Below are 56,903 nucleotides of genomic sequence, written 5' to 3' on the forward strand. Positions count from 1 at the left end.
ACCCTCCCTCCCATCGCAGATTTCGTAAGATCCGGCTGGAGTCTGCGCAACAGCCGGGTCACCCCGAAGGCGGCGCGGGCACCGGCCATGTGATCGTTGGACGATGACTTCAGGATCGACGCCAAACTCCGGCGGGCCCGCCGCGAAGCGTGCCGCTTCGCAAGACTGCGACCCTATGAGGAAAACGCCCTCGGCCAACTCGTTCGCCGTCAAGGAGGTGGCTGGGTGTTACACTATGATTCCTCACTCCGCCGGTCCTCACGAAGTTCGATTCATTCAAGGACGAGCGTTCGCTCCCGGCGAATATATCTCGATCGGCGGTCTAATCGGGTCGCCGCCGTGCGGGGTCCGCGAGGGAGCAAGGAAGGCGGAAGTGCCGTTCCACCTCACCAATCCGAATTGTGGAATATTGTGTTGGTTTGGACTGTCCGGATCAATCCAATCTCGGATTTCGTGTTGGAGTCACCAGCCGCGTGCGCGACTATCCTTTCGAGGCCATGCTGCCGATGGTGCCCAGTCACCCCCTGGCGTTGTACTGGCTGATCGACCGCGCACCACCTCTTGGGAGAAACGACCGATCAAGCATGCCTGACGAGCACCCGATTCGTGCTCACCCAAGTGCGCGAACGTTTGGCTGCGTTGCTCGGAATCGACTGAACTACTGGCCCCCGGAGAGGGAAGGCCGCTATAGAACCCACACGAACCAATGCTCCACCAGAGATCGCCGTTCAATACGACAATCCGGATGGCCCGCATTCGTCATAGGGATACTTCGGAGGATGGGGCGCCCGATCCGAACGAGCTGCTCAACTCATTGACCTCAAGCGACTGCCGGTCATACGCGGCACTGCTGCGATCAGACTCGGTCAGCGTCCGCCGCGGCGCAATCCTGCAGCGCCCGCATCACGTCCTTCCGCGAAATAATGCCGGCAAGCCGCTGCTCGCTGTCGAGCACTGGCATGCTGCGGAGTCGGTGGTTGACCATCAGCTCCAGCACGCGGGTCAGCCTGGTTTCGGGAGCGACATAAATGAATTCCGCTGTCATCAGATCAACGGCAGTCCGCAGCATCAGGTCGCGATAGCTCGGGATGATGCGCGCCGGCGTGAAAACGAAGCAGGACAGGTAGTCAAACTTGGAGATGACGCCGACCACCTGCGATCCGTCCATGACCGGATAGGCGTTGAAATCCTGCTTCTCGAAGAGATCGCCGAGTTCGCACATCGTCATATCGCGCGCAACCATCCTAGGCTCGCGCGTCATGTAATCGGCAACCGTCTGCTCGAGAAACTTGTACAAGGCGAAATCCTCGCTGTCGACGGCGTCACTTCAAGCACGCGGGGCGGCCGCGCACATTGAGCGAGGTCAAACGGATGAAATCGGCGCGATCTACATATTTTCTCGCCCTTGAGTGGGGCCGGGCATTCGGCCCATAATCGGGAAAATCTCAACCGAATCCGCGCTCCGGAATTGGACAAGGACAATTGAGCGGCATAGCTCCCTTCCCGTGTGACGACAGCAGCCACGATCAGCGCTTTCGGCTGGGTGCCGACGGCGCTGGCGTCGGCGGCTGGGATATCGATCTGTCCACCAGGGAGTTGTTCTGGTCGAATACCGCGCGAAAACTGTTCGGCGTTTCCAATGCCGCTGCGGTCAGCTACGACCTGTTCCTTTCGCTGCTCGAGCCTGAGGACCGCGAGCGAACCGAGCAGGCGATCTCCCGTTCACTCGAGACCGTCGTTTGACCTCTCCTACCGGCTAAGACCCGAGGACGGCGGCAGCCATTGGGTCCGCGCCCGCGGCAGCGTCATCAGGGACAAGGATGGCATTCCGTCCCACCTTTCCGGCGTCGTGCTCGACCTCGACGAGGAGAAGCGGCTCGAGGAGGACCTGCGCACGCGCGAACGGCACCTGCAGTTGATACTGGAGACCATCCCGGACGCGATGATCGTCATCGACGGCCGCGGCATCATGCAGTTCTTCTCGAGCGCGGCGGAACGCCAGTTCGGCTACCTCCAGAGCGAGGCAATCGGCCAGAATGTCAGCATGCTGATGCCCGAGCCCGACCGTTCACGCCATGACGGCTATATGGCGCGATACGCCGCCACCGGCGAGCGGCACATCATCGGCAGCGGCCGCATCGTCACCGGTCAGCGCAAGGACGGCACCACCTTCCCGATGCACCTGTCGATCGGCGAGATGCAATCCGGCGGCATGCCCTATTTTACCGGCTTCGTCCGCGACCTCACTGAGCATCAGCAGACCCAGGCGCGGCTGCAGGAATTGCAGTCGGAGCTCGTCCACATGTCACGGCTGAGCGCGATGGGAGAGATGGGTTCTGCATTGGCACATGAGCTTATCCAGCCGCTGGCTGCCATCAGCAACTATGTGAAGGGCTCGCGCCGGCTGCTTGCCGCGAGCCCCGATCCGAACCGCGCTAGAATCGAGAACGCGATGGATCGCGCCGCGGAACAGGCGATCCGCGCCGGGCAGATCATGCGGCGGCTGCGCGATTTCGTCGCCCGCGGCGAATCCGAAAAGCGCGTCGAGAGTCTTTCGAAGATGATCGAAGAAGCCGGCGCGCTTGGCCTAGCCGGTGCGCGCGAACAGGACGTGCGAATCCGCTTCAGCCTGGACCCGCAGCATGACCATGTCCTGGTCGACCGCGTCCAGATCCAGCAGGTGCTGGTCAATCTGTTCCGCAACGCGCTGGAAGCCATGGCCCAGTCCGCACGGCGCGAGCTCATCGTCTCTAACCGGCCGATCGACGAGGACATGACCGAAGTCTCGGTGTTCGACACCGGTCACGGATTCCCCGAAGATGTGGAAAAGCACCTGTTCCAGACCTTCTTTACGACCAAAGAAACCGGCATGGGGGTCGGGCTGTCGATCAGCCGCTCCATCATCGAGGCCCATGGCGGCAGGATGTGGGCCGAATCCGATGACGCAGGCGGCGCGACGTTTCGCTTCACCCTGCCGGCGGCACCCAACGAGAGTTTGAAAGATGGCAACTAGAGGAAATGTCTACGTCATCGACGATGATGAGGCGATGCGTGACTCGCTGCACTTCTTGCTCGATTCCGCGGATTTTGAGGTCAGTGTGTTCGAGACGGCGCAGAAATTCCTCGATCACCTTTCCACCACCGAATTCGGCTGTGTGGTCTCGGACGTCCGCATGCCCGGCATCGATGGCGTCGAATTGCTAAAGCGCCTCAAGGTGAGCCGCGCATCCTTGGCCGTCATCATCATGACCGGCCATGGCGACGTCCCCCTCGCCGTCGAGGCGATGAAACTCGGTGCGGTCGATTTCCTGGAGAAGCCGTTCGAGGATTGCCGCCTGGTCGCGATGATCGACGCCGCGCTCCGGCAGGCTGAAGCCGGCGCCCGCGACGAGGCAATGACGCAGGACATCGCCGCGCGGGTCGCCGCGCTGAGCCAGCGCGAGCGGCAGGTGATGGAGGGATTGGTGGCTGGCCTGTCCAATAAGATGATCGCACGCGACTACAATATCAGCCCGCGCACCATCGAGGTCTACCGAGCCAACATGATGACCAAGATGCAGGCTTCGAGTCTTTCGGAACTCGTCCGCCTCGCCATGCGAGCCGGGGCGCTTAAAGATTGAGCTGAATCAAGTCGGCCCCGCTGGAAGGCCTTATGGATGCTCTGATCGACCGCATGGCTGATCAGAAAGCCGCATAAATCCTGTGATGCCCTCACCCAACAGAACGCCCCTTGTCTACGTCGTCGATGATGACACCGACGTGCTCGGATCGCTGCGCTTTCTCCTGGAAACCGACGGTTTTGTGTACGCACTTTCCGCAGCGGCGAGGCGCTCCTGAACGCCATGACTATGGGCTGCGCCGATTGCTTCGTGATCGACTACAAGATGCCGGGCATGAGCGGCATCGACCTTGCCAGTCTCTTGCGCCGGCGCGATATCGATACGCCGATCATCCTGATCACCGGTCACCCCGACGCGTCCATTCCGGCCAAAGCAGCAGTCGCCGGTATTCGCCATGTGCTGGTCAAGCCCCATGTCGAGGACAGCCTTTCCTCCCATATCTGGGACGCGATCAACACGGAGCGGCGGCCCTCTGCGTACTGAAACCGGCACAGCTCCGGGATTCTACGTAAGGCATTGCCCCTAAGGCATGGAGCGGAATTTCCCAGCCGTTTTGTTCCACCTACCAGTTCGCCATCCGCTGCACAGGAGTTGGCTCATGCTCACCCGATCGACCGCCCCGTCCCTCAACGTCAACCGAGCCGCTCCCGGCGCGTTTGGGCCTGTCGAACCGTTTTTCGGCTTCACGGGCCATGCTGGCCTGATCGCCACGGAGTTCACCTACGGCAAGGACGAGGAAATCTACGGTGAGGACGAGCCGGCGGAATATGTTTACCAGGTCGTTCGCGGCGCGGTGCGCACCTACAAGCTGCTGTCCGACGGACGTCGTCAAATCGGCGCGTTCCATTTGCCTGGCGACGTGTTCGGGCTGGAGTCCGGCACCAAGCACCGCCTGGCCGCCGAAGCCATCATCGACAGCACCGTGCGCCTGTTGAAGCGCCGCAGCGTCGAACAGGCGGCCGGCACCGACGTCCGGGTCGCCCACAAGCTCTGGACCATGACGGCTGATGACCTCAAGCGCGCCGAGGAGCACATGCTGCTGCTTGGTCGCAAAAGCGCGATGGAACGAGTCGCCAACTTCCTCCTGGAGATGGACTGCCGCCTCACGGTGGCCGGCATGATGGCGCTCCCGATGTGCCGCCGCGACATCGGCGATTATCTCGGGCTTACGCTGGAAACGGTGTCACGTGCCCTGTCTCAATTGAACGACGAAGGCGTGCTGGGCTTTTCCGGTGCCCGCCAGATCGTGCTGCGCAACCGCCAGCGCCTGCGCAACATGGATATCTGATCGGCCTCATTATGGCGAAGCCAAGTCGAGCGGATTCAGGTTGGCCGATGTGTTAAGCAGTCGCTCCAACCCGAAGCATTCCGGCGCGTTGACGAAGATCAAGTGATGCCGGTCGTGAGGCCAAAACAATGCGCAGGCCATAGATGTCGCCAAACGAAAGTTTTGCGAGATGCATGGTGTTCGCGATTGGACGTTGCATCCGACCGGCTCAAGGTAACGGGAGCGCAGCCGACGGCAGATCGCAATTGAACGCGATCGCCGCCTCGCCTCCGCCCGCCTGGTCCGCGAGCAGGGGGCTTGATGTTGCACCGCCTGCCGAGACCTGGCCACTTACCTTGCGAGGTTTGTTCATGGAGTAGGAGAAGCTAGAGGCGCTTTGGAACGCCCGCGGTGATAAGAAAGCCTTCATATGGCGGCCGGGAATGAAACTGCCCAAGTCTCTATGATCAACCGATCACGACCTTTTCGGCCCGACTACGTCCGGTCCTGCGGTCTACACCGATTTCATAGCTTACGCGGTCTCCTTGCTTGGGCGTTACACCTGGCAACAAGCTGCTCACGTGGAAGAATAGGTCTTCACCGCCGGTGTCAGGCGCTATAAAGCCGAAACCCTTATCGTCCTTAAACAACTTCACCTTGCCTTGGGGCATGTTCTCCTCTCCGAATCACTTAAATTAACGGCGTATCAGATCATTAAACTCGACATACCTGCTCGCCTCAAGTGATTTGCGGAATTAGGATTAGCTTTAGTGCGCCAGCTCCGCCGCGTTGAGCCGTGATAACAGCAATGCAGCCGGCAATCCCTGACGACGCCTTTCGACAATGGCACCTGCCGATAGGCGCAGCGATCTTCCAGCGCGAACAGATCGCCCTGTCTTTGCCGAACGACGACGGTTCGCTCGCGAGACGAGGAAGCAAAAGTGTTCTCCGGCCTGATCTCACGCGACCAGGCAAGAGCATGCCAATGGTCCGGATGCGCATCGCCCGTTCGCAAATCCACCGATACTTCGGCGGCTCCGGTTCCCAAAATCTGCAACGCTCGACTCAATAACTCCACCGAGATGGATCGAGAGATTTCGTCCGGCGTCTCGTTCACCTGGATCGTTTGGGCGTTGCTTCCGACGAACTCCAGGATCGTTTTCTCGCCATCACGCCACATCGCCCCGACAAGCGAGAAATTCACGCAACGGGGCTCCTCCTTTCCAAAGCGGGTGCAGTTGATGCAGAAACGCATCGGCGCTCCCTGTGAAAAAAGGCGCCGGACATCGGCGATTGCCTCGGGGATCAGGACGCCGCCCGCAATTCACGGGCAGCGGCGACCATATTGATGAGCGCAGGACGCACCTCATCCCATCGGCGCGTTTTCAGGCCGCAATCGGGATTGATCCAGAGCTGCGCATCGGAAAGCCGCTGCCGCGCTAGCGCAATGAGGCTCTTCATCTCGGCCGCGTCCGGCACGCGCGGCGAATGGATGTCGTAAACGCCGGGTCCGATCTCGTTCGGATATTTGTAGCTCTTGAAGGCGTCAAGCAGTTGCATCTTTGACCGCGACGTCTCGATCGAGATGACGTCGGCATCCATTGCCGCGATCGCATCGATGATGTCGTTGAACTCGGAATAACACATATGGGTGTGGATCTGAGTCTCGTCGGCCACGCCCGACGAGCAAATGCGGAAGCTGTCTACGGCCCAGCCGAGGTAGGTCTTCCATTGTGACTTGCGCAGCGGCAATCCTTCTCGGAGCGCAGCCTCGTCAATCTGGATCATCATCGCACTGGACCTCTCGAGGTCGATCACCTCGTCACGGATCGCTAGCGCGATCTGACGGCATGCTTCGCTCCGTGGAATATCATCACGGACGAACGACCAGTTCAGGATCGTCACCGGTCCTGTCAGCATCGCCTTCAGTGGCTTCTTGGTCAGCGATTGCGCGTAGCGCCACCACTCCACCGCCATCGGCTTCGGCCGGGAGACATCACCAAACAGGATGGGCGGCCGGACACAACGCGAGCCGTAGGACTGAACCCAACCATGCTTGGTGAATGCGAAGCCGGACAGCTGCTCGCCGAAATACTGCACCATGTCATTGCGCTCGAACTCGCCATGCACGAGAACGTCGAGACCGATGTCTTCCTGCCAGCGCACCGCGCGTGCCGTCTCCTCTTTGAGAAACTGCTCGTATTGTGCGTCGCTCATCGTTCCCCGCGCATGGGCCGCGCGGGCGTTGCGAACTTCCGCCGTCTGCGGGAACGATCCGATCGTCGTCGTGGGAAATGTCGGCAATCCGAACCGCGCGCGCTGAACCTCGGCGCGCCGGGCGAAAGAACTGCGACGGCGCCGCATGCCGTCATCGATTGCAGCCATCCGCTTGGCGACGTTCGCATTGTGAACGTTGGGCGACGTTTCGCGCGCGACGGCCGCGCCTTCTGAGGCCTCAAGTACATCCGCCGCTTCCTCCCAGCCTTTAGCCAGCACGCGCCCCAGCGTTGCGAGTTCTCCGATCTTCTGGACGGAGAAAGCGAGCCAGCTTTTCACATCGGGATCGAGATCGGCCTCGAGTTCGAGGTCGATCGGGACATGAAGCAGCGAGCATGAGGGTGCAATCTGCACGCGGTCCTTGCCGAGCTTTGCGATGGCAGGTTCGAGCTGGTCGAGCACCGCTGGAAGGTTCGAACGCCAGACATTGCGGCCATCGACGACGCCGAGAGAGAGGACAATATCCCTTCGAGCGTCGGCGACAATCGCGCTCAATTGCTCCGGGGCGCGGACCAGGTCGATGTGAAGGCCCGCGACCGGCAACGTCAAAGCGGTTTCCAGGTTGTCGCCGATCGTTCCAAAATAGGTAGCGAGCATGATCTTGAGGTCGGGAACCTTCTTGGCCAGGTGGGCGTAGGTCCGGCGCAGCGCGTCGCGTGTGGCATCATCGAGGTCCAGGACCAGACATGGCTCGTCCAGCTGCACCCACTCGGCGCCCCTTAGGGTGAGTTCGCGGAGAACATCTATATAGACCGGCAGCAGCCTATCGAGGAGCAACAGCGGATCGAATGCAGGATCGGCGCTCTTGCCGAGCTTCAGAAAGGTGACCGGACCAACCAGCACCGGGCGCGTCTGACAACCCAGGCTTTTCGCTTCTTCATACTCCTCGATCGGCTTGCGAGAGGAAAGCGTGAAGGTCTGGTCCTTGTGATATTCCGGCACCATGTAGTGATAATTGGTGTCGAACCATTTGGTCATCTCCTGCGCTGCCGCGCCGTGCTCGGCGTGACCGCCATTCGCATCATGGTCATCGCGCTGTGCGCCCCGTGCCATCGCGAAGTAGGTCTTGAGCGAAACAGGGCCTGCGCTCCAACCGTAAATTTCCGGAATGGCACCGACCATCACGCTGGTATCGAGCACATGGTCATAAAGCGAGAAGTCATTTGAAGGAATAAGGGTTACGCCGAGCGATTTCTGCCGCGCCCAGTTGGCGGCGCGAAGCGCAGCCGCAGCCTCAAGAAGCTGCGTTTCGTCAGACTTTCCGGCCCAATAGCTCTCGAGCGCGAGTTTGAGTTCGCGGCGCGGACCGATGCGCGGCGTGCCGAGGGTAGCGACAGGAATCGAGAGAAGAGACATAGCTTCAACCCCATGTTGGGAGCAAAGGCCATGGCGGACGCGTGCAGAAAAAGCCGCCGAAGCGGCAACTGCTTGGCGCACCACCGGGACACCCCGCCCGTGGACGAATATGTTGTCGGGCCAGGTCTCCTGGCTCGCGGGTCGTCGCTGCTGTCCGGCCTTCCCAAAGCCGCGCGGCTTCAGTGACTTCTATTGGACAGCGGCTCGCCGCTTACAGTTGCGGGGGCAGCGCCGGCATCGCACCGGCTTCCCTCTTAGCTCCGGATCAATCCGGAGAACCTCGACATCTCCGATTACCTGCAAGAGGACCGTTCCGTCAACCTCTCGATAATTACCTGTGAGGTTCTCGGGAGCGATCGTCTGGACAACGGAGGCATCTAGCGCCTCGTCGTCGTGCGGCCCGATCCTCGCATAGAGTTCGGTGCGCGTCTGGATTCGATCGACAATCTTGTGGGTGCCGCGGTCGCGCGATCGCAGCTTACAGATCTTCCTGCGCCTTGTTCGCCACCCGCAGCGCAGGACACCGGCCAGATCACCATTGAATAATTACCTCGAATTCTGCCGCCGCAAAGCAACGGCGTCTTGCCGAAGGCCGTCATGTTGGCGAGCAGCGGCACGCCCGGCATCCGCTCGGCAAAGGCACGAACATTTCCGCGGTGTTGAGCGCGCCGGGAAAATCGGTAGGCGCCCGCCTCCAACTCTGCACGCGCTTATGTGCTGTATCGCGAGGCACACCCATATCTTGCCGAAACTACTGTCGCATCGCCGTACCCATGCGGTGACGTAGCCATTGCCCGATGGTGGCCAACTGCGCGCATATCTTCCCCTGCATCCGCTCCGCGACCACCTAGGCCAAAAACGCCCGTTCAGGCATGACTGCCGCATCACCTTCCAGGCCCTTGCTTGAAAGTTACCGGCAACCCCGATCTCGCGGCCTTCGAGCGGCATGTCATCCATTCCGTCGTCTGGGACTTGAACCGTCCACCGTCGCACTCCGAAACGACCATTCTGCCCGCGCCATATTCCGCGTAACGCTTCGTCAGTTGCAGGCCTTGGAGCAGACATCGGCAGTGCTTGCGGCTTGGCTGTCGGCCTGGGACCAGCTCGGTCCGGCGGACGCCGACGACCCATCGATGCGCTACATTGACATTCCTATCGGCCTGTAGCTGCTCAAGATTCTGAACTCGCAGTGTACGTTACGTACAGACCATAATAGATCACCGAAACCCGTGATGAGGGTCGCCGAGATGACCATCCCGCCTGAACAACGAAGGGAAACGGTGACCTCCCTAGGCATCCGGGCTTATCGCGGTAGACCGACCGATACGTTGAGCTGCACGCTGCGTCCAGTTGATCATCTTTGCACAAAAGATGCGACACATGCACAAAAATCACCGCCAAACGGCGCAAGAACTCGAGTATTCGATCATTTGTTCGCGCGACTAGAGACGACTAAAACGGCATCTCGTAACACTGATGTTCTCACAAGCTTGGAGTTCTCGGTGAGTGATCGATCTACTCATCTCGATGCTCCTTCAGCGGCCCCTTGGGGCGTTTCCTCCCTGACTTGGCCGCGCGTAATGTTCGCGCGGCCTTTTTTCTGCATCCAGCAAGAGATTGACTTGCAGGATTCAATGGGCTTTGAACGCAAAAACGCATGGTGCGAGTAGGTTCTCGCGCGGGGTCATTAGCTCCAATTTTCGATTTGATTTCGAGAAGAGGACGCTTCCGCAAGGCCGGTGATTGACGTCTTCGTAATGTAATAAGCCGCCTCCGCGTCTTCGGGCGAGCGGCTCTGCAAGAAAGGTTGCGGTCGGTATCTTCAAGCGGACTCCAGAGCGTCGCTCATGTATATCGAGTTCACGACTCGGCCACATCCAATCAACGGTGAGCCGCCAGATCCGTCGGAATACTTCCAGACGACCAATTAGTTTGGTCGTGCTTTGTCATCTGAGACCGTCGGTCTCATCCGTCTGTCATACCGTTCCGCTAGATCCAGCAGCCTTTTTCTGGTGAAAGGGTCTGCCTTGTCCGCTAGATCGCGAATGATCTGGGCCCGGTCCTTTAAAAATTGCTCATCCACGAAAACACCTATCCAGTGCAAGTTTCCATATCTCTTAGCACACTCAGTCGTTCGGTTCTCATCGGCTTTCCTTCCCTGCACCTTGGATCCACCCATGACATTAACGCTCTTGGGGGGTGGGACCGAGATGGTCCATTATAGGAATTTCGCAATTGACCAAGGCACGCACCATTCGACACGCTTGGCATCACCCTCGAGCTTCACGGCGTAGGCGCTAGAAGGAAGCCTCCGGCGTTCCGCCAGAAGCAAGGCGTGGGTCTGCCTGTGTGCGCGCAACCGCATCTAAGTTATAATTCCCATGGCCATGCTGACCGGCACTGTGTTGCCGAGCCCAGGCAGACGTTGCCAACGCTATCTCCGACCAGGATGACTTCGACGGTGGGGTCCGCGAAACGTGCCGTACCAGCGTCGTACGCGGTGGCCCAGGCGACACGACGTCCCTTCACCGTCCACCGCTGCAGCATTGGAGTCGCGACACGTTCAAGAGGCTGCTCTGAACTGTGACTCATTTTAGATCTCGATCGATCGCTTGCCCCGTATCCCTGCAGTCAGTGCTTCCTATGGAAGTCGAGAGAAAACTGTCAATGGTAGGAAGAACGATCTCGTCTCCAAAATTGGTGACCTACGCCCAAACGTTAACAGTCGCGCATCCATCTCTGTCGCTAGTTCCCTGCGCCGCGTCCGGGGACTGCTCACGAAGGCTCCTGTTCCGACGCTGACGGATCCAGCAAACCAAACGGGATCCAGGCCAGAAACGGCCAGAAGAAATAGAAGAATGCGACCGCTGGATACGGCGCGGTCAACCTAATTTCGTCGCGCGACAGGTCAGCCGCAGCACGCTTGTTCATCCTGTAAGCAGTAAAGTCGATGATTGTTGCCGTCTCTGTCACTTGATACTTTCATGCTACTCTTTAACGCGTGACACCGAATTCTAGTGACAAGTTTTTCAACTCGGCTAATGCGCTTCTGCCCCGAGCCTGTCTCCCGCGGCGACTCAGTGCCACGTATTAAGCCGCTCGCAACCAGCGAAGCCATTTGTGGTCGGCCTCCCGCCGCGCCTTGAAGCGGTCGACGCATTTCTGGGAACAAAGGGCCGTTCGCCAGCAGTAGTAGCGGATCAGTCCGAACTTTCCGCCGCACACCGCACAGCACCTCACTGAACCGTGGGAGGGAATATGTGAGCTGTTGCGCATTTTCGCCTCCTGTCGGCGTTAGGTGGATAGCCCCTGCACTTTCCTCGCCTCAGCACCACGCCCGGACGTGAAATGCCGCGTCGGCGATGCCAAGTCTCCCGGCAGGTACGGGCACTGGGCGCAAGAGTTTGACGCTCATATGCGCCTCCTTCGTGAAGCGACGGTTCAATCGGAGTACTTCGCTGAGATTTCCAATTTGTAACGAATATATTTGTCTTGATTAATGCAATGAGCGGGGCGTTGGCGGTGAAATCCTGCGATCGAACGACTTCCTTCGACGGATTTCAACTACCCGAGCTGAGGGGGTGCAGCACTCGCCCGATCTCGTCGCTGCGACGTCATCCTTTCGCGCTGTCAAAGGTCGGCAATCCGATTTTTACCTCCAGCTGCTCGAAATGCATGTCACTGTGGGCTGGGTAAGATGTAGATTTTGCGGCTGCCTTGGGGAGCCGAGGTGTTCGCGTTCCTCATAAGAACGTGCGGAGACGTTTTGACCGCGGACCATCGAATAAGAACTTCTCAGCCGCGCTTTCCTCATGGGGAGCGTCTTTGGGTCGCGCTGCCGTGCACCCTGTGGGAGCGCTGCCAGGAACACTAGCAGAATTCACGCCATCTACGTTTGGTATCTGGTGTATCAGCAACACTCTCTCAGATCGGTTCTAAGCTTGCTGTAGATTGATATTCAGCTAGATAAGGATCGCCCAAGCGCCAAAACGGTTAAAAGCTGCTAGTGGCTACACGCACCAAGCGCATCCTCAAGCCAGCGCATCAGCAGAATCCTTGATGGCGGCATAGATTTGGTCAAGATCTGTCGCCGTGACGCAATAAGGCGGCATCACATAGATCGTGTTGCCGAGTGGCCGCAGCAGCAGATTCCGGGCTTTAAAGAATGCCTGAAGCTTCGGACCGATGCCCGCGAGATAGCCCGCATCATTCCTTTTCAGATCGAGTGCTGTGATGGTTCCGGTCCGACGAACGTTTGCAAAGCGCGGATCAGCGCGGAATGGCTCAATTGCCTGCTCTTGCATTGTGGCGACCGATGCCACGCGTTGGCGCGTTTCCCGATCTTGCCAGATATCCAGGTTGGCCTTTGCGGCGGCGCAGGCCACTGGATTGGCGGTATATGAACTCGAATGAAAGAACGTACGCGTACGTTCTTTCGAATAATGAGCGTCAAAAATATCCGCGCGGCAGATTGTTACCGCGAGCGGAAGCGCCCCTCCCGTGAGGCCCTTCGAATAGCAGGCAATATCGGGCGTCACATTGGCCTGCTCGCAGGCGAATAAGGTTCCGGTACGGCCCCAGCCCGTCATGACCTCGTCGGCAATGAACAGGACGTCAAAGGCCTCGCAGATCCGCTTCATCTCTCTTAGCACCCAGGCGGGGTACATCAGCATTCCGCCCGCGCCCAGTATCAGAGGCTCCACAATAAAGGCGGCTGGCATTTCGTTTCGACATGCAGACTCCAGCGCATCTAGCGTCGCTTGTTCATGACCTCTCGCGGGGAACGGGATTGAAGTAACGTCGAACAGCAGGGGCCCGTACACCGCATTGAACACGCCTCGGACACCGACCGACATCGCCCCAATCGTGTCGCCGTGATAGGAATGTTGCATCACGACAATGCGTACTCGTTGCTTGCCGACGTTATGCCAATAGCCGAGTGCCATTTTTAAGGCTACTTCCACACTCGTCGAACCACTGTCAGAAAAGAAGACATGGTCGAGGCCACGGGGCGCGAGCTTCAAAAGTAGCGCCGCAACCTCCTCGGCCGGATCGTGGGTGTAACCGGCGAAGATCATCTGGTTGAGCTTGCCTGCCTGTTTCTGAATCGCGCGTACGATATGTGGATGGCAATGACCATGGGTCACGACCCACCAGGATGAGATTGCATCTATGATACGGCGACCATCCGCGGTGTGGAGATAAGCGCCGTCACCACGCACGATCTTGATCATCTCATCCTGAAGCGCGTGTTGCGTGAACGGATGCCAGATCGGCGACTTCGTCTTTATCATGGCTTGAAGTCCCAAGGGATAAACGAGTCTTTGAAGACTGCCTGCAGCGTGTTTGCCGTGAGAGGAGAAAGCCAAGGCAATCGCCCCAACCAACGCACGCGCCCGATTTCGCAAATTGCCCTCTCAGGCTCAAAATTTCGTTCGCCAATGAATGCAATTCCGAGAATGCGGATCTGGCGCTTTCGCAGAGCCTCTATCGACAGCAGCGCGTGATTGATTGTGCCAAGTCGTGTGCTTGCGCAAAGCACGACGGGAAGCCGCCAGCGCTCGAAGACGTCGACAAAAAGTGTGCCGCCACTCAGCGGGACCATTAGCCCGCCGGCGCCCTCGATCACGAGCGGGCGCTCCCCGCTGTCCGGCACATCGATCGCGTCTGTGTCGATGCGAACTCCGTCGATTTCGGCTGAGTAATGGGGCGAAGCGGGCGTTCGAAGGCGGTAAAGCTCCGGCACGATGCGATCGGGTGAGAGACTGCCCAGCCGCGCGACGAGCTCGCTATCGGTCTCTCCTTCGAGGCCGGCCTGAATCGGTTTCCAATAGTTCGCACCGAGGAGATTGGCGAGCCCTGCGGAAAAGACCGATTTCCCAATCCCGGTATCTGTGCCTGTCACCACGATCCGCTGAGTCATCGCGAATCGCTCCACGTCTCTTCGACCAACGCATCAAGCATGTCGGATACATCATCTTCCCTGACGTTAAGCGTGAGTGAAATTCGCAATCGTGCCGTTCCCGCCGGCACGGTTGGCGGCCGGATTCCACGAATGTCGAAGCCGCGAGCCTGCATCGCCGATGCGAGCCGCATCGCGCGCGAGTTGTCGCCAACGACATAGGGCACGACCTGTGAATTCGAAGGACTCGAGCGACCGCGCACGACGATCTCCCGATGTGTGAATGCGACCAGCTTGGCCAGACGCTGCTGACGCTCAGGTTCCTCCCGCAGAATTGAGAGTGCCTCCCGCACGGCGACGGCCGTCAACGGTGGGGGCGCGGTGGCGAAGATAAACGGGCGACAGCGATTGACCAAGAAGTCGCGCAGCACGCGTGTGCCGGTGACGAGCGCACCGGCAGCGCCCAGCGCCTTGCCGCAGGTATGAACGACCACGAGATTTTCGCGCCCCTCGTAGGGCGCGGTGAGGCCCCGTCCCTGCTCGCCGTAAACGCCTGTGGCATGAGCCTCATCCACGATGAGGAACGCGTCGTAACGATCCGCAAGCGCGACCAGATGTTTAAGCGGTGCGAAATCACCATCCATGCTGTAGAGGCTCTCGGCCACGATCCAGACGCGACCCGTTCCGCCCTTGGCCCGCCAGTCACGAATTGTGTCTTCGACTGACTGGGGATCGTTGTGGGCGCTGATCCGAAACTCGGCCCGGCCAGCTCGCGCGCCTTCATGAATACTCGCGTGCACGAGAGAATCGAGAACAAGAAAATCGCCGCGCTGAGGCAGCGTTGTCAGGACAGCAAAATTTGCGAAATAACCGCCACTAAAGAAAAGCGCCGTCTCTGCCCCAAAGAACTGAGCTGCTTTTGCTTCGAGACTTTCGTGTTCCTCGCAATTGCCGCGCAGGAGCCGCGACCCGCCGGCTCCAACTGGTGTGCCGGCTTCGAGCGCGGACACGACGGCCATTTTCATACGAGGCGCGCTCGCCAGCGCAAGGTAATCGTTCGAAGAAAAGTCGACGCCAGCGCGCGGCTTGAGGCAGCGCAGCCGGCCGTCTTCTTTTAAGGCATGCAGGGCCGTAACATAATTGGTCATTTTGGCCGCATGGGTCGAGTTCATCGTTCACTCCCAGGTCGCATTTATCGCGCAGAAATTCCATTGGCAGCCAAGAAAAAGGCTTCATCCATCGGCCTTCACGTTTTCAACCTGGTAAGATGCGATTTTCTTGATCCACCAGCACAACGCGTGGTCTGAAGATTTTCGCTTCCGCCTCATCAAAGGAAGCATATGCAACGATGATGATTTTCTCTCCGGGCATCGCGATTCGAGCGGCCGCACCGTTGAGGCTTATCGTGCCAGAGCCCTTGGGCGCCTCGATCACATAGGTAGCAAAGCGCGCTCCGGTTTCGATATTATAGATTTCAACGCGCTCGTTAATCAGGAATTCGGCAGCATCCAGCAGCGTACGATCGATCGATATCGAGCCGTCATAGTGCAGATCGGCTTCGGTCACCGACGCGCGATGGATTTTACCTTTCATCAATGTAATCTGCATTGTTCACCTAGACTGAAATTTCCGCGGGGGGCTCGCCGCTGGTTTGCTTTACTCAGGCAAGCCCGGACGTGATACCAAGCCGGTTCAGCAAATTGGCGTCCCGGTCGGCTTTCGGGTTTTCGGTGGTCAACAGCACATCGCCGATGAAGATTGAATTGGCGCCCGCCAAAAAACACAGCGCCTGTAGTTCATCGGTCATGTATCGCCGTCCGGCGGACAACCGCACCACGCTCTTGGGCATCATGATCCGGGCCGTCGCGACCAGGCGCACCTGCGCGATCGGATCGGGACGCTCGGCGCTGTCATAGACCGGTACGCCCTTGACCTCGTTCCACAGGTTGATCGGCACACTTTCCGGATGCTTACGGAGATTGGCGAGCAGCACGAGCATGCCGAGTCGGTCCTCGACACGCTCGCCCATTCCGATAATGCCGCCGCTGCACACCTTGATGCCGGCGTCACGGACATGCGCAAGTGTGTCGATGCGGTCCTGCAAGGTGCGACTGGTGATGATCGTGCCGTAGAACTCCGGCGAGGTGTCGACATTGTGATTGTAGAAGTCGAGCCCGGCCTCTGCGAGCCGTGCGGCCTGTCTCAAGGTCAGCATGCCGAGCGTGACGCAGGTTTCCATGCCCAGAGCCTTAACCGCGCTGACCATGTCGCAGACAGAATCGAGATCGCGGTCTTTTGGACTGCGCCAAGCCGCGGCCATGCAGAAGCGGGTCGCGCCGGCATTCTTGGCGAGCTGCGCGGTGGCGACCACATCCGCGTGATCCATCAGGCGGGTGGCTTTCAGGCCGGTGTCGTAATGCGCACTCTGTGAGCAGTAGCCGCAATCTTCCGGACAGCCGCCGGTCTTGATGCTGAGCAGGCTTGCGGTTTCGACGTGATTTGGATCGAAGTTCTCGCGATGAACGCTCTGCGCCCGAAACATCAGGTCGGCAAACGGCAGGCCATAAAGTGCTTCGGCCTCGGCGCGCTCCCAGTCACTGCGAACCGGCGCGCTGTTGCCGTTTTCGTTCCGTTGCACTCCCACACCACCAACCATTAAGCCTTGCTTTCCCATCAGCAGCTACCGTAGATAATGGAAGATATAATCCATAACAATTGCTCACGGCAACGGAACTTGAACGGTTCAAGGAGATGACCTTCGGGACGCCGCAGGCGTCCCAGCCGAGCGCTCAAGGCAAAGGTGTAAAGTGCGTTGGCGCCTAAAGACCGCGAAATCAGCCAGGGTTTGGAGAAATTCCGCAAAATGAGGGCACCTCTTACTATTTTGACGCCTGGCCATGGCGTATGGCCGGCCGCTCGCCCGAGCCCCAGTGCCAGACGCTTATGATAGATAATCTATGATGACCGACGAGAATACGACGACCGCGGGGCGCATTGCAGAGGCAATCGGTGAGCGCATCATCAGCGGCGAGCTGCAGCCAGACGCCCCACTCCGGCAGGACCATATCGCGCGAGAATTCAATTCCAGCCACGTCCCGGTGCGCGAGGCCTTTCGGCAACTTCAGGCCCAACATCTTGTCGTCGCCGTGCCCCGTCGCGGTGTGCGAGTTGCCCCGCTTAATATCAATTCCGTGAAGGAGATCGCCGAGATGCGCGCCGCGCTCGAAGTGGTCGCGTTGCGCAATGCGGCGCCAAAGCTCACCTCTAGCCATTTGGCACGGATCGAGCTCGCCCTGATTGAAGGAGACACCGCCCAGACCATTCAGGAGTTTGAAATGGCCAACCGCGCCTTTCACCACGCGCTGGTGGCGCCCTGCGCGATGCCGCGCCTGCTCGCGAGCCTCGACGGACTACAGCTTGCAAATTCACGACTCGTGTTCGCGATGGCGCGCAGTAGCGGCTGGCGACCGCGGTCTAATCAGGATCACCGCCTGATTTTGCAAGCCCTGCGGGCGCGCAACATCGATCAAGCCTGTAGTCTGCTCGCGCGCCACATTCAAACGATTGAGCGCCTTGCCCTTCCGTCGTCATGACCGCGAACGAGATCTGGCGAGGTCCGTTGCAAACCCCGGGGCGAAGCGCAAGAGCGCCAAACCTCCGACCGTTTTGCCGCGCGACGCGGCTTGCGGCTGCGCCCCCGTTGCAGCGGGCTCGATCCCAAGATAGTTATGCGACCTCCTTGCGACATCACTCCTTAAGGCCATCCATGATTCGTCACATCGTCTTGTTCAGCGCCAAGGATCAGGCCCACATCGAGCAAATCATCGAAGGCCTATCGGTTCTCACCACAATCCCGCATGCACGCCGGCTCGAGATTGCGCGCAATTGCAAGACCGACCAGCTCGGCAACGAGATCGACGTGGTGGTGTATGGTGAGTTCGACAACGAGACAGAGCTGGCAGCGTACAAAGCGCATGATCTGTACCAGGAATCGATCAGGCGGGTACGTCCCCTTCGGGAGCTGCGGTTCGCGGCCGACTACAATGTATCAGCCGATGCGCGGTTCGCCTCGACGGCAGCGATAAGCCAAGTTAGTGGGCGCTTCGGGTCAACTGACGGGGGTTAATCTGGCAATCGGTCTCAAAAGCTTGCGGGTGCCAGACGAGCGTCGCTCGCGTCGCCGTGGGATTCGCAATCGGAGCGCGTCTCACCAGCACGGCAGTTGTCGGTGACTGACAAGGCGATGCACGTCCGCGAACTGCAGTGGATTGAGCCTGTCACCGCGATGCGCTGTCTCGCGCATCGACCGCACCTGACGTTTCTCGATAGCGCGGCAACGCAGCTGCTTGGGCGCTATTCCTATCTGAGCTGCGAGCCGTTCAGCACCTATATGGTCACGGACGGACAGGCGAGTTGCAACGGAGAGGCTCTCGCGGGCGATCCGTGGCGAGCTCTTCGCACCCTGCTCGCCAGGTACCGAGAAGTGCATCGTCCCGATCTGCCGCCGTTCCAGGGCGGTGCAGCCGGCTTCTTTGCTTATGATCTGAACAGGACACTGGAGCAACTGCCCGCGCCGGCAATTTCCGGTCAAGGGTTGCCGCAATCCATCCTGCATTTCTATGACGTGGTCGTCAGCTTCGACCACCGTGACGACAGATGCTGGATCGTCTCGACCGGATGGCCGGAGCAGGATCCCGCACGACGCCGCGAGCGTGCGCGCCGTCGAGCCGATAAGTTTGCGGCGCGGCTCGCCGCCCCAAGGACGCCGCGGAATGACTTTCCCGGCACAGCGGGAGCATGGCGTTCGAACTTCAGCCGTGAGGGCTACATTGCGGCGGTGCAGCGCGTCATCGACTTGATTCTGGCTGGCGACCTCTTCCAAGCGAACATTGCGCAGCGCTTCAGCGCGCACCTGTCGAGCTCATTTGATCCGCTGGCCTTCTACTGCCAGTTGCGGTCATTGAACCCGGCCCCCTTTGCCGCCCTCCTGCGCTACGGCAAGCTGACCATTGCCTCGAGCTCGCCGGAACGATTCCTCAAGCTTGATGGACGGCAGGTCGAAACGCGCCCGATCAAGGGCACGATTGCGCGCTCCGCTGATTCGAAGGACGACCGGCGCTGCGCTGAACTCCTCCTCGCGTCCGAAAAAGAACGTGCCGAGAACACGATGATCGTCGACCTCCTGCGCAACGATCTGTCACGCGTTTGCACGCCGCAGTCGGTCGAGGTTCCAGCGCTGTGTGCCCTCGAATCCTACGCCTCAGTGCACCACCTCGTGTCGACCGTGACGGGTGAACTTGCCGGAGATGAAGACGCCGTCACCTTACTGCGAGCTTGCTTTCCCGGCGGCTCCATCACCGGAGCGCCCAAGGTGCGATCGATGGAAATCATTGCGGAGATCGAGCGGGTGGCGCGAGAGGTCTATTGCGGGGCGATCGGCTTTATCGGCTTCAACGGGCACATGGATACGAATATTGCGATCCGCACTGTCACGATCGACGATGACTTGGCTGTGTTTCATGCAGGTGGCGGAATCACGGCATTGTCGGATCCAGAGGCCGAATACGAGGAGACGTTCGCCAAGGCGCAGCGCATCTTTGACGCGTTTCGTGCTGAGACATCTGGTGCATTTTGATTGTCATTATCGATAACTACGACTCCTTTGTCTTCAACATTGCCCGCTATTTTCGCAAGCTGGGTGCAGCAACGGCAGTGATTCGGAATGACGCCGTCAGCGTCGGCGATCTTGCCTGCCTCAAGCCGCGCGCCGTGGTCCTCTCCCCTGGTCCCTGCACACCACTTCAGGCCGGAATCTCGACCGCCGTCATCCGCGAACTGTCAGGTTGCGTCCCAATTCTCGGCATCTGCCTCGGACACCAGTGTATTGGGAGCGTATTCGGCGGACGCGTCGCGCGCGCCCGTCGTCCGATGCACGGCCGGTCCTCATACGTCACCCATGACGGCCGCGGGCTGTTTAAGGGCCTCGCGTCCCCACTTTGCGTTGGCCGCTACCATTCTCTTGTTGTTGAGCTCGACGAATCATGCGCGCTCCAACTAACGGTGACTGCGCGTTCGGATGAAGGCGAGATCATGGCCCTCGCACATCGCTCTCACCCGACCTATGGCGTACAGTTCCACCCGGAATCTATACTTACCCAACAAGGGCAGGTGCTGCTGATGAACTTCTTGAGACTCGCAGAGACTTGCCGATCGTGAGGATATCGGAGAGCGTGTCGCACACTTGTTAGCTTAACGCACGGAAGCGAATCGTCAGCTTCTGCGAGTCTGATAGATGCTAAGCAGATGGCTTATGGCAGGCAATGGATCGCGATCGCTTGGACGTGCTGATGGCACCAGCCCTGCAGAGCCGCGTAACGGCGGACCTCCGCCAACGGCGTTATCCAAGGCGAGTTGTCCGCCTTCTCGTCGTAATAGCTTGGCTCGTCTACCATTTGCGGCCTCGGAGAACCCGGGCCTTGGTCTTCAGCTCCGCCTTGAGCCGTCGCCTTCGGGCGCAAAGCCCACCGACCGCAGTTCTAGCCATGAGCAAATAAGGACCGCCCGGCTGGGAGCCGCACCGGCGACGCGGCGAATGTCCCGGGGTTTCGCTTGCTTCAGATTTACAGTCAACATTTCGTTAACTTCAAATTGTAGGTTGAGAATTGAGGGAGTCATTGCTAGCAGCGGCTGCTCTCCAAACACTAAAGAAAGGAGTTGAACATTGAAAGCTGCTCGAACCAAGAAGAATGCCCCGCGTCGCGAGTGGACTTCGGCGGATTTGAGAGAACTCAAGAAGCATTCGAAGGCGCGCACTCCTGTCGAGAAAGTTTCCAAAGCGATGAAGCGTACTATCGGCGCGTTGCGCGTAAAGGCATCGCAGCTCGGATTAGGCTTAGGTCATCAACGCTAGTGCCTGTGAGGGCTGTGCGGCGTTGGGTCGCGCAACCCCGCAAAGTCGTAGGGCGAACGTCTTTCAGCTTAATGTCGGACCGGCGCTGCGGCGCGCTCAGCCTGGATCACAACGTTTTTGAGCGGCTCAGCGATGTCAGACGATAAGATTTTAGTCATCGTCTGCGTCTGGACTGTTAACGTCACGGCGAAAAAAGCGTGTGCCGTTTAAGCACTCCCCACCGACCGACCTAGCCTGCCGCCGTGCTCGCAAACCTCTCTTGTCGCCGGTCGAGGCATATACAGGTCGTTGCTGCCCATTGAACGACTCGGAATTGCAGTAACCGAGCGATGTGTGGATTGTGCCGCGACCAGCATTAAGCTCCATGAGCCCATTCATGTAGTCGGCGACCAGAATGCGGCCATCCGGCGCAATATTCGGCTAACCCTCATATTCGATGATCAAGGACCGGGAGCCATCGGGTGCAATCCTGAAGATGCGGCCGAAGGGAATGTCGACCAGATAGTGATTTCCAGACGCATCGAACGACGGCCCGTCGATGAAGCAGTCCGCCGGCTTTCCTAAACGGTTGACGTCCGTTCAATCGGAGCGGACTCCGGGCCGGCGAAATTTGGCGGGCATGGCCGAAAAGACGCGCGTTCGATGAGCTGCGGCGGTCCCTTAAGGTACATCATGGCGCTTCCCTCAGGCTGCGCTTTGGCTGCCCCTGATATTTGTAGGCGAACTGCTTGGGCATCGGCCCTTTATTGCGGTCCTTGCGTCCGGTCTGCTCCCATGCATGCGCCAGGATGCCTACCGCGCGTGACAAGCAGAAGATGCCGCGGGCTAGGGGTGCAGCAAAGCCCAGCTCCCCGTAGATGACTGCAGTGGCTCCATCGATGTTCATCGGGATGAGCTTGCCTTTGCGCTCGCGCATGACGCGCTCGATCGCGCGCGCAGCGCTGGCATAGCGACCGCTGACGGCGGCGTCACTGACCGCGGCATCGACTAGTGCGAGCAGCGGGTCAGCGCGCGGGTCGACGGGATGGAACCGGTGACCGAAGCCGGGCAGATATTTGCTGCGCGTGGCGGTGAAATGGTCGATCGCCTCAGCGGCAGCCTCATCGATATCCTTGGTCTCGCTCAGGCGCAGGACCTCGTCATAGAGCTCAATCGCCTGCTCCCCCGCTCCGCCATGCAGGTCGTCGAGCGTGTTGATCGCGGAAGCCATCGCGCCGTTGAGCGGCAGCCCACAACTGACAGCGATCTGCGCGATGGCGATGGAAGGTGCATGCGGGCCATGATCCACTGATGCAACCAGCGCAGCCTGCAACAGCCGCTCCTGCGCCGGTGTGGGTAGCTCGCCGCGCAGCATCAACCAGATCATCGCGGTGAAGGAAATATGACCAATCAATTCCTCGATCGTGTATCCGCGGTAGGCGATCCGCCCAGGCGCAATGTCGCATATGGAAGTCCGCCACCAATGGGCGGCCTGCTCTCGCAGCTCCGTTTCGCTCATTCTGTTTTTCCAATCTCTCAGCCTATGTCCTGCCGAAGCTTGCTTGCGCGCAACTCCCTGCCCGTCACGCTGCTCCATCCGTCGCCGGACGGACCCGCGGAAAATGCGCTCCTCCTTGACGTGGCGTTCCGGCGGCACCGCTTGCGATAAGGTGCTCAATTTCCGGATAGGTATAACCGAGCCGAGCCAGCCATCGCTCTGTGTTCGCACCGAGCGACGGAGGGAGTGCGGGGACAGGAAACGCCTCATCCAGCCGAAAACCAGGGCGCGTAATGCGTAATGGTGGTTCGCCAGCCCTGTCGAGCGGCAGCGTCTCGACAAAGCCGCGCTCCAGCAACTGCGGCTCGCGCAAAACTTGCGGAACTGTCAGCACACAGCCGGCAGGGACGCCGGCGGCATTCAACAGCGCCTCCCACTCCTCCGCAGGCCTGCAGCTCAACGCCGCATTCAACTCATCGCTGAGCGCCCCGCGGTTCAATTTACGTGCTTCGCGCTTTGCGAAGCGCGGATCTGTCTTCAGATCCGGCCGGCCGATCAGATCGCAAAGGGTCCGGTACTGCTTCTGCTCGTTGGCGGCTATATTCAGCGGGCCGGTCGCGGTGCGGAACGTGCCGGAGGGTGCAGCCGTGAAATTCTCGTTCCCCATCGGCTGCGGCTCGACCCCGCCGTTCAGGTGATTGGAAACCACCCATCCCATGGCAGCGATTGTCGCCTCGAGTAGCGACACGTCGATGAACCGGCCCCTGCCCATTTGCTGCTGCTCGACGAGCGCCGCGGAGATGGCAAAGGCGGCCGTTAGTCCGGCGATGGTATCGGAGATCGGGAAGCCGGTCCGCAGCGGAGCCGTGGCTGCGTCACCGGTAACACTCATCGCGCCGGAAAGGCCCTGGACGATCTGGTCGTAGGCCGGGCGCGCGGACCAAGGACCGCTTTGCCCAAAGCCTGAGATCGCACAATAAATGAGACGCGGGTTGCGCTTGCACAACGCGTCAAAACCGAGACCAAGCCGCTCCATGACCTTGGGCCGGAAGTTTTCGAGAAGGACGTCGGCCTCGGACACCAGCCTAAAAAACACTTCCCTTCCCGCTTCAGACTTCAGATCGAGCGCCACCGACTGCTTACCGGCGTTCACGGCGACGAAGGAGAGGCCCTGAAGGCGCTTCGCCCTTTGCAGATCGGCGCCAAGGCGCCGCGCGAGATCGCCTCCGTTGGGGTTTTCGATCTTGATAACCTCCGCGCCGAGGCGCGCGAGATGGTAGCCGCAGAACGGGCCTGCCAATACGTTCGACAGGTCGAGGACATGGATACCGGTGAGCGGCAGGGACATCTGACGAAGCCTTCTTTGCGGTATTCGGCCGCTGCGGTTGTTATTTCAGTTGCTGGGCCGCACGCTCGGCGAAGCGATTGGTGAAGGTTTTGCTGAGGTCAATGTTGGCCGTAGCGATCCTGGGGCCGAAATCGCTCAACACAGCCAGCGGTACCTTGGCCGCTTCGGCGTCCATCGGGCCGGTCTGGGAAAACAGCGCCTTCGACGCTTTCAGGGCATCGATGTTCAGCTCGCGATTATCAGTCTTGTACCGGGCCGGGACCGCGTCAAAGAGTTGCTCCGCGACGAACTCGTCCGTGGTCTGCACCGCAGAGACGTCCCGTGGACGAGGCAGCGTGATCCTGACCTCGCCGACCATCCGGCTGGCAGGGCCTGCGGACATCACTACGACGCGGTCGGTGATCGCCTCGTCGAGATCATGGGTGATGAAGATCGAGGAACGGCGCTCGGCCTGCCAGAGATGGGGCAGGATGGGGTGCATCAGCCGGCGCGTGTGAACGTCGGGCGTCGAGAAGGGCTCGTCCATCAGAATGATTTTCGGCTCCATGATGACCGTCTGCGCCATCGCCGCGTGCTTGCGTTGCCCGCCTGATAGCTGATGCGGATAACGCTGCTCAAATCCCGTCAGGCCGACTTTGGCGAGCCACGGCCGAGCCTCGGCGCGCGCCTCCTTGAGTGACTTGCCATGAAAGACGAGCCCGAGCCCAACGTTGTCCTGTGCGGTCTTCCACGGCAGTAGGCCCTCCTGTTGGAGCATGTAGCCGGACTGATCATTCAGTCCCGTGAGCGGCTTGCCGAAGATCTGAACGTCTCCCGACGCGGGTTTTAAGAGACCTGTGACAGTGTTCAGGATGGCGGACTTGCCGCAACCGGTTGGGCCCACAACCGCAACGAACTCCGCATCGCCTACCTGGAGGTTCATGCTTTTGACTGCGATGAATGCGCCGAAGCGGATCATTACCTCGCGCAAGTCAACGGCCAGCGTTGGCTGCCCTTCGCGCTTCAGAACTCGTTATGTTACGTGCAACCCATAGACCTGTGTGTGATAAGAGTCAATCTGTTCTGGTGTTCAGAACCACCTTCTTACTTCCGTGATGGATTTTTGCGCCTGAAACTGATAGTGGTTCTACACTGCAGAACTGGAGCCGAGATGAGCAAGACAGGGGTTGACGCGGTCAGGAGAGCGCTCGCGATCCTGAAAAGCTTCAACGCGGAGCGGTCTGCGATGACGCTGACGCAGATTGCGGAGATGACGGACCTCTACAAGAGCACAGTGCTCCGATTGGCCTCTTCGTTGGAGGCTGAAGGCTTTCTCGTCCGCGGCGCGGACCGGTTGTTTCGACCGGGACCGGAGTTGTGGCGTCTTGGGGCGCTCTATCAGCGCGGTCTGGATCTTGGCGAAGTCATGCGGCCATCGCTTCGTCGACTGGTTGAGGCAACGGGGGAAACTGCATCCTTTTATGTTGCAGATGGCGACGAACGCATCTGTCTCTACCGCGTCAATTCTCCACGTTCAGTTCGACATCATCTCGAAGAAGGCCAGCGATTGCCGATTGATCGCGGCGCCGCCGGGCGAATTCTCACTGCATACCGCGAGCCAGCGAACGTCGAAGGGAAGAAGATCCGCAATAGAGGCTTTTATGTTTCGATCGGAGAGCGGGATCCGGAGGTCGCCGCGGCGGCCGTGCCGTTGATCGACGTACACGGCAAACTGAGGGGCGCCCTTTCGGTATCAGCGATCAGGACGCGCTTCGATACCGACGCCCGAAAGGCGGCAATCGATGCTCTCAAATCGGAAGCCAAAGCCTTAGCGGGGTTGCTGCCTGCGAGTGATCAGTGAGGGCGTCCGCTGTGCGGCATTTGTGAAGAAGTCGACGCGGCTTCGGCAAGGGCTGGCAGTATCCTGGCGCAGCATGAGCCAATCAGGGACTTACCGGCTGTTCAGAGGCAGAGCAGCCACGTTGAACGATCGAGTACAGAGTGATGGACGCGAACGACATTCACATTCGATTCGATGCGCCCGCCATGCTTCGCAAATGGCCCTCCATAAACAATGAGCGTCGTGCAGACAGAAGCACCTATCTGCTGGCGGAAGGCACGCTGGACGACTGCATACGAGAGTTTATGACCAAGCCTGAGGCCACACGTCATCTTTACGAAATCCACACAGCGCCGCAGCCTCCACTTATAACGGAAATCTTATCAGCCGATCCGATCACGGAACTCGCCAGATTCCGAAGTTTCCTCTGATCGGGATGTTCTTGTCGGCACTTCTGGGCCAGGCGAAGATCAGCCTCAAAGTCGGTGGAGTCTCAGATCAAGGACAACAGTTCCGCTTTGCCCTCGAATGCAGAGCTAGCGCAGGTGCCGCTTTCGTTCTTGAGACCGACTGCCCGGAACATAGGCTCTTATTCAATCAGAAGCGATCATGCAGCTGCCCGCTGCGCGCCTTGTCGCCGACCGTCTCAGCCACGAACCGTCCCGATCCGCGCGGCGGGCCCTCCGGTTGCCGTCGCCCCATCGCCATGATGGCGGTGCCCATCGCGCTGGAGCTGAGGGTGACGATGAAGCCGAACAGGAGCAGCCCCAGCGCGACGCCGGGGGTGTGATCGGCCAGGATGAGGCCTCGTATGTTGCCGGGATTGAGCAGCATGAGGCCACCGACCAGGAGCACCGCCAGCGACACGCCCGCGGAAAAGTTGATCGCGAGCAGCCGGAACAGCGGCGCTTCCAAAGCAAGGCGCCGGCGCGGCGACAGCGCCTCTTCCTGCATGTCGTCCTCCATCGCAAGAAAACCCATCGCATTTTTCGACCGATCGACCGCCGGCTCGCCTGTTGAAAGACGAAGCGGCGCCCGGTTCTGATCACAATCGATATACCCTTGTTTTAGTTCCCAATTCAGCGCGCTCGCGCCGTTCGCACCATGCGACAATCAAGCATCAGGCGGCCGAGCGCCACCTCGCCGTCCTCGAAATTGCTGCCCAGAACCGTCGGTTCGGTCACCACACGCGCGCGGCGCCAGGAGTCCTCGTGGTCGCGTCCATTGAACCCGAATAGGGCCGCAGTGATCGCTTCCAACGCTGTGCTCGGCATCAATCAAGGGCCGCTTGGTCGATGACGTCGGAGTTCTCCCAGATTCTGGGCCTTTGACCGACGTCTATACTCCGAAGATTTTCGCTTTGCCCAAGTGCGGCCCAACCCTCTGCATGATCAACCGTGCGTGTAGGAGACTCTATCCGCGCCGGCAACTTTCGCACACAAATAATCAGATGCCGGGACACGCTGATGCATGACGTACCGAGCGTGACCGCTTTACACTGGCCGAGTGCCGATCTTTCTTGATCTCCCGGTGTACACGTCCTGCACACGCCGCCTTCTACCTCGTTGAGATCACCGGACGACAAACGAAAGGTCAGCAAACTTCGTCCGGCTTGGCACGGCGCGAGGGAACACCGGGCCTGATGTAAACCAGAATGCTGTTGATGCTATTGGCGGGGATAGCTGAGTTCGAATTGTCGATGCGTACATCCCACCACGGATTCCACAGCCGTTGATTGGAATGACGTTGATCACAAAAAATGTGATCGCATTACTCTAGCTGCGATCAGAACATATGAAGTGAGACGCGTCCCAAATGAGATAGAAAAAGCAAAATGTGCTGACCGGTGTTCAATAGCGTTCCCCGACGAACCTCCTAGAGCTGCATAGGGCTCGTCGCAGTGCTCAGGTCCTTCCGCCCAATTGTCTATGACCTGTCCGCTTCAATCCGCCTGCGAGTGATGCGGGCTTTCCGACTCATCGCGCGACAATGGGCGAGCAGGCATCTGGGACCCGGGCAGAGAGTGGCGCTCCCATTGGCCAGCGAGCGTTGCGCAGCCCCTGCCTGTGGATGGTCGCGTTTGCAGAACCAGACCTTATCGTCCCCAAGTGCCGCGCGTCTTGAGGTTTGGGCTGAACGATCTATTCTCTGAATCTGACCGCGACATCGGGCTGGCCATTGCCGCGGCCCGGACTGTTCATCCCGCTCGGTTTCATCGTACGTTATGTACAAAACTGGTGCGCCATAGACACAATCGGCTGTTCGAAGCTGCTTTCGCAGAATGAACGCCGTCTTAAAGCCCCGGTGGCAAGCTAGCATCTCGTTCCTGATAGAATCCGCCGATGATCAGCGAAAACTTGGCCGCCATGCGCACGCACCGCATCCACCGCTATCGCCGCTTGCTTGAAACAGGCCTGGCAAGGCTTGATCGCCAATCTATCGAGAAGCGCCTGTGCGAGGACATCGCGCTCTCGATGCTTTAGTCTCCGCCAATTTTCCTTTCGGTACCGACCAGACCCGAGCTGGAAAGCCGGCAGGCGCCTCAAATCAGAATACCCTCATGGTGAGAGCCAGTCGCAATGAAATTCGGCGCGAAAGCGGGGAAATTCCCCTGAAGTATGCAGGCGCGGAATTGTATGTTTGGCGCTTTCCTTTCCGTGACAAAGTTGAACTTTCACTTTTGGATCGATCGCAACCAAATGGCATCGAACAAGCGTGCAAATCGAACGAGCAAACGCAGCCCGAATCCGACCGCGAAAAGTTCGGCTGCCCGCGAACGCAATCTGAAACTGACTAGAAATTAATGAGGCACATATCCCAAATGGGACTGTCGACTTGGAGTCACGCAGCTATAAGTTGCCGCCCTGATTGATGATGTTTCTAGCTTTAGTATTGGCGAGCACGATTTGATTATTCCAAATGCTCAAGAGTGAAGAGGCAACGGGGGGCCGGTCCAAAGGGAATTCTATTTTGCCCGAGAGAACTGCGCATCGCTCGTGGGGAACGGCGCAGGATGATTGGTGCGCTTGGATTACTGAAACGGCCTGCGATTGTGGTCGATCGTCACGGCATGGTGCTGGATGTCAACGACGACGCCTTGAAGCTTTTCGATGACGATCTCTCGATCAAGGGAAAACGTCTGTTCGCGGCCGACCCTCAATCGCGAATGAGATTGGACCGATTGGTCAACCAGATCCGTCTCGCATCGAGTAACCCGGGTCGTACCACCTTGCAAACCGTGATCGCCAGACGCCAGGGCCGTCCGGTCGTCGTTGATGCCTTTGTGCAAGGGTTGGAAGGCGAGGACCTATTACCGGATGTGGGCGCCCTTCTTCTCCTAACCGATCTGAACGAAAACCTTCAGGTGTCGCAGAGCTCTTTGATGGAGATCTTCGGACTGACACCTGCCCAGGCTCGTCTCGCATCGCTCCTGGTCGAGGGAAAAGCGCTGGAGGAAATTGCCCTTGATATGAAAATTTCGCCGGGGACGGCGCGCAACCATCTCAAGGCCGTCTTCCTGCGGACCGGGACGAGACGGCAAGCCGAGTTGGTATCACTGTTGTCCCGCCTACGATAAGTGTCGGTCGAGGTCCGGCTCGCCGGATCGAGATTTTCGAGTTTGACCGCCGCGCTGCCTTGGCCTGAGCATTTCGCAGTGGCTGCGGTCAATTTCCTCATCTTTGACAGATTGTGTCGCTGTTTCCCAAGCCGAAATCCGTGCTGCTGCCCAACACCTATGCCTTCGAATCCGAACCGATGGTGAAGGCGACCGGCTTTCGCGAATATGACGCGCGCTGGCTGTTCAACAAGGAAATCAACCTGATGGGCGTGCAGGCGCTGGGCATGGGGCTCGGCGCGCTGATCGCGGAGCTCGGTGTCAAACAGGAGATCGTCACCGGCCACGATTTCCGCGGGCTATTCGGCCTCGATCAAATATGCGCTAATCTCGGGCCTGATGGCGGCAGGATGCAAGGTGCATGACATCGGGCTTGCGGTCACGCCAATGTCATACTTCGCGCAGTTCGACCTTGACGTATCCTGTATCGCGATGGTCACCGCGTCGCATAACGACAGTGGCTGGACCGGCGTGAAGATCCCCGACGGTCGGTCAAAATCCCCCGGGTGTGGTCACCTCAAACTCCCCCACCTGATTCCGCCTGGCTGGGCGGCTGATCGGCCGCCAAGCGCGTAGCAGGACGTTTATTTTCGCCCCCTTTTAGGGAAGAGGGGACGGGGAGTTGAACGTCTTGAAGCCGCACCTGCAAAGCACCGTATTTACGTTACTTGAGCGCCAGACGAGCCAACGAGAGATCCAGCGGCTGACGGGGATCGACCGCAAGACGATCCGGCGCTACCAGGCGATTTTCATGTCCCGGCGAGCGGCGGAGGCAAATTCCCCCGGGGTGACCGCCGGCTCCGAGGCCGCCGATGGCCAAACTCCCCCACCTCCGCGACCGCCGGCTATCGGAGCGACGGTGGCCGCCAAGTCGTTTGATTTCGCCCGCTCCGCCTGTGAACCGCATCGGGAATGGATCGAACAGCAGGTCCGTCTGAAGCGCAATGCGCAGGCGATCTACCAGGATCTGGTAGACCAGTTCGGCTTCACGGCGAGCTATGAGAGCGTCAAGCGTTTCGTGCGCGCCTTGCGCCACAGCGATCCCCAACAGTTTGACCGTCTCGAGTTTGCCCCCGGCGAGGAAGCTCAGGTCGATTATGGCGAAGGCGCGCTGACCCGTGATCCGAAGAGCGGTCGTTACCGCCGGCCGCGCCTGTTCGTGATGACCCTGCGCTACTCGCGGCGCAGCTTCCGGCGGGTGGTCTGGAAGTCGAGCCAGCAGATCTGGGCACAGCTCCACGAAGAGGCTTTCCGGTATTTCGGCGGCGCCGCCGGCTATGTCGTGCTCGATAATCTCAAGGAAGGCGTCATCACGCCCGACCTGTACGAGCCCGAGCTCAACCGGCTCTACGGCGCGGTGCTCGCGCATTACGGCGTCGTGGCCGATCCGGCACGGGTGCGGGACCCGAACCGCAAGGGGACCGTGGAGAACGCGATCCAGCACACCCAGGGCACCGCGCTCGCCGGGCGGCGCTTCGAGTCACTCGAGGCTCAGAACGGGTTTCTGGAGCACTGGGAGACGAACTGGGCTTCCAAACGCATTCATGGCAGCACCAGGCGTCAGGTCGAGGCCATGTTCCAGGAGGAGAAGCCGCATCTGCAGCCATTGCCCGCGACCGGCTTCCGTTATTTCTCCGAGCTCGTGCGCACCGTCTATGACGACACCACCGTGCGGGTGGATCATAGCGACTACGCCGCACGCCCCGCGCCGATCGGCAGCCAGGTCGTGGTCCGCCTCTACGAGAGCACGATCGAGATCCGCGACCGCAGCACCCAGGCGCTGCTGCGCGTTCATGCCCGCGCCGCACGGCCGGGTTCGCTCAAACTGCCGGACAAGGAGCGCCCGTTCAATCCATCCCGTCAGACCGGCTTCCTGCTGGCAAGCGCCGGCGACATCGGACCGCAAGCGAAGGCGCTCTGTCAGCGCCTGTTCGACACCGAAGGCCGCGTCGGGCAACGCGCGATGTGGGGCATTGTCGGACTTGCGAAGAAGTATCCCGCCCGGCTCGTCGAACAGGCCTGCGATCACGCGGTGCGTCATCACATCCATCGCTACAAACAGGTGCGCGCCCTCGTCGAGCGATTGTTCGAGCAGGCGCTCGAGCACCTTGATCAAGCACCACAACTCACGCTGCCGCTGACGCAGGATCATGCACTGATCCGTCCCGCGGCCGAATACGGCGATCTCTTTCGCCTCGGCGCCCAGAACCGTGCCAGCAACGAGAGCCGGCCCATCAACACCGGCGATGATCAGCGTGCACCAAACCGCGCTCGCGTCGTCTCCGCAACCCCGGCCAGCTCCGCCGACGCGAGCGCTCCTGCCGAGACCTTGATTGCCGATCAACTCCGCCTTTCAACCTCCACAGGAGATCCTTCGGAATGACCATGACCTTGCCAGAAATCGATCGCTGCCTACGACAGTTGCGGCTGTCGGGCATACGCGACACGCTCGAGACCCGGGTCCTGCAGGCCCAGGGCGCCAGCCAACCGTTCCTCGAGACCTTCTGCCTGCTCCTGCAGGACGAACTCGATCGTCGTCAGTCCCGTCTCATCGCTCGCCGCTACCAGCAATCTGGGCTCGAAGAGAAGCTCACGCTCGCGGAGTTCGACTGGTCCTTCAATCCCAAACTGCCGCGTCAGGCCTGCTTCCAGCTGCATGCGCTGAAATTTGTCGCCGTCGGTGAAAACGCTCTGCTCATTGGCAAGCCCGGCACCGGAAAGTCGCACGTGGCCAAGGCCGTCGCCTACCAGGCCATCCTGCAAGGCCACAAGGTCCAGTATCTCGAGGCCGATGACTTCTTTCACCGTTACGCCCTCAGCCCCGCCGCTCAGCGCGAAGCGCGACTGCGCAGCATCTTTGACTGCGATCTGCTTGTGCTTGACGATCTGTTCCTCGCTCGCACCATCCCCGACGAAGCTGGCGCTTTGCTGCAGACTCTGATCCATCAACGCTACAAATTGCACCGCAGCGTCATCGTCACGTCCAATCGCGTCGTGCAGGATTGGGGCGCTTATCTCCGCGACAACACCATGAGCACGACGATCCTTGACCGCCTCATGCACCATTGCCATCTGCTCGAGTTCGACGGCCGCAGCTACCGCCTCAAGGAAGCCGCCGAAGCCCTTGCACGCAAAACCCAGTCAACCTAATAACCTCTTGTCCTGCTCCACAGGTGGGGGAGTTTGCGCGACCACAGGTGGGGGAATTTGAAGTGACCGTCCGGGTGAAGATGGGCGCCAACCGTCCGCTGACCTTCGGCCCCGACGAGATGACGCGGCTGAAGGAGATCGTGCTCAATGCCGAGTTCGACAACAAGGCCGGCGGCTCCTACCAGTTCCACGAGAATTATCCGGCGCGCTACATCGCCGATCCACCACCCGGCCGAAACTGAAGCGCAAGCTGAAGGTCGTAGCGGCCTGCGGCAACGGCGCCGCAGGCGCTGGAGACGATTGGCTGCGAGGTGATCCCGCTCGACACCGAGCTCCACCACACCCCGAAATTCAATCCAAATCCTGAAGACATGGAGGTGCTGCACACGATCCGCGACGCCGTGCTGCATCACAAGGCCGATGTCGGCTTCGATGGCGACGGCGACCGCTGCGACGCGCGACAACACCAGCGAGGAGATTTTTGCCGACAAGATCGGCGTGATGCTGGCGCGCGACATGTCGGCGATCCACAAGAATGCGCAGTTCGTCGTCGACGTGAAGTCGACCGGCCTGTTCGTCACCAACCCCGTGTTACGGAAGCAGGGCGCGGGGACCGCCTATTGGAAGACCGAGCATTCCTACATGAAGCGGCGCACCAACGAGATGGGCGCGCTTGCCGGCTTCGAGAAGTCGGGCCATTTCTTCTTCAAGCCGTTCGGCCGCGGTTATGACGATGGCCCGGTCTCGGCGATCGCGATCTGCGACATTCTCGACCGCGCGCCCGGCAAGTCGATGGCCGCGGATCTGAAGAACGCGCTGCCGAAAACCTGGTCGTCGCCAACCACGTCGCTGCACTGTGCGGATGAAGCCAAGTACGGCGTCGTCCACGCCGTGGTGAAGACTTTGAAGGTCTCCAGAAAAGCGGTGCGAAGATCGGCGGCCAGGCGATCCGCGACCTCGTCACAGTCAACGGCGTGCGCGTCACGGTGGAGGATGGCAGCTGGGGCCTGGTGCGTGCCTCGTCCAACAAGCCCGAGCTGGTCGTGGTAGTCCATAGCCCGGTCTCCGAGCAGCACATGCGCGACATGTTCGAGATGATGGACGGCGTGCTGCTCACGCATCCAGAAGTGGGCGAGTACAATCAGAAGATCTGAGGCGGGCTTCCTGAGGACGGCATCTGCGACAATCATTTGGATCACCACCGGCGTAGGGATTGACAGTCCAGTCGATCAAATTAGCCTTCTCCGAGTTTTTATAACCTATTGGGAGCAAAGCGTGGCGACCATTGTTGTTTCCTCGGACACGAGCACACTCAATTCAAACTCGCGGATGAAGTCGCAGCTGGCGAGCCGCTGTAACCGTTCGCGACGGCTGCCGACCAGAGCATGATAACGTTGAAACCATTATAAGCAACGCCTTTGCCGCGCAGCGGCCGCGAGATGCGACCTGCAGAATGCTCGGGAGCCGAGCTCGCATCGATTGGGCAGAAGATTTGGCTCCGAAACATGCCATGGACACGTTCAATCGCGGCAATGACCAACTTGTCCTTTCCAGAAAAGTGATGGTAGAGCCCGCCCTTGGTGATGCCGCAAGTACGCACGATCTCCCCCGACGCTTGTGGCCGAATAGCCCTTGGCTCGAAACAAGCCGACTGCTTGTTCGACCAGCTTTCGTTCGCCACGTGAGGCGCTCATCGATTGAGACCCTTTTGCGCCGGTTGCATACTATATGGTATGGACGACGTCATCGAAGTCGCTGTGGGCGCATGGCGACCCGCACCCCCCCTAGCTCGGCAAGGCTCTGCCTCTGCCGTGATGCGCGAGCCGAGCCCGGGCCGATCGACAGGGTGAGCATGGCTGCTGGAGCGACGCCATGGCGCAACGATCAGCTGCCGAGCTCACGTTGACCGCTGCAAAGCCGTGCTTACACGGGGATGGTTGGGGAATCCGGAAAGCGCTCTCGAGTGTTCAAGAAATGGCGAGGTGAGCACCTTGTCAAATGGTCAGGGCCAATTTTTCCGACGCAGGTCTGCCCGATGCAAACTACGAGCTACACAGTCTTATTTGACGGCCAGAAATCCCTCAAAACAGACATGCTTGTATATGGTCATGGTGTCCACAAAACCCGCACGATGCAACATATCGAGATTGCCCTTGGTCGAAAACGGCTCAAGTACGCCTTTCAAACTACTTGCTTTTCCCAGGACTTCTTCCGGAGAGTAGCCGTTCTCCAATTTGTAGTCGATATAGATCGCGCTCATAATGTCCTGGAATCGCGCATCTGGCGCTCTGACTTTCTCGAAAAACAGGAATGCTCCACCCCAATTAAGCGACTTATAAACCAAATCAATCAAGCTTTGCCGGTGTCGCGGCGGAACGAACTGAATCGTATAATAGGAGACGATAAAATCGCTGGCTTCGTAATCTACCTCGCATGCGTTTGCGAGCAGGTACTCAACGTTCGGCGCTTTGCCCTGAGCGCTGCGCGCGTATTCAATCATGGCACGTTCGTTATCGATCCCGATCCAGCGCGTGCCGTGTGGATGACGCTTCGCCAATTGCCGTAGGAGCGTTCCGGTTGAAGTACCGATTTCATAACCGACGGAGTCACTCTTTACGAAAAAGTCACTCACCTGTTCGATCAGCCTATGGCCGGCTTCATAGTTGGGAACGGACCTTGCGACGTGGCGATCAAAATATTGAGGTGTATCACCACCAAAGCTCCAGCCAGCCCGTTCGGCCCGTATGCCGTCTCCCGTAGGCCCGCTTTGCCTTGTAGTAGTCTGCTCCAAGCTGTCCATGACGACCTCTCCGGCCTTTCGGTTATGCGAGCTGCAGCTTGCGTTCGCTTGTCGTTTTTGTGGCCAATGCGCTTTTGACCGCGGGACTGAAGAAGAAGGACAAGGCTTCATCTTCAAAGAGCTTACCGAGCGAGGAAAGTCTCAGTCCGGCCTGGCCGCTATCGTCGAGATAAGCCTCTAATGCGCCGGCATTGTTCAGCTCATTGACAAGAGCGTCATAATACCGCGAAAGCTGGGGATGAGCGGAGCGGAGCGACCGCCGGCTTTCGTCCTCGATCCGTCCGGTACGAAGCCCTGTCGCATAAGACCCGGCCAGCAATTCCTCTTCGTCGACGCCGCGTCCCGTGGCGATCGGAACGTTGCCTGTCAAAACGGCATCCACATAAGTCCGGATATTCGGGTCGTTGCGAAACACGTGCCCCCGATAGTTTGCCTTCGCCACTTTGACGCCGACGTGGGAATAAGCTCCCGCCCCCACTCCAAGAAGATCGCTCGACGCCGACGTCCGGATCTTCTTGAATGGATCGGTAAATTCATGCGATCGCACAAAGCGGTTTCCGTCGGTTTGGTCATAGCCGAGCGCGGCCATTTCCTGCCAGATAAGCATGCGGCCAAGAAGCGTGGCGAACTCGTCCTCGAACTCCGCTCGCTTTGTTTCCGTCCTATACCAGTGTCCTTGAGGACGATCCCCAAATCGCCCGTGATACCAAGTGAGGTGTGGCGGACGGATCTCGGCAATGGCTTCAAGGTTATCCCATACTTCCGAAGTCGACGCCTTATAGAGACCCTGGATCAGGTCGAGATTCCAGTTCTCAAAGATCCGATTTGCAATTGCGCATGCACGAATTGGAGTCTCGCGTTTGTAGCCGCGGGCTGCATATTTGAGCACTTCATCATCGAACGACTGTACTCCAAAGCTCAGGCGGGTAATGCCTTGAGCCTTGAGAGACCACAGCTTGTGTTCCCCCTCAGGCGCGGCGATTGTGAGGGGACTGCCTTCGATGCAAAACTCTGCGTCGGGTCGCAAATCATATTCATTTCGAATGGTACGTATCAAACTGTGCAACGCTGGCTCATCGAGAACGAGCGGCGTGCCTCCGCCGATATAGATTGATGACACTACGGTGCCGGCGCGAGCGAGCCGCGCGCCCCAAAAAGCGAGTTCACGTTTTAGCGCCGTGAGATAACGAGCAACTTTAGCGTCGTCCTCGATAGAGTGTTTTGCCCGGCCAGCGTAGTGATCGACCGTGTAATGACAGAAGGTGCAGCGCGTTTCACAGAACGCTACATGAACGTACAGGCTCGTTTCTCCGCCCCACTCGATCGTATCGATCACACTCGTTGAATCGAGCGGTGTCAATGAGTTGATGGGCGGGTAGATTGCCACTGAATGCGATCCGCCCAGGACCGCACGACTGATGCCGATGCCGGCGGCATGAAGCGCCGGCAACGCCGCTGGAATTCCGAGCCGTTGCAGCGACGAGCGTGCTTGCTCAAGAGCGGATTCTCGCGATCTCATCGTCGCACCTCACGGTATCGCGCCACCAGTTGAATAGATCACCGCCGTTGCGCGATGACCGTAAGATAAACGTCGGCGCGCGTATCTGGACTGTCGTCGTATCTGTAGATTACGTCGTAGGGATTTATCAGGCGCGGCATATACTGCTTGCGCCAAAGGGTTGCATGCTCGCCCACGAGCGACGGGACGATTTGACCCCAGATGCGTTCGGCGATGATCGTCAGGTCCGGATGCACGCAGGCTTCGCGAATCCAAGTATAGATTTCGTTATACTGGACCCATGGCTGCCAGAGCGAGGCGAGATGAAGCTGCACGAGCCGATGGGTGATCGCGATGCGGCCTCCGGGGCGAACGACCCTCGCCATTTCTTTGACCATGCTCGGTCCGAGTCCCAACTCCCAGATGCCTCCGGTCCATTCGTTAACGGCCGCATCAACTGACGCATCGGGCAGAGCGAGACGCTGCGCAAGACCAGGACGAAAATGGAGGTTCGTGAAGTTTCGTTCGGAGGCGAACCGGCGCGCCCGATCGCTCAGGCAGCGAAACATCTCGACGGAAATCACGAGTCCGTCTTCGCCAACCGCCGGCGACAATCTCCGTGCAACACGTCCCAGGCCGCCGCACACGTCGACCACGATGCTACCTGGCTTGAGCAGCAGCAATTCCGGGTGATTGGGAAGCAGATCCTCCTGCGCGCGGACCAGTTTGTCCTCGACTTCAGGTAGCTGGCTCCAGCTGTTGTCGTTCTCACACGACTTCAACAAAGGGAGACGCCATCGCAAATACGCCGCACGAAAGCGGTTGGAAAAATCGGACAGCCGGCCGGGAGACGTAGAAGACGCCGCATTGCCCAGCAACACTTCATCACTCGGCAAATTAAGGATCAAGACGTCGCCGAGCGCGTTCTCGATCGTGCGAACTGCGTTGAAAATGGCGACAAAATCATCTTCGCCGGCATCGCCCGCTGGCCAGAGAGCTTCCGGCTCAAGCCGTAAGCATAGACCGGAGATGAAGGCCGAGGCCGCCCAGGTCAGAACGCGGCCCCGCTCAGTCTCATTCAGGATCGATAGGTCGGGCGTCATGAGTAGATGGACGGCGACGCAATCGCGGACCATCTCCTCAAGCCCGGCAATCGGATGGTTCGGCACCGGCCAAGAAATTCTGTCGAGGTAGACCGAGGCGCCGAGACGAACGAGCGATCGCCGGAGTTCACGGTCGCTCGACAGGTGTTGCGTTTGCACCACGGTCTGGTGCATTCGAACGATGCCGTTCTGACGAAGGCGGGACAGTTCGCCCAAAATCGACATGTGATCTGCCAGCCGCGCGCAACGCAGCAGCAGCTCCGGCGGATGCGTTTCGTCCTTCAAGCGTGTGGAGATCTGCGCAATCGAAATCTCGGCATCCAGGTCGATTACGATGGAGCGGCGCAAGATTGAGGTGCGCGCCCCTTCCGCGATACGTCGGAGATGCTCAAGCTCTTCGGTCGACGGCTTCGTTTGCGAGGTAACGTGCATAAAGCCGTGCTGGCGCAGCGAAGCCAGCATCTTGTCGATCATGTGCTGATCGTCGAATTGAGCGCGCAGAACCGCCAGATTAACAGGCTCGTTGATGAGCGTGGTGACAAAATCCAATAGGCCGTCGCCGGGTGGTACAACCATGCCGATTTCGAAGTAGCGGTGACTGAGCAATCGATGTTCGGCAATCTCGACGCCTAGAACCTCGACGTCCGGGTCGAGCATGACAAATGCATCGTCCGGCAGCCCGCCGGAAAGGCTATCGGGACTGGAGGTCTTAAGGTGCTCAAGCAGTTTCATGGGGCGCAGCGCCGCAGATCCGGTGGGAAGCAAGATCGAGATCGTCTGCGGCTTGCCTTCCCTGCCCGGGAGGCACTTGCACCTCTCGACTGGTAAGGCTGAGCAGATCCGATGCGCTTACGATGACACCGAGCCCCGCCAAACAGTCGATCAGCGAGAGCACATCAGCGTGGGGAACATCGTTCAGGGCCGTCGCCAGTTCCACCAAGCTCTTCGGGACGCGAAGAACATCAAAGACGCGGGTGGCCCGCTGCGAAAGCTCCGCATATTCATGGGCGGCTTCGGCGGCCGGAACATAGATCAGCCAATGTCGTGGAGAGGCTTCGAGGTCGTGGCGGGGGTCGAAGTCGAACGGACTTTCAATCCATGGGGTGAGATCACAGGATGACGAAATCATGGTCGCTGCCGGATGGGCGACGAAGCGGATTGACCGCAAATTCCTGCTCGGGCTTGTCCCTGCCGGGAAGGCCTCCGCCGCGGTATTGGGCCATATCAGGGGAGCGCACTCGCCAAGCTGCCGCGCAAGCGCAATGCCAGCCGCGTCGATCGCCAGCACGTCCTGGTGTGCGCGGGAGAAGAACTCCGGACGACCGGCCAAATATGCGACAAAGGCCGCCGCGGTCCGCCAGAAGTAAGGCCCATTATCCGCGTAACCATCTGACTGCACAAATTCTGCCGCAACCGCTTCGATATCGAGTCCACTCGCGTGCAGCAGACGGCGGGTGAGCGGGACAAGGTCCAGCGCACCCAGAGCATTCCTGACCAATCCGCGACGATACATGCCAATGTTGGATTCGGTCGGCGCGGGAGTGCCCGCATAGTCTGCCAGTATTGCAACCTCATCCGCCGTGCAGCCATGAGGATCTTCCGTCCTTGAGTTGGGATCCATGACCCAATTCGCGAGGCGATCGTCTGTCAGGACGCGCCGCCACGTATCCCAGACCAGCCGCGCGTCCATTAGGCAGCCTCGCTGCGCGTCGTGCGCCTGCTCGCCCGGCCGTAGGCGCGATCCCATGCCGCGCGTCCCCGCTCGAGATCCGAGAGGATTAGATCGGTGGTCCGGCCGGTATCGGCCATTTCCCCATTGCAGTAGAGGGATTGGGTTTCATATTCGAGGATGACGGCGCCAGGGCGCGCGCGCGACAAAACATCGTCGAGCAGGCCCCAAACGGCTTCTGCAACCTGGGTATCGTGAAGGTCGTGATACTGACCGTTGATCCAACGCCCTCCTGCCATATGAATAGTGATGATACGGTCGAGCGGTATAGTGCTCAGAAATCGATGAATGGAATAGCCTCTCGCGCGGTGGTTCTGCTCGTTCGCGTATAGATTGTGCAAGTCCAGGTGCAAGTAGGTGCCTGATAGCTCAAGCATTCGCGCGAGGAATTCCTCTTCGGGCATATCGCTGCCGGGGCACACGCGGTAGTACGCAGCGTTTTCGTGTGCGAGCGGAACGCCGTAAAGATCTTGAAGCGCGCGCGCCCTCGCTGCCACACGAACAGCTTCAGCCCGCGAGAATTGCAACGGACTGCTCCAAACGTCGGACCAGGAGGCATCGCCATAGAAACAGTGGTTGGCGACTGAGGAAACGTTGAATTTCTGAGAGAGCGGCACGTGTCGCCGCACCGCCGCTGTGCTCATCAGATCGTCGAAGCCGAAGTCACCGCCGTAGTTCGAATGTCCGAGGAGCGGATATTTATCCGTAATGTCGCGCATGAGATCGACGGCACGGGGAGAAATAAGCCCCGGCCCATCAAGAGGGCTCATGACCGAGTCGAACAGTATTTCCAGCGCATCAAGGGGTTGGTCCAGAAACGGAAACCAACCAATCAATTCCGGATTGAACTGAAGCCCAACGCCCAAGCGCGGAACGCTCATTTCCGAGGCCTCCAATAGCCTTAGCACCATCGCCTGAAGCGATGCGCCAAGGCCCCACCGGATCAGAGTCCGTCAGTTAGGGATGATCTGCCGCGCACTTCGCCGCGGTTGCGGCGCATCTCGCTGCGGTTGCAGCGCACCGCGCCGCGGTTGCCGCGCATCGCGCTGCGGCGGCTTTTGCCTGGGCATGCGCCGCAGTCGCCGCACATTTGGCAGCCGTAGCGGCGCATTGCGCAGCCGTTGCCGCACATTTAGCGGCTGCTGCCGCCGCTTCTTTCACCGAGAGCTTTTTGACGTCCATTAGATTTCTCCATGTTTGGAATCAAGTCTGCCGAAAACCGCGAGGACCGCGCTCAATCACTAGTAGAACTACCTCATCCAGACGCGGGGGCCAGTCCCATTTGAGATAGGAAAAAGATTATTTTTGCCGGGATAACCAGAAAGCAGAACATGATCTCGAAGAAGCCCGTCACAAAAGGGTTACAGATTTTTAACATCGAGCATATCGCTGGCTGCCGGAGCACGAGGCCGCTTCCACCAGCCAGACGATGCCGTTGCAGCGGCGACTGAAGGCGCCTCAACGAGCGTCCGCTCTTGATGCCGATGAGCTCGGAGCGAGCATCTTGCTGGCCGAACAGATCGAGCGGGCGGCCGCGACCGCCGTCGACCAGGTGGTCGCGCGCGTCGAGCGCAGAACGATGGCGGGCTGAAGGAGGTCAATCTCCGGTACAAGCTATATTGGCAGCGACAAATGGCGAAGGTCGAGAAGGCCATGAACTATTCGACGCACCTCGCACAGTTCACGCTCTCCATCGTCATTGCAGCGGCGCAGCAAGCGCGCCGCTGCTAATCTCACCGAAAGGAAGCTGCTATAGTGGCCCGCCACGCCTGCCGCGCAGAAGAGGGTTTCCCAGACTGGCTCGACACACTGAACCGCGTCGAGACCATGTCTGGCGAAGTGTCGCCGAAGCCCTGGCAAAATATCCTCATGATCGACGCCGACGACGAAGCGGAGCTGACAGCGGGCCCAGGCACTCGGAGAAGTGGCGTTGACCGGTGCGTCCGGGTTTCCCGACCTCATGGCGAGAACATCGAACGAGCACCAGCCATACACCTGCTCTGCTGGGCTCAGTCCCGGTTCGCCCCAACCCGGGTCGACCTCGGGTCCTCCGAGTCCCCCGTCAACGACACAATTAGCGAGCACCCGCCGTACGGATTTCAGTGCAACTCGCTTGGAATCCATTCTGGAATCAGAATGCGGCCGGTCGGAAAGACGATCGTCGTCAACGCATGCGCAATCTGGATTGCGGGATCAGACAGCAAACCACCCCAATTGCCCGAATGGTATGCGCTCGCGCGCGCCTTGATGGAAATGTCGAACGTGAGAGATCCCCGCGAACCCAGGAATATGGTGGGCCGATGCTCAGACAGCCGCGGCCCGTCGGACGCAACGAGAAGATCCTCAGACAGGAGCTCCTTGTGAGTCGTACATAGTTCGCGGAGGCCCGGCGAGTCGATCTCTTCTCCCATCTCGATGAGATACTTTACGTTGAATCCTAGCCGACCTCTCGTCTCGACGATGGCGCGAAGGCCGGCAATATTGATGGCATGCTGCCCCTTATTGTCTGCGACACCCCCGTCCATACCAGCATTCATCGGCCTCGACGAGAAGCCACGGTGACATCCCCTTGCTCCAGCAATCGTCCTGACCCCAAACCACATCACCGTGGCCATACCCAAGCACCGTCAGCAATTCTCGATCTTCTATGCGCTCGGCTTATAGAAAATGAGCGTCGGCAACGGTCAAGACCCGGCAGTCGCAGCCGAAATCTTCAAAGATGCGCCGGAGCTCGTTGAGATAATCGACTATCTGCAGTTTTCGCTCGGGGTTCTGACTCTCGGAAGGAATGGCTACGAGGCGCGACAGCACAGCCTCGAAGCCTCCAGAATCGAGATGGTCTCTCGCGCGCGCGATCGCGGCGTTCCGAGTCATTTCGAGTAGCTCCTGCACACCAAAGAGGACGATCGGAGGTTAACGCGCGGCTGGAAATACGCGGGTATGCGCAGCCTCAATCGAAACGCGGACCCGCTGACCGGATTGGAATAATGGCCGCCCCGGATTGACCGGAGTCCGCGCCGTCAGCCTAAGCTCTCCGACTTGCACCAGAACGCTCTGGTTCGTGCCAGTGTATGCGGATTCCAGCACCGTCGCTGTGGCATCGTCGTCAGTCTCTAAACGAACAAATTCGGGACGAACCGCGAGCAGACCGCGATCGTCCTGAGCGAGCACCTGATCCTTCCGCAGGTCGAGTAGCAGCCCAAGGTCAGGCGCAGTCACCCCAACAATCTGACCGGATCGACGTAACTCCGCCGGCAAGAAGTTCATCTCGCCGATGAAATCGGCGACGAAGGCCGTAGCCGGCTCCTCGTACAGATCCCGAGGCGATCCGAACTGCTGCAGGCGGCCGCGCTCCAGGACGGCTACGCGATCGGCCATGGACAGCGCCTCTTCCTGATCGTGAGTGACGAAGATTATCGTGCTCCCTACCTCTTTATGGATTAGCTTGATCTCCATCTGGAGCTGTTGTCGAAGCTTTCGATCCAGAGCCCCGAGTGGCTCGTCCATCAACAGAAGGGGTGGACGGAACACCAATGCGCGGGCTAGCGCGACACGCTGCTGCTGCCCTCCCGAAAGCTGGCTTGGAAGCCGCGCACCGTAACCGTCAAGCGCGACCAGCTTCAACGCCTTCGTGACTTCACGCTCGGCATCGCGACCGCTCATGCCCCGTCTGCGAAGAGGATACGCAATGTTCTCGGCAACTGTCATGTGCGGGAAAAGTGCATAATTCTGGAACACCATTCCGAAGCCGCGGCGATGTCCTGGCACATCGTTGATCCGGACACCGTCAAGCTTGATATCGCCGGAAGAAGGAGCCTCGAAACCGGCAATCATCATGAGCAGCGTGGACTTACCCGATCCACTGGCGCCGAGCAGCGCCACGAACTCGCCAGGTTGCACTGACAACGACACGCCGTCGACCGCTTTGACCGAGCCGAACATCTTGGTGATCGCGTCGACTGACACTGCGCCGCGTTGCTTTTTTGCCGAGAGAGGCGTCGTGGCCGAATGTTCGGCGGTCATCGCTGCAATGATCGTCATTTTGCGTCCGTTTCGAAGATCTGACGGGGCGCTTTAGTGAGCCGTTCGCCGCCGCTTTTGGTCACCACGACGGAATCACTCATCGCAAGACCTGCCGCTGAGGTATACATGTGGAAGACCATCCCCTCCTCAATCACCCAATCCGAGCGCGGTGTGAAACAGCGATGTAGATCGCTCGTATGCTGGGAGACGAGAGGCGTCACTCCGAGCGTATAGCCGGTAATATTGTCGTAGGTGCTACGCAGACCAGCCGCCACAACACCCTCCCGCACAATGCGATCGACGTCAGCGGCGAGCGCTCCAGGACGAAGCCCAGCGATCTGCTGGTCCTGTAGTGAGATCAACTTTTCCGCAGCGGCGTTCTGCTCATCTGTCGCGCGTCCCACGATGACAGAGCGCATGATGCGCACGGTATAGAAGCGCAGGCGAGGCAAGAGCTCGATGTGAACGATGTCGCCGTCGACCAGAGGTCGCTCTTCCAGAAATCCGTGTAGAGAGTCCCAGCCGGACCCGACATTCAACGGGCCGACGAAGCCATCGTCAAACCCGAGCTTGTAGTACGCGCTTGCGGCCACCGCCGCGACGTCACGCTGGCTTTTTCCACGCCCGACCTCCCTGACCGTCGTTTGGAGAGCGGCGTCCAGGAGCGTACCTGCACGCCTCATATGCGCGATCTCCTCGGACGACTTGCACCGTCGGAGATTCCATGCGGATCGTTCAAGATCGCAGAAGTCGGAGTCAGGCAGGAGCTCGCGAAGACTCTGGTAGCGCTGAACAGTAAACGAATTCGACTGGAATTCGACGCCGATGTGCTTGTGAGTAAGCTTTCTGTCCCGTAACGCATCCACCAAGGCGACCAGCGGATCGTCCCAGTCGCCAAAGCCGACGATATCTTCCATCCAGCTCCGCTGACGTGCCGGCGGCATATCGAGCTTGCGAACCAAAAGGAACGGTTCTCCCAAGGCCGGAGCGACGCATGCACGCCAGAGATTCTCAGAAACGGTATACCCCGACAACCAAGCCATCATCTCCGGTTCGTCGAGAATCACGCAATCGAGCCTGCGATCGGCCATCAGCTCCTGTACTGCGAGCAACCGCCGCCTGTACTCACCGATAGAGAAGGTGAGATCGCGATTCATGCACAGTCCTCCGACAAGCCTTTGGGTATCCAGAACCGTCCGACGCCGCCAAACCGTATGGTTCGATGTCCATCCGATGCATTCATCAAGAAGAGCATGATCGGCTCTCTCAGCTCAGTTTGCGAGTGCGCCGCGAGGTCACCCCCCGGGGCTCTTCCAATGCGACCTGGCACGTCCAAACCACACCATGGTCAAGTTCGGCCTCCGGCTTGCGTCCGGCGCCCTTCAATGGCCGCTCCGACAAAGAGACGCAGGAGACAGAGAATAACCAGCATGGCCAAGAACAATACAGCGATCACCGCGATCTGCGGACTGATCTCCAGACGGATGTTGTCCCACATCCGCATAGGCAACGGCGTAGCGGATGGCCCGCTTAGAAAAAGGCCAAATACCACGTCATCGAAGCCCACAATGAAGGCGAATATCGCCGCGCTAGCGAGCGTGGGAAACAAGAGAGGCAGAGTCACGGTGCGCAGGGTCGTTACCGGGCTCGCACCAAGGCTTGACGCCGCTCGCTCGAGGGTACGGTCGAACCGCTTCAGTCCGGCTATCATGACAACGACGGCATATGGCGCCCCGATCATTGTGTAGCTGAGGACGAATGCTATCGGGGAGCCGATCAGCGGAGAGCCCGCAAGCGCAAAGAAGAGCGACACGGCCATGACCACATGTGGAACGATAAGCGGCGAGATCAGAAGAAGGTAGATCGGAAGCCGTCCCAAAAAGCGATGACGGACCAATGCGAACGCCGCCGGAACGCCAACAGCGACGCTCAAGAGCGCCGACAGGCCAGCCCAGCTCAAGCTAAAGCTCAGCGCATCCACCCATTGGGTATTGTTGAACAGCCGGGAGAACCACCGTAGCGAATAGGCTGGAGGCGGAAACGTCAGATAAGGCGCATCACTGAACGCCAGCGGAATGACCACCGCGAACGGGAGAACGAGCAGCAGAAGCGCAAATCCGGCACAGGAGTAGAGCAATGGCTTCCGAATGCTCGAGAGGAGTTCATGTAGATGCAAAGAGGCACCGTGCGACAGCGTTGAGATGCGCTCCACGAGAGGTCGGCTCACGGCAAACCCGGAAGCAAGGGCGCTCGATGCACCGACGTCATCCGATCGCGAACGATCGTCTAGCTCTTCTGCAATCCGGCGTCGGAATACGAGAAAGATGACGATCACGGCGAGCAGAAGCAGCGAGGATTGAGCAGCCGCCTCGTTAAAATTCCCGAGGATCAGGACCCTGAGGCTGATACCCTGCGCGATGAGGTAGTCGTCCGGACCTCCCAAAAGCTCCGGCGTAATATAGAAGCCCAGGCAGGAGAGGAAAACGAGCGTACATCCACTGACCAGCCCCGGCATCGATGCCGGAAGCGTAACGCGGAGGAACGCATCGGTCGGCGGACTTCCCAGGCTCTGCGCGGCCTTGGTCAAATTCGGGTTGACTCGCGTCAGCGCCGCATACAACGGAAATACCATTAGCGGAAGCTGGACCTGGACCATCCCGATATAGACTCCGACGGAATTGAACACCATCTGAAGCGGCTCGGAAATAGCGCCCAGCCCGAGAAGCATTTTGTTTATCGGCCCACTGGGGCTGAGCAACACGATCCAGGCATATGTGCGGATGAGAACGCTAGTGAGGTACGGAAGCGTGACGATGAAGAGCAAGAGCGTCGCCACTCTCTGCGAACATCGAGAGATCGCATAGGCCAGCGGATATGCCACGACCAGGCAAATGATGGTCACGGTCAAGGCAAGCGTGAGCGTCCTCAGAACGATCCAGAAGAATGAGGACGAGCTCGCGATTTCGCCATAGCTCTTGAGGGACCAACTACCATCCGATTGGAGACTCTTGAGCATGAGCTGCGACAGCGGCATCAGATAACCGAACGCGAACAGCACCACAATCGGAAGGAGCAATAGGACGGGAGTGAGCCTATCCCGCCCAATTGGCCACCTCCGGGTTGGTGATATCGTTACGCTCGGATTCGACATCGCGATCCTACCGCGCACCCGCGAGCCATCGCTCCCACTGAGCAACGGCAATTTCGTTGTTCGCGCGCCCGCCAGCACCTGGCGCGTTCCAGAACTCATAGTCCTGAACGAACTGTTGTTTGCGCGCATCTGACGACGTGGGCAGAAGCTTGGCCCGTTGTGGCGGGATAAATTCGAAGGCCCGCGAATTCGGGGGTGCATACAGGATATGCTGAACGAACTTCGCCTGATTTTCGGCGCGAGCCGAGAAGGCGAGGAACTTGAAGGCATTGTCCGCGTTTTTCGCTCCTTTCAACACGACCCAGCAATCGTATTGCAGCATGCCTTGATTCCAGGTGTAGCCTATCTTCGCGCCCTGCTCGTTGGCGGCGGAAACTCGACCGTTCCAGGCGCTGCCGGCTGTGATCAACTTGTCGATGATAAGTTGAGGCGCTTCGGCACCCGTATTCCACCATTTCACAATGTTGGGCTTGATACGCGCGAGGCTCTTGAACGCACGATCCCAGTCCAAAGGATAGAGCTTAGATGGCTCAACACCGTCCGCCAACAGCGCTGCCTCGAACGTGCCGCCGTCGGAGGCCCACGTACCCGCCATTAAAGAACGGCGCCCTGCGAATTTCTGAACATCCCATACGTCCGCCCAAGAGTTCGGCGCGTTGGACGTAAATTTCGACGAGTCGTACGCGATGAATAGCGAATAGACGATTGCCGGTACCGTGAACTTGCCGACTTTGATGGGACTAAACGCATCGAGGTCGGCCTTGTCGAAATAGCCGTAATCGATAGGAACCAACAGATTGTCCCGTTCGAAAGTCGGCGCCTTACCACCCGGCAAGATCATCACGTCATAGCGAGGCGCTCCCGCGAGAACGCTCGCGCGCGCAGCTCCCGTATCGGTGCGAGGTTGCGCGATCACTTTGATGCCGGTCTCGCGCTCGAAAGGCTCGAAGTAGGCTATCCGCTTTGCCTCACCCCAGGATCCGCCGCCGTCGTAGACGACAACTTGACCGGTGCCTTTCGGAATTTGAGCGATCGCCGGAGCGGGAAACAGCGAGCGGGTCGCCGCAAGGCCTCCAACCAACGCGGTGCCCTGAAGAAGTCTGCGCCTTACGATGTCGACCATGGCTGTCCTCCCTTACAGTGCTGATGATACTTGCTCAGGCACTCCTCATGCATATAATGTGACACCGCCGCGACGGAATTCGCCATTTTCGCGGGTTTGCGTGCCGGATAACGGCAATTTTGAGGGGCTCTTAATTGGCCATCACACGCGCGGATCTGGATCGTCTCGATCTCAAGTTGCTGATGTTGCTGCAGGAGAATAACCAGCAGACCTCCGAAGAGCTTGCGGAGCGCGTAGGTCTGTCGCCGACTTCTTGCCTACGCCGACTACGGCGGCTGCGCGAGAGCGGCGCAATCATGTCCGACGTGTCGATCGTCTCTCCGTCGGTGGCGGGGACACGCGTGACATCGATTGTACTAGTTGCTCTCGAACAGGAGCATCTCGCCCTTCTCGACACCTTCAAGAACCGAATGAGCGCTTATCCCGAAGTCACACAGTGTTACTATGTGACCGGGTCGGCCGATTTCATATTGGTCGTTAATACGGGTTCGATGGAGGAGTACGGAGCTTTCACTGAAAGGGCGTTTTTTCCCGACAAGAATATAAAGTCGTTCACTACGTTCGTTGCGATGCAGACGGTCAAGTTCACTACTCGCATCAATCTCGACGTCTCCTGAGCAGACGCCGAGCATTCCTTGCCGCTGCCTAACGCCTTCCGCTCCAGACCGAAAGGTCGGTGGGGCCTTCGGTCGCGAACAGGAGGACTCTCGAGAACCGGTCAAGCGCAAGCCTGTCTCGATCCTCGCCCGCCGCTCTGATGAGACCGGCCAATCCCGCCGCTCCCGACTCACCAACGCGAAGCGCGTCGTCAGACTCGCCGGCGTTGAGCAGACGAACCGCATCTGCGGCTTGTTCGTCGGTGACCGTGAGGAAGCCTGTGGCCAAGGAATCGATAATGGGCCAGACGAGCAACGACGGGCTCTGGCACTCGAGCATGGCCATGTTCGTAGGCGGCCCTGGCGGAAGACGTACCGGCCTCTCCGCGCGAGCGCTCTCGTAAAGACATGCCGACCGTTCTGGCTCTACGATCCACAGATGGGTCTCGGGTGCGAATAGACCTCGCGCCAAGCCATGCCCGAACACGCTCGCTGCAAGCCCTCCGACACCAGCTTGGACCAGAACATGTGTGAAGGGCGTTGGTTCTCCCGCAGTCGCTGCAATGATTTCGTCGATCAAGATTGCATACCCCTGGACCACAAACGTGCAGGCGGTCTCATCCTCTCCTGGGCCGACTGTATCCGGGACAGCAATCCAACTATCCTGCGAGGCAGCTTTCGCCGCAGCCTCGACGGAATCGTGATAGTCTCCGGCAACACGTACGATCGCAGCACCAAGCCGGGAGATGTGGGCGGCTCGCTCGTCGCTCACGCCTTCGTGGAGATACACGATGGCCCGCGCTCCGACGAGCCTCGCTCCGGCCGACACTGAGCGGCCATGATTGCCGTCCGAAGCGCAGGAAAATGTAAGCCCCGCAAGAATGGAGCGTATCCCAGGTTCCAGCAACTCCGCCGGCAGAATCGTACGCCCCGTCTGTCTCTCGACATATTTCATGGCGAGCTTCAGCACAGCGTAGGCTCCTCCGAGCCCTTTGAAACTCCCGATATCGAGCCGCTGTGTCTCGTCCTTGATCCAGATCTCGCCTACGCCTAGCCGCTCGGCTGTGCGCGGCAGCGAAATTAGGCGGGTAGGAGCGTAACGCGGACAGGCTCGAAGCAGGCGCAGAGGCTCATCACCTGCGCTTCGGTCGCACCACCAAGGAATTCGGCTTAGGCCGCGCGACGCACGCAGCAGGATCGGTCGAAGATGGCCGGACGGGTCCGTCGATGCAGCCTTGACAGGTTTCAGGGGCGCTCCCAATTCGTCCTCCTGGCAAAGGATTACCGTTGTATCGGTTCATACTCTGCCGGGAGCCGATGGTGATTACCGCAAACCTTGAGCCATTCCACGGCAGAATTGGGCGTTGTTCACTCCAAAACGACTGGTTTGGGCCTCAAGCTCCAGTTACGATTCAAAGGATTTCCTGATGATCGAAGAGCATCGTGTGCTCAACCGGGCTCAAGCAGGCCGTTAAAGAAAGTGACCTCTGGTGCAGCAGTCGACGAGCCATACAGGATTCGCGGATCTTTCCGATTCCGACGTCCATCGCTTGCGAAGTGATACACCCGGCGTCGCAAATCGAATTCATTTCAACAATGCAGGCGCTGCATTGATGCCGAAGCCGGTTGTCGGGGGCATGATCGAGTACCTGCAGCGCGAAGCCGAAATTGGTGGATATGAGGCAAGCGCCGAAAGCATTTCTCGCCTTGAGCTCGTATACGACAGCGTCGCCCGACTCGTCGGCTCTGAACGGGAAGAGATCGCGCTGGCTGAGAACGCCACGCTGGCATGGCAGCGCGCCTTTTATTCGCTACGCTTTGGCCCGGGCGACCGCATTCTCACGACCTCCGCGGAATTTGCGGCCAACTATGTCGCCTTCTTGCAGGTAGCACGTCGCACCGGCGCCCGGGTCGAGATCATACCCGACGATGCAAATCATGTTCTCGACCCGGAGGCGCTCGAGCGCATGATCGATGCGCATGTGCGACTGATCGCTATCACGTGGGTGCCGACCAATGGCGGCCTCGTGAATCCGGCTGAAGCCGTGGGACGGATCGCGCGAGCACATGGTATTCCGTACTTACTTGACGCTTGCCAGGCGGTTGGACAGATGCCGATCGATGTCTCTGCACTTCGCTGCGATATGCTCACTGCAACAGGCCGAAAGTTCTTGCGCGGTCCACGCGGGACAGGCTTTCTATACATTCGTCATGATTTTCTGAAAGATGTCGAACCGGCCATGATCGACCTGTTCGGAGCACCGTGGGTTGGACCGCAGGGCTATGAACTCAGATCCGACGCGCGGAGATTCGAAACATGGGAAGCGAATTACGCGACGCGACTTGGCCTTGGGATAGCTGTCGATTACGCACTTTCGGTCGGCATCGATAAGATCGAACGGCGTTGTCGTCTGCTTGCGGAGGAGTTGCGCACCTTGCTCACCGCAGTTCCTGGATTGTCAATTCATGACCTCGGGGAACGTCGCGCTTCAATCGTGTCGTTCACTCTTGGCAACGCGGGCGCACGCGAGGTCATGCGTCGTCTTGCAACAGAACAAATCAATGTGTCGGTCTCCCCACCAACAAGTACACCATTGGACGCGACGTGGAGAAAGCTTCCGGATATCGTTCGCGCTTCGCCGCATTACTATAATACAATTGAGGAGGTTCACACTCTCGCGTCAGCGGTCTGCCGAATAGCAGCATGACCTTAGCACCCAAAAGCGGGATGAGATTTAGGCTGAATCGACTTGGGATTTCAGCGTATTTAGCCTGAGGCCTCACGTCACGACTCGCATCCGCGTGCTAGAAGAGGCCACTAGGCGTACCTGTATTCCAGCGCCACGCCCGGAAGATTCCGGTTCCGACGTGATACGGGAGAGACAGCGAGGTGTATCGCCACCGCGCCGGGAAGAGCCCAGCCTCGGAAATTCACGAGCCGCTAGGAAATCTTGCTCACATGGAAGCAACCGCAGACGGAACCCCGCAAGCAGAGTCCATTAGCTTTCACAATCGCTTGTGAGGCTTCTAGTCCGACTCCGGTCACATCGTTGCCTTCGATGACGCACCCTGCGGAGGAGTTCTCGTCGTCTCCCAAGATTAGAATTGGAAGGAGCGAGCCCAGTTTCTCCGTGGGCGCTGCCCTTCTGCTTTTCCTGGCGCGCTCGGATTCACGTTACTAAAAATGGGCTGACCAATGCCTTGCGAATTCACAGATCGCCGGCGGAGACCATCTCGACATCGAACGCATCCAAAGAGGAACAAATGTCGCTCCCTATCAGCTGTACGGTGGGAAACTGTCAGGCACAGCCACCGGGGTGAGCTGCCGCGCGGGTTTCTATCGCTCCTCTACGAATTGATCCCCACACCGCCTGCCGATCGGAAAACGCCTTCGTTTCTAGCGATGAACGCTTTCGGCCAAACTCCAGTCTCCAAAGCGTCCGCACCGCCTACTTGGAACGAGTGTCTGACACAAGTCCGTTCATCCCCTGACAGTGGTCACGCAGAAGCTGCGGCGGCATTTCGTTTGGGGTCATCTTCGGAGGTCACAGCTACTCCGCGCCATGTCCGTTGCTCGTAGGACCCGCACATGCACTCATCGGCATTTATAGCGGCAGCTCTGCCTGATTGCCGGACCAGTCGATAATGTTCAATGACAGTCCTCGCCTGATCATCTCAACTTCGAGATCAGCAGCATGATTTTTCCAATCCTGCGTTTCTCGAACTCGAAATTGAGGTTCTTCGCCGCGAGCTTTTTTTTCGTCATCAGCGGCGAGCGCGCCGCGAACGCCCTCATACATCATCACGATGCTGGCATCGCTGAAAGCCTGATAGTTCATCGAGTAGCGCCCCATAAACAAGCCGTCGCTGGATGAACCAGCAACGGCTTTACGTAAAGACGTGACCAGCAGAAGGTCGATACGATACTAGAACGACGATGGTTAAGTCGCAGTTAAGTACGAATCTGCCAATATGGTCAATGTGATACGCGACGCCGCTTAGTTCGATTCTGGACCGAGCTTCAGAAGCTCCGTTTCCAAACGGGCAAAAAAAATTGGCCGAAATTGAGCTGCTTACATAGCGAACTCAGCAGCTTAAGTGCTGGCTGGGGCGGGAGGGACCGAAGCTCCGAATGGCGGAATCAAAATCCGCCTACTTTCCCTCATCTATCAACGCACATTCCGAACGCGCCTGCTTGACTAAACTGCAGCATAGACCGTCGATTGGCCGAACCCTCAGACCGCCAGCACCTTCAGCATTGGCTTTCCCAAACACAACCGTGCGCGAATTCTCCGCCCGTGAACCACCACGCGCAATGTATGGCCATCTCTCCGCAATCACATCTTCACGTGATACAACAGCAGCCAGCTAGCGCAACCGCAGGGCCTGTCCAGTCCATCATGGCCAAACTTGAGCGAGCTAAAGCAACAAAGGCGACGGCTTGATACGCTTCAGCAAAATTGGTCACACCAAAAGATGACGCGGAAAGCCAGTCACCGGAAAATGATCCCTGTGTTCTTCTCCGATCTCACCGGCCCACAATGATCCTCGGCTCTTTCAGCTGTCCCATAATACTCGAAGCTTTCTTGGCTTTCACTGGAGAGACGAGCGAACGCCGTGATTGAATGAATCGACGCAGAGCCTTCTTCCGTGCCACCCGTTCTAATCTGCGGTCCCCAACCTGGTGTCGAGAACGACATTCACAGGGGTGGATGTCAGGCGCGCGCGGTTCCGAAGCACGCCGCCGCTAGCTGTACGCAAGACCGCCGATTTTGATGCAATTGCGGCGGCGGAGAAGGATGAACAGCCGAGCACAGGAGGGATCGATGACGATGACGGATGAGCCCCGCCAGAAGCGGAACCTGATTCCGTTGAAAAAGGCGTTGGAGCGGGGCGGTTTCGGCCGGACCAAGGCCTACAAGCTGATCAAGAAGGGAAAGATCATCGCCTACAAAATGGAGGGCCAGACCATGGTCGATGCCGATTCCATCGACGCCTATCATATGACCCTCCCTCGCATTGAGCCGAGTACATGAAGGCGCTCTAGCTAGTTCGCGCAGCTTTCAAGGATTGCCTTGATCGGCACAATCTTTTTTGGACAGGCAAAGCTATCGATCCGGTCAGCCCAATGCTGCATCAGCTTGGTGCGCGAGCCGATCAGGGCCAGCGGTCCGTGCCGCTTGTAGATCGCCTTTACCGAGTCACTTTCGAGATGCGCAAGTTGCAACTCGATGACGTCGCCATCCCATGCCTTGGCTTCCTTGATCTCCTCATGGTGACAAAGGGTCGAGAACGTAGTCCGGAAGCCATGGGCGCAATGTTCGGTCTTGGTGTCGATGCCGAGCGCACGCAGCCGACAACAGAGCGTTCTACCGGACAAGGGTGCATCTTCGGCACAAGCGAACACGTAGCGCCGATTGCCGGTGATTTTCCGCACGCGTCGCAGGATAGCGAGGGCTTGTCGCGACAGCGGCACAACATGATCCCAGCCGGTCTTCATCTTAGCAGCAGGAATAGTCCACCGTTCGGTATCCCAGTCGACCTCTGACCATTCCATGTTGTTGATCATGCCGGGGCGCGGAATGGTCAGTGCATCGAGCCGAAGGGCATCACCGACCACGTCGCCAAATCTGGCCTTTGCCCATGTCGGCATGATCAGCCTGAACAGGCGAACCACATCCTGCGGATCGGTGACGCCGGGCCGCGGCGTCGAGACATTGACAATAAGCTGCATCTTGCAGGCACGGAACGGATTATAGCCATCCCCTTCGAGGTCAGCGTAGTCGCAAACTTGCGAACCGATACTGTGAACTCGGTCACGGGTCTCTAGTCTGCCTTCAGCCTGCATCGCCCGAAAGAAAGCGAGAACGTCGGGGCGCTTGATGTCTTTCCGATAGAGCTTGCCGAAACGACCCTTCAGATAACCAGCCCATCTTTCGAGCAGCGCGATGGTTTCAGGACTGCGAACTGTGACAAGTCTGCCGCGCTTGATCTTCTCGATCTTCTTCTCTGCGAGCCATTCATCGATCCACACGCCGAGAGGGCGTTCGGCCGCCTGACGATGTCTTTCGAATTGCTTTTCGACGGAGGGATCGACTGGTGGGTTTTGGGCGAGCAGCGCCTTTGCGGCGTCGCGCTTCTGACGTGCAGTGGCGAGTGAGAAGGTGCCGTCGTTGCCATCGCCGTAAGGCCCGATGGAGTAGGTCTTCTGTCGGCCGTGAAAGCGATAGGCCATCTGCCAGAGCTTGGAGGCGGCTTTGCCCGGCCTGTTCAGGTCCGGCTTGATGAAGAGATAGAGACCGCCGCCTGTCACGTCAGAAATCTTGGTGGCGGTCCAAGCACCGTTCTCGAATTTCGGTTTGGCGGCGCGACACTCGACGTCGGTCCTGATCTGCTCGGGGTTCGCGTGCTCGCCAACCTGACTGCGTGCCATCTGCTTCGATTCTCGCGTCTCGGAAGATCGGAATTGTGCCGCGACGTTTGTTCTTCCGATACCAACAAAAATACCAACAAAGTCGGCGGCTGGACGCGAATGAGAACAAACAGTGACGAACATGAATGTACGCGGAAACCCCTACTTTTCAAGCACTTCTGAGCGTGTGCGAACACCATCAAACATCTTAGGACGTCTCCGAACACTCTGCTTTCTTACGTCCAAGGTAATCGAAACGGGCCGCGGGCCGGGTCATTTTTGGGAGCACAGGAGATGACCCATGCTGATGCTTTCGCTGTTCCACTTCGTCGCCTTCGTCGCCGCCATGATCCCCTGGGTACGCAATCTGGTCACCTGGCTCGTGGCACGCTCCCTGAACATGCCCGAGCCCCTGGTGCACGACACCGGCATGTTCGTGTTCGTGCAGGTGCAGGCGATCGAGAACAGGGTCGGCAAGGCGCTCTGCCCGGTGCGGCTGATGCGTCAGCTCCGGTCGCTGCTGCAACGCTGATCGCTGCCCCGTCCATTCCCAAGCAAAGGAGAACGTCATGATCCATCCGTCCACCTTCCTGAGCCGCGCCCTGCTCGCCGACGCCGCCTTCAGCGGCGTCGCCGCTGTGGCGCTAACGCTCGGCGCCGGCGCGCTCGCGCCGTTCCTCAATTTGCCGGAAGTCTTGTTGCGCGAAACCGGGCTTTTCCTGATCGCCTATACCGCGCTGGTCGGCTGGCTGGCGACGAGGTCGACGGTGATGAAGGCGCTGGTGTTGTTCGTGATCATCGGTAACGCCGCGTGGACGCTGGGCAGCATTGCGCTACTTTTCTCGGGCGCGGTGTCGCCGAACCTGCTCGGTCAGGTCTTCATCGTGGCGCAGGCGATTGCAACCGGCGTGTTTGCCGAGCTGCAGTATATTGGACTGCGCAAGAGTGGTGCGACGGTGGCGGCGTAAGTCGTCATTGTCATTCCGGGATGGTGCGTAAGCACCAGACCCGGAATCGCGAGATTCTCTGGTGCGCAATTGCGCACCATAGTTCGATGCTTTCGCATCGCCCCGGAATGACGCGCGGGAGCGCGTCAGCTCAACACCACCGCCGCAATCATTCCGGCAAAAGTCAGCACCAGCCCGATGACCAGCATCGGCACAAGGCTGCTGCCCGAATACGGATCAGCCTGCTCCTTGTTCGTCAAGATATGTGCACGATAAGCCATCACACTGCTCCTGCCTGATTGCGCCGAAATCTTTCACCGTTCGCGAGCATGATGCCGTTGGCGCCGGCGATGCCAAGCTCGAGGCTCGCCGCAATCCGCCGCGCCCGTTCCACGAAATGCGCTTCCGCCTCCGGCGGGCATATCTCGCGCGCGGTGGCCTCGAACAGCGCGAGCCAGCGGTCGAAATGCGCGGCGTCGACCGGCAATGGCAGATGCTTGGCCATCGGCGTACCGTGGTACCGGCCGGTCATCAGCGCAACGGACGACCAGAATGCGCACATCTGCTTCAGATGCGGCTCCCAATCCCTGATGCGCGCGTCGAAGATCGGCCCGAGCACCGCGTCCTCGCGGACCTTGACGTAGAAGCCGCGCACCAGGCGCTCGATCATCGCCTCGTCAATTCCGGTTCGTTCCATGATTTCGGCCATGAGCCGTTCGCGCCGCTCCGGCCCTGCCACGATCGCTTCCATTTCGCCTGCCCTTAAATAGGTATTTCAA

At 59.1% G+C, this 56,903-nt stretch carries 51 protein-coding genes, 5 pseudogenes and 1 riboswitch; of the genes and pseudogenes, 24 read left to right on the forward strand and 32 right to left on the reverse strand.

Annotation, left to right across the window (positions count from 1 at the left end):
• Window positions 1–856 precede the first annotated feature (856 nt).
• Window positions 857–1,297, reverse strand: a complete 441-nt coding sequence (locus LMTR13_RS27290) for a CBS domain-containing protein (RefSeq protein ID WP_065730479.1) — start codon at window positions 1,295–1,297, stop codon at window positions 857–859.
• A gap of 194 nt (window positions 1,298–1,491) precedes the next feature.
• Here LMTR13_RS27290 and fixL point away from each other — a divergent pair.
• The 4 genes and pseudogenes from fixL (at window position 1,492) to LMTR13_RS27310 (ending at window position 4,908) form a co-directional block, all read left to right on the forward strand.
• Window positions 1,492–3,013, forward strand: a pseudogene (fixL, locus tag LMTR13_RS27295) (sensor protein FixL).
• Window positions 3,003–3,620 carry a response regulator FixJ gene (gene fixJ / locus LMTR13_RS27300; RefSeq protein WP_065730480.1) on the forward strand — a complete coding sequence of 206 codons (618 nt, stop codon included), beginning with the start codon at window positions 3,003–3,005 and terminating at the stop codon, window positions 3,618–3,620. The pseudogene fixL and the gene fixJ overlap by 11 nt, the downstream one beginning before the upstream one ends.
• Before the next feature lie 85 nt (window positions 3,621–3,705).
• Window positions 3,706–4,103 (forward strand): annotated as a pseudogene (locus LMTR13_RS27305) (response regulator).
• Between the two features lie 115 nt (window positions 4,104–4,218).
• On the forward strand, window positions 4,219–4,908 hold the full coding sequence (locus LMTR13_RS27310) for a helix-turn-helix domain-containing protein (protein WP_065730481.1): 690 nt from the start codon (window positions 4,219–4,221) through the stop codon (window positions 4,906–4,908).
• 446 nt (window positions 4,909–5,354) lie between these two features.
• Here LMTR13_RS27310 and LMTR13_RS27315 read toward each other — a convergent pair whose 3' ends face one another.
• From LMTR13_RS27315 to bioB, 10 genes and pseudogenes are all read right to left on the reverse strand, one after another.
• The gene (locus LMTR13_RS27315; RefSeq protein WP_057846719.1) at window positions 5,355–5,558 is read right to left on the reverse strand and encodes a cold-shock protein; all 204 of its coding nucleotides are present in this window, start codon (window positions 5,556–5,558) and stop codon (window positions 5,355–5,357) included.
• Window positions 5,559–5,593: 35 nt separating this feature from the next.
• Window positions 5,594–6,091: a Rieske 2Fe-2S domain-containing protein gene (locus tag LMTR13_RS27320; RefSeq protein ID WP_197520926.1), complete on the reverse strand. Its 498-nt coding sequence runs from the start codon at window positions 6,089–6,091 to the stop codon at window positions 5,594–5,596.
• Window positions 6,092–6,192: 101 nt separating this feature from the next.
• On the reverse strand, window positions 6,193–8,520 hold the full coding sequence (gene metE, locus LMTR13_RS27325) for a 5-methyltetrahydropteroyltriglutamate--homocysteine S-methyltransferase (protein WP_065730483.1): 2,328 nt from the start codon (window positions 8,518–8,520) through the stop codon (window positions 6,193–6,195).
• 102 nt (window positions 8,521–8,622) lie between these two features.
• A riboswitch (cobalamin riboswitch) is annotated at window positions 8,623–8,818 on the reverse strand.
• 1,815 nt (window positions 8,819–10,633) lie between these two features.
• Window positions 10,634–11,112 (reverse strand): annotated as a pseudogene (locus LMTR13_RS43465) (3-methyl-2-oxobutanoate hydroxymethyltransferase); the annotation flags it as partial.
• Window positions 11,113–11,295: 183 nt separating this feature from the next.
• Window positions 11,296–11,493, reverse strand: a complete 198-nt coding sequence (locus LMTR13_RS41325) for a hypothetical protein (protein ID WP_156795827.1) — start codon at window positions 11,491–11,493, stop codon at window positions 11,296–11,298.
• A 1,058-nt stretch (window positions 11,494–12,551) separates the two neighbouring features.
• Window positions 12,552–13,814, reverse strand: coding sequence for an adenosylmethionine--8-amino-7-oxononanoate transaminase (locus LMTR13_RS27335; RefSeq protein WP_065730485.1), 1,263 nt, complete (start codon window positions 13,812–13,814; stop codon window positions 12,552–12,554).
• A complete protein-coding gene (bioD, locus tag LMTR13_RS27340; RefSeq protein WP_065730486.1) occupies window positions 13,811–14,443 on the reverse strand; it encodes a dethiobiotin synthase in 633 nt (210 codons plus the stop codon). The genes LMTR13_RS27335 and bioD overlap by 4 nt, the downstream gene beginning before the upstream one ends.
• Window positions 14,440–15,594, reverse strand: a complete 1,155-nt coding sequence (locus LMTR13_RS27345) for an 8-amino-7-oxononanoate synthase (RefSeq protein ID WP_065730487.1) — start codon at window positions 15,592–15,594, stop codon at window positions 14,440–14,442. The genes bioD and LMTR13_RS27345 overlap by 4 nt, the downstream gene beginning before the upstream one ends.
• An 82-nt stretch (window positions 15,595–15,676) precedes the next feature.
• Window positions 15,677–16,030, reverse strand: coding sequence for an aspartate 1-decarboxylase (gene panD, locus LMTR13_RS27350; protein WP_065730488.1), 354 nt, complete (start codon window positions 16,028–16,030; stop codon window positions 15,677–15,679).
• 52 nt (window positions 16,031–16,082) lie between these two features.
• Entirely contained in the window at window positions 16,083–17,078 is a 996-nt protein-coding gene (gene bioB / locus LMTR13_RS27355; RefSeq protein ID WP_065730489.1) for a biotin synthase BioB, read from the reverse strand.
• A 304-nt stretch (window positions 17,079–17,382) separates the two neighbouring features.
• Between bioB and LMTR13_RS27360 the strand changes: the two genes are divergently transcribed.
• The 4 genes from LMTR13_RS27360 (at window position 17,383) to LMTR13_RS27375 (ending at window position 20,638) form a co-directional block, all read left to right on the forward strand.
• Window positions 17,383–18,015: a GntR family transcriptional regulator gene (locus LMTR13_RS27360; protein ID WP_418219727.1), complete on the forward strand. Its 633-nt coding sequence runs from the start codon at window positions 17,383–17,385 to the stop codon at window positions 18,013–18,015.
• Between the two features lie 173 nt (window positions 18,016–18,188).
• Complete coding sequence (locus LMTR13_RS27365) at window positions 18,189–18,548, forward strand: Dabb family protein (RefSeq protein WP_065730491.1); 360 nt, start codon at window positions 18,189–18,191, stop codon at window positions 18,546–18,548.
• A 117-nt stretch (window positions 18,549–18,665) separates the two neighbouring features.
• Window positions 18,666–20,057: an aminodeoxychorismate synthase component I gene (gene pabB / locus LMTR13_RS27370; protein ID WP_065733009.1), complete on the forward strand. Its 1,392-nt coding sequence runs from the start codon at window positions 18,666–18,668 to the stop codon at window positions 20,055–20,057.
• The gene (locus LMTR13_RS27375) at window positions 20,054–20,638 is read left to right on the forward strand and encodes an anthranilate synthase component II (protein WP_065730492.1); all 585 of its coding nucleotides are present in this window, start codon (window positions 20,054–20,056) and stop codon (window positions 20,636–20,638) included. Before pabB ends, LMTR13_RS27375 begins: the two co-directional genes overlap by 4 nt.
• A gap of 1,364 nt (window positions 20,639–22,002) precedes the next feature.
• Here LMTR13_RS27375 and LMTR13_RS27380 read toward each other — a convergent pair.
• From LMTR13_RS27380 to LMTR13_RS27390, 3 genes are all read right to left on the reverse strand, one after another.
• The gene (locus LMTR13_RS27380) at window positions 22,003–22,830 is read right to left on the reverse strand and encodes a citryl-CoA lyase (RefSeq protein WP_065730493.1); all 828 of its coding nucleotides are present in this window, start codon (window positions 22,828–22,830) and stop codon (window positions 22,003–22,005) included.
• Between the two features lie 64 nt (window positions 22,831–22,894).
• Window positions 22,895–24,157, reverse strand: coding sequence for a CaiB/BaiF CoA transferase family protein (locus LMTR13_RS27385; RefSeq protein WP_065730494.1), 1,263 nt, complete (start codon window positions 24,155–24,157; stop codon window positions 22,895–22,897).
• A 40-nt stretch (window positions 24,158–24,197) separates the two neighbouring features.
• Complete coding sequence (locus LMTR13_RS27390) at window positions 24,198–25,115, reverse strand: ABC transporter ATP-binding protein (protein WP_236843171.1); 918 nt, start codon at window positions 25,113–25,115, stop codon at window positions 24,198–24,200.
• A 144-nt stretch (window positions 25,116–25,259) separates the two neighbouring features.
• On the opposite strand from LMTR13_RS27390, the gene LMTR13_RS27395 reads away from it, so the two are divergent.
• Window positions 25,260–25,997 carry an IclR family transcriptional regulator gene (locus tag LMTR13_RS27395; RefSeq protein WP_236843172.1) on the forward strand — a complete coding sequence of 246 codons (738 nt, stop codon included), beginning with the start codon at window positions 25,260–25,262 and terminating at the stop codon, window positions 25,995–25,997.
• A gap of 143 nt (window positions 25,998–26,140) precedes the next feature.
• On the forward strand, window positions 26,141–26,407 hold the full coding sequence (locus tag LMTR13_RS27400; RefSeq protein ID WP_065730496.1) for a hypothetical protein: 267 nt from the start codon (window positions 26,141–26,143) through the stop codon (window positions 26,405–26,407).
• Window positions 26,408–26,573: 166 nt separating this feature from the next.
• Here LMTR13_RS27400 and LMTR13_RS27405 read toward each other — a convergent pair whose 3' ends face one another.
• Window positions 26,574–26,957: a hypothetical protein gene (locus tag LMTR13_RS27405; RefSeq protein WP_197520927.1), complete on the reverse strand. Its 384-nt coding sequence runs from the start codon at window positions 26,955–26,957 to the stop codon at window positions 26,574–26,576.
• A gap of 98 nt (window positions 26,958–27,055) precedes the next feature.
• Window positions 27,056–27,235, reverse strand: a complete 180-nt coding sequence (locus tag LMTR13_RS27410) for a hypothetical protein (protein WP_065730497.1) — start codon at window positions 27,233–27,235, stop codon at window positions 27,056–27,058.
• A gap of 1,083 nt (window positions 27,236–28,318) precedes the next feature.
• Here LMTR13_RS27410 and LMTR13_RS41330 point away from each other — a divergent pair.
• The 7 genes and pseudogenes from LMTR13_RS41330 to LMTR13_RS27435 form a co-directional block, all read left to right on the forward strand.
• Window positions 28,319–28,459: a hypothetical protein gene (locus LMTR13_RS41330; protein WP_156795828.1), complete on the forward strand. Its 141-nt coding sequence runs from the start codon at window positions 28,319–28,321 to the stop codon at window positions 28,457–28,459.
• Window positions 28,460–28,536: 77 nt separating this feature from the next.
• The gene (locus tag LMTR13_RS41335; protein WP_156795829.1) at window positions 28,537–28,773 is read left to right on the forward strand and encodes an MATH domain-containing protein; all 237 of its coding nucleotides are present in this window, start codon (window positions 28,537–28,539) and stop codon (window positions 28,771–28,773) included.
• A 216-nt stretch (window positions 28,774–28,989) separates the two neighbouring features.
• A complete protein-coding gene (locus LMTR13_RS27415) occupies window positions 28,990–29,553 on the forward strand; it encodes a helix-turn-helix transcriptional regulator (protein WP_065730498.1) in 564 nt (187 codons plus the stop codon).
• A 119-nt stretch (window positions 29,554–29,672) separates the two neighbouring features.
• Window positions 29,673–30,084, forward strand: a pseudogene (locus LMTR13_RS39960) (phosphomannomutase/phosphoglucomutase); the annotation flags it as partial.
• A gap of 130 nt (window positions 30,085–30,214) precedes the next feature.
• A complete protein-coding gene (gene istA, locus LMTR13_RS27425; RefSeq protein ID WP_156795757.1) occupies window positions 30,215–31,975 on the forward strand; it encodes an IS21 family transposase in 1,761 nt (586 codons plus the stop codon).
• A 2-nt stretch (window positions 31,976–31,977) separates the two neighbouring features.
• Window positions 31,978–32,742, forward strand: coding sequence for an IS21-like element helper ATPase IstB (gene istB / locus LMTR13_RS27430; RefSeq protein ID WP_197521175.1), 765 nt, complete (start codon window positions 31,978–31,980; stop codon window positions 32,740–32,742).
• Window positions 32,743–32,816: 74 nt separating this feature from the next.
• Window positions 32,817–33,896: pseudogene (locus tag LMTR13_RS27435) on the forward strand (phosphohexomutase domain-containing protein); the annotation flags it as partial.
• Window positions 33,897–34,054: 158 nt separating this feature from the next.
• On the opposite strand, the gene LMTR13_RS27440 reads toward LMTR13_RS27435, so the two are convergent.
• From LMTR13_RS27440 to LMTR13_RS27470, 6 genes are all read right to left on the reverse strand, one after another.
• A complete protein-coding gene (locus tag LMTR13_RS27440; RefSeq protein ID WP_083219256.1) occupies window positions 34,055–34,423 on the reverse strand; it encodes a TetR/AcrR family transcriptional regulator in 369 nt (122 codons plus the stop codon).
• Between the two features lie 378 nt (window positions 34,424–34,801).
• Window positions 34,802–35,542, reverse strand: coding sequence for a methyltransferase domain-containing protein (locus LMTR13_RS27445; RefSeq protein WP_065730501.1), 741 nt, complete (start codon window positions 35,540–35,542; stop codon window positions 34,802–34,804).
• Between the two features lie 22 nt (window positions 35,543–35,564).
• Window positions 35,565–37,061 carry a radical SAM protein gene (locus LMTR13_RS39965; RefSeq protein ID WP_083219257.1) on the reverse strand — a complete coding sequence of 499 codons (1,497 nt, stop codon included), beginning with the start codon at window positions 37,059–37,061 and terminating at the stop codon, window positions 35,565–35,567.
• 38 nt (window positions 37,062–37,099) lie between these two features.
• A complete protein-coding gene (locus tag LMTR13_RS27460) occupies window positions 37,100–38,875 on the reverse strand; it encodes a class I SAM-dependent methyltransferase (protein ID WP_065730504.1) in 1,776 nt (591 codons plus the stop codon).
• Window positions 38,862–39,833 carry a hypothetical protein gene (locus LMTR13_RS27465; RefSeq protein WP_156795830.1) on the reverse strand — a complete coding sequence of 324 codons (972 nt, stop codon included), beginning with the start codon at window positions 39,831–39,833 and terminating at the stop codon, window positions 38,862–38,864. The genes LMTR13_RS27460 and LMTR13_RS27465 overlap by 14 nt, the downstream gene beginning before the upstream one ends.
• The gene (locus LMTR13_RS27470) at window positions 39,833–40,753 is read right to left on the reverse strand and encodes an MbnB/TglH/ChrH family RiPP precursor modification enzyme (RefSeq protein WP_065733011.1); all 921 of its coding nucleotides are present in this window, start codon (window positions 40,751–40,753) and stop codon (window positions 39,833–39,835) included. The genes LMTR13_RS27465 and LMTR13_RS27470 overlap by 1 nt, the downstream gene beginning before the upstream one ends.
• 548 nt (window positions 40,754–41,301) lie before the next feature.
• On the opposite strand from LMTR13_RS27470, the gene LMTR13_RS41340 reads away from it, so the two are divergent.
• Complete coding sequence (locus tag LMTR13_RS41340; protein ID WP_156795831.1) at window positions 41,302–41,463, forward strand: hypothetical protein; 162 nt, start codon at window positions 41,302–41,304, stop codon at window positions 41,461–41,463.
• Between the two features lie 508 nt (window positions 41,464–41,971).
• On the opposite strand, the gene LMTR13_RS43900 is transcribed toward LMTR13_RS41340, so the two are convergent.
• Entirely contained in the window at window positions 41,972–42,487 is a 516-nt protein-coding gene (locus LMTR13_RS43900; RefSeq protein WP_065730507.1) for a hypothetical protein, read from the reverse strand.
• 52 nt (window positions 42,488–42,539) lie between these two features.
• On the opposite strand from LMTR13_RS43900, the gene LMTR13_RS43905 reads away from it, so the two are divergent.
• Window positions 42,540–42,755, forward strand: a complete 216-nt coding sequence (locus tag LMTR13_RS43905; RefSeq protein ID WP_065730508.1) for a hypothetical protein — start codon at window positions 42,540–42,542, stop codon at window positions 42,753–42,755.
• 30 nt (window positions 42,756–42,785) lie between these two features.
• On the opposite strand, the gene LMTR13_RS27490 is transcribed toward LMTR13_RS43905, so the two are convergent.
• From LMTR13_RS27490 to LMTR13_RS27505, 4 genes are all read right to left on the reverse strand, one after another.
• Window positions 42,786–43,913 (reverse strand): ABC transporter ATP-binding protein, encoded by a 1,128-nt coding sequence (locus LMTR13_RS27490; protein ID WP_065730509.1) that lies wholly within the window; start codon window positions 43,911–43,913, stop codon window positions 42,786–42,788.
• The gene (locus tag LMTR13_RS27495; RefSeq protein WP_065730510.1) at window positions 43,910–45,052 is read right to left on the reverse strand and encodes a M24 family metallopeptidase; all 1,143 of its coding nucleotides are present in this window, start codon (window positions 45,050–45,052) and stop codon (window positions 43,910–43,912) included. Before LMTR13_RS27495 ends, LMTR13_RS27490 begins: the two co-directional genes overlap by 4 nt.
• A 191-nt stretch (window positions 45,053–45,243) precedes the next feature.
• Window positions 45,244–46,953, reverse strand: coding sequence for an ABC transporter permease subunit (locus LMTR13_RS27500; protein ID WP_197520928.1), 1,710 nt, complete (start codon window positions 46,951–46,953; stop codon window positions 45,244–45,246).
• A 100-nt stretch (window positions 46,954–47,053) separates the two neighbouring features.
• Window positions 47,054–48,169 carry a polyamine ABC transporter substrate-binding protein gene (locus LMTR13_RS27505; RefSeq protein ID WP_083219259.1) on the reverse strand — a complete coding sequence of 372 codons (1,116 nt, stop codon included), beginning with the start codon at window positions 48,167–48,169 and terminating at the stop codon, window positions 47,054–47,056.
• Between the two features lie 134 nt (window positions 48,170–48,303).
• Between LMTR13_RS27505 and LMTR13_RS27510 the strand changes: the two genes are divergently transcribed.
• Window positions 48,304–48,786, forward strand: coding sequence for an Lrp/AsnC family transcriptional regulator (locus LMTR13_RS27510; RefSeq protein ID WP_083219260.1), 483 nt, complete (start codon window positions 48,304–48,306; stop codon window positions 48,784–48,786).
• Window positions 48,787–48,814: 28 nt separating this feature from the next.
• Here LMTR13_RS27510 and LMTR13_RS27515 read toward each other — a convergent pair whose 3' ends face one another.
• Window positions 48,815–50,026, reverse strand: coding sequence for a diaminopropionate ammonia-lyase (locus tag LMTR13_RS27515; RefSeq protein ID WP_197520929.1), 1,212 nt, complete (start codon window positions 50,024–50,026; stop codon window positions 48,815–48,817).
• Between the two features lie 229 nt (window positions 50,027–50,255).
• Between LMTR13_RS27515 and LMTR13_RS27520 the strand changes: the two genes are divergently transcribed.
• The gene (locus tag LMTR13_RS27520; protein ID WP_065730512.1) at window positions 50,256–51,473 is read left to right on the forward strand and encodes an aminotransferase class V-fold PLP-dependent enzyme; all 1,218 of its coding nucleotides are present in this window, start codon (window positions 50,256–50,258) and stop codon (window positions 51,471–51,473) included.
• Between the two features lie 897 nt (window positions 51,474–52,370).
• Here the strand turns inward: LMTR13_RS27520 and LMTR13_RS39970 are convergent.
• Window positions 52,371–52,604, reverse strand: a complete 234-nt coding sequence (locus LMTR13_RS39970) for a hypothetical protein (RefSeq protein ID WP_083219509.1) — start codon at window positions 52,602–52,604, stop codon at window positions 52,371–52,373.
• A 987-nt stretch (window positions 52,605–53,591) separates the two neighbouring features.
• On the opposite strand from LMTR13_RS39970, the gene LMTR13_RS27525 reads away from it, so the two are divergent.
• Window positions 53,592–53,801 carry a MerR family transcriptional regulator gene (locus LMTR13_RS27525; protein WP_065733015.1) on the forward strand — a complete coding sequence of 70 codons (210 nt, stop codon included), beginning with the start codon at window positions 53,592–53,594 and terminating at the stop codon, window positions 53,799–53,801.
• Window positions 53,802–53,812: 11 nt separating this feature from the next.
• On the opposite strand, the gene LMTR13_RS27530 is transcribed toward LMTR13_RS27525, so the two are convergent.
• Window positions 53,813–55,198: a tyrosine-type recombinase/integrase gene (locus LMTR13_RS27530; protein WP_065730513.1), complete on the reverse strand. Its 1,386-nt coding sequence runs from the start codon at window positions 55,196–55,198 to the stop codon at window positions 53,813–53,815.
• A gap of 280 nt (window positions 55,199–55,478) precedes the next feature.
• Between LMTR13_RS27530 and LMTR13_RS27535 the strand changes: the two genes are divergently transcribed.
• Both LMTR13_RS27535 and LMTR13_RS27540 read left to right on the forward strand, forming a co-directional pair.
• On the forward strand, window positions 55,479–55,709 hold the full coding sequence (locus LMTR13_RS27535; protein WP_065730514.1) for a hypothetical protein: 231 nt from the start codon (window positions 55,479–55,481) through the stop codon (window positions 55,707–55,709).
• Between the two features lie 37 nt (window positions 55,710–55,746).
• The gene (locus LMTR13_RS27540; RefSeq protein WP_065730515.1) at window positions 55,747–56,145 is read left to right on the forward strand and encodes a hypothetical protein; all 399 of its coding nucleotides are present in this window, start codon (window positions 55,747–55,749) and stop codon (window positions 56,143–56,145) included.
• A 125-nt stretch (window positions 56,146–56,270) separates the two neighbouring features.
• Here the strand turns inward: LMTR13_RS27540 and LMTR13_RS43205 are convergent, their stop codons facing one another.
• Window positions 56,271–56,405, reverse strand: a complete 135-nt coding sequence (locus LMTR13_RS43205; RefSeq protein WP_257784721.1) for a hypothetical protein — start codon at window positions 56,403–56,405, stop codon at window positions 56,271–56,273.
• Window positions 56,405–56,875, reverse strand: coding sequence for a group III truncated hemoglobin (locus LMTR13_RS27545; RefSeq protein WP_065730516.1), 471 nt, complete (start codon window positions 56,873–56,875; stop codon window positions 56,405–56,407). The genes LMTR13_RS43205 and LMTR13_RS27545 overlap by 1 nt, the downstream gene beginning before the upstream one ends.
• Between the last annotated feature and the right edge of the window lie 28 nt (window positions 56,876–56,903).

This window comes from Bradyrhizobium icense (assembly GCF_001693385.1).
Taxonomy (GTDB): Bacteria; Pseudomonadota; Alphaproteobacteria; order Rhizobiales; family Xanthobacteraceae; genus Bradyrhizobium; species Bradyrhizobium icense.

Bases quoted from the DNA above. Each gene is read 5' to 3' on its own strand.
- fixJ (WP_065730480.1), top strand. From the start codon at position 3,003: ATGGCAACTAGAGGAAATGTCTACGTCATCGACGATGATGAGGCGATG.
- LMTR13_RS27310 (WP_065730481.1), top strand. From the start codon at position 4,219: ATGCTCACCCGATCGACCGCCCCGTCCCTCAACGTCAACCGAGCCGCT.
- LMTR13_RS27315 (WP_057846719.1), bottom strand. From the start codon at position 5,558: ATGCCCCAAGGCAAGGTGAAGTTGTTTAAGGACGATAAGGGTTTCGGC.
- metE (WP_065730483.1), bottom strand. From the start codon at position 8,520: ATGTCTCTTCTCTCGATTCCTGTCGCTACCCTCGGCACGCCGCGCATC.
- LMTR13_RS27335 (WP_065730485.1), bottom strand. From the start codon at position 13,814: ATGATAAAGACGAAGTCGCCGATCTGGCATCCGTTCACGCAACACGCG.
- bioD (WP_065730486.1), bottom strand. From the start codon at position 14,443: ATGACTCAGCGGATCGTGGTGACAGGCACAGATACCGGGATTGGGAAA.
- LMTR13_RS27345 (WP_065730487.1), bottom strand. From the start codon at position 15,594: ATGAACTCGACCCATGCGGCCAAAATGACCAATTATGTTACGGCCCTG.
- panD (WP_065730488.1), bottom strand. From the start codon at position 16,030: ATGCAGATTACATTGATGAAAGGTAAAATCCATCGCGCGTCGGTGACC.
- bioB (WP_065730489.1), bottom strand. From the start codon at position 17,078: ATGGTTGGTGGTGTGGGAGTGCAACGGAACGAAAACGGCAACAGCGCG.
- LMTR13_RS27360 (WP_418219727.1), top strand. From the start codon at position 17,383: ATGACCGACGAGAATACGACGACCGCGGGGCGCATTGCAGAGGCAATC.
- LMTR13_RS27365 (WP_065730491.1), top strand. From the start codon at position 18,189: ATGATTCGTCACATCGTCTTGTTCAGCGCCAAGGATCAGGCCCACATC.
- pabB (WP_065733009.1), top strand. From the start codon at position 18,666: ATGCACGTCCGCGAACTGCAGTGGATTGAGCCTGTCACCGCGATGCGC.
- LMTR13_RS27380 (WP_065730493.1), bottom strand. From the start codon at position 22,830: ATGAGCGAAACGGAGCTGCGAGAGCAGGCCGCCCATTGGTGGCGGACT.
- LMTR13_RS27385 (WP_065730494.1), bottom strand. From the start codon at position 24,157: ATGTCCCTGCCGCTCACCGGTATCCATGTCCTCGACCTGTCGAACGTA.
- LMTR13_RS27390 (WP_236843171.1), bottom strand. From the start codon at position 25,115: ATGATCCGCTTCGGCGCATTCATCGCAGTCAAAAGCATGAACCTCCAG.
- LMTR13_RS27400 (WP_065730496.1), top strand. From the start codon at position 26,141: ATGGACGCGAACGACATTCACATTCGATTCGATGCGCCCGCCATGCTT.
- LMTR13_RS27405 (WP_197520927.1), bottom strand. From the start codon at position 26,957: ATGGGTTTTCTTGCGATGGAGGACGACATGCAGGAAGAGGCGCTGTCG.
- LMTR13_RS41330 (WP_156795828.1), top strand. From the start codon at position 28,319: ATGATCAGCGAAAACTTGGCCGCCATGCGCACGCACCGCATCCACCGC.
- LMTR13_RS41335 (WP_156795829.1), top strand. From the start codon at position 28,537: ATGGTGAGAGCCAGTCGCAATGAAATTCGGCGCGAAAGCGGGGAAATT.
- LMTR13_RS27415 (WP_065730498.1), top strand. From the start codon at position 28,990: ATGATTGGTGCGCTTGGATTACTGAAACGGCCTGCGATTGTGGTCGAT.
- istB (WP_197521175.1), top strand. From the start codon at position 31,978: ATGACCTTGCCAGAAATCGATCGCTGCCTACGACAGTTGCGGCTGTCG.
- LMTR13_RS27445 (WP_065730501.1), bottom strand. From the start codon at position 35,542: ATGGACAGCTTGGAGCAGACTACTACAAGGCAAAGCGGGCCTACGGGA.
- LMTR13_RS39965 (WP_083219257.1), bottom strand. From the start codon at position 37,061: ATGAGATCGCGAGAATCCGCTCTTGAGCAAGCACGCTCGTCGCTGCAA.
- LMTR13_RS27460 (WP_065730504.1), bottom strand. From the start codon at position 38,875: ATGAAACTGCTTGAGCACCTTAAGACCTCCAGTCCCGATAGCCTTTCC.
- LMTR13_RS27465 (WP_156795830.1), bottom strand. From the start codon at position 39,833: ATGGACGCGCGGCTGGTCTGGGATACGTGGCGGCGCGTCCTGACAGAC.
- LMTR13_RS27470 (WP_065733011.1), bottom strand. From the start codon at position 40,753: ATGAGCGTTCCGCGCTTGGGCGTTGGGCTTCAGTTCAATCCGGAATTG.
- LMTR13_RS41340 (WP_156795831.1), top strand. From the start codon at position 41,302: ATGCCGTTGCAGCGGCGACTGAAGGCGCCTCAACGAGCGTCCGCTCTT.
- LMTR13_RS43900 (WP_065730507.1), bottom strand. From the start codon at position 42,487: ATGGCCACGGTGATGTGGTTTGGGGTCAGGACGATTGCTGGAGCAAGG.
- LMTR13_RS43905 (WP_065730508.1), top strand. From the start codon at position 42,540: ATGAGCGTCGGCAACGGTCAAGACCCGGCAGTCGCAGCCGAAATCTTC.
- LMTR13_RS27490 (WP_065730509.1), bottom strand. From the start codon at position 43,913: ATGACGATCATTGCAGCGATGACCGCCGAACATTCGGCCACGACGCCT.
- LMTR13_RS27495 (WP_065730510.1), bottom strand. From the start codon at position 45,052: ATGAATCGCGATCTCACCTTCTCTATCGGTGAGTACAGGCGGCGGTTG.
- LMTR13_RS27505 (WP_083219259.1), bottom strand. From the start codon at position 48,169: ATGGTCGACATCGTAAGGCGCAGACTTCTTCAGGGCACCGCGTTGGTT.
- LMTR13_RS39970 (WP_083219509.1), bottom strand. From the start codon at position 52,604: ATGAACTATCAGGCTTTCAGCGATGCCAGCATCGTGATGATGTATGAG.
- LMTR13_RS27525 (WP_065733015.1), top strand. From the start codon at position 53,592: ATGACGATGACGGATGAGCCCCGCCAGAAGCGGAACCTGATTCCGTTG.
- LMTR13_RS27530 (WP_065730513.1), bottom strand. From the start codon at position 55,198: ATGGCACGCAGTCAGGTTGGCGAGCACGCGAACCCCGAGCAGATCAGG.
- LMTR13_RS27535 (WP_065730514.1), top strand. From the start codon at position 55,479: ATGCTGATGCTTTCGCTGTTCCACTTCGTCGCCTTCGTCGCCGCCATG.
- LMTR13_RS27540 (WP_065730515.1), top strand. From the start codon at position 55,747: ATGATCCATCCGTCCACCTTCCTGAGCCGCGCCCTGCTCGCCGACGCC.
- LMTR13_RS43205 (WP_257784721.1), bottom strand. From the start codon at position 56,405: ATGGCTTATCGTGCACATATCTTGACGAACAAGGAGCAGGCTGATCCG.
- LMTR13_RS27545 (WP_065730516.1), bottom strand. From the start codon at position 56,875: ATGGAAGCGATCGTGGCAGGGCCGGAGCGGCGCGAACGGCTCATGGCC.